General features: G+C 71.7%; 41 protein-coding genes and 1 pseudogene (2 of these 42 running past the window's edge). 22 read left to right on the forward strand and 20 right to left on the reverse strand.

Annotated elements, in window-relative coordinates; translation table 11 throughout:
• The 7 genes from FDO69_RS24720 to FDO69_RS24750 all read left to right on the forward strand — a co-directional run.
• Positions 1-1989, forward strand: partial view of a SpoIIE family protein phosphatase gene (locus FDO69_RS24720; RefSeq protein ID WP_104782042.1) — the 3' portion only. Its footprint begins 1074 nt before the window's first position; 1989 of the gene's 3063 nt are visible here — the last part of the coding sequence; its start codon lies off the left edge, out of view; its stop codon occupies positions 1987-1989.
• An 88-nt stretch (positions 1990-2077) separates the two neighbouring features.
• Entirely contained in the window at positions 2078-3628 is a 1551-nt protein-coding gene (locus tag FDO69_RS24725; RefSeq protein ID WP_104782043.1) for a sugar ABC transporter ATP-binding protein, read from the forward strand.
• Positions 3625-4683, forward strand: coding sequence for an ABC transporter permease (locus FDO69_RS24730; protein ID WP_104782044.1), 1059 nt, complete (start codon positions 3625-3627; stop codon positions 4681-4683). Before FDO69_RS24725 ends, FDO69_RS24730 begins: the two co-directional genes overlap by 4 nt.
• Positions 4684-4728: 45 nt before the next feature.
• On the forward strand, positions 4729-5892 hold the full coding sequence (locus tag FDO69_RS24735) for a substrate-binding domain-containing protein (protein WP_104782045.1): 1164 nt from the start codon (positions 4729-4731) through the stop codon (positions 5890-5892).
• A 165-nt stretch (positions 5893-6057) separates the two neighbouring features.
• Complete coding sequence (locus FDO69_RS24740; RefSeq protein ID WP_104782046.1) at positions 6058-7164, forward strand: NAD(P)/FAD-dependent oxidoreductase; 1107 nt, start codon at positions 6058-6060, stop codon at positions 7162-7164.
• Positions 7165-7296: 132 nt separating this feature from the next.
• Entirely contained in the window at positions 7297-8700 is a 1404-nt protein-coding gene (locus FDO69_RS24745; RefSeq protein WP_104782095.1) for a cytochrome P450, read from the forward strand.
• Positions 8701-8953: 253 nt separating this feature from the next.
• A complete protein-coding gene (locus tag FDO69_RS24750; RefSeq protein ID WP_104782047.1) occupies positions 8954-10438 on the forward strand; it encodes an MFS transporter in 1485 nt (494 codons plus the stop codon).
• Positions 10439-10458: 20 nt separating this feature from the next.
• Here the strand turns inward: FDO69_RS24750 and FDO69_RS24755 are convergent, their stop codons facing one another.
• The gene (locus FDO69_RS24755) at positions 10459-11550 is read right to left on the reverse strand and encodes an SGNH/GDSL hydrolase family protein (RefSeq protein ID WP_234388068.1); all 1092 of its coding nucleotides are present in this window, start codon (positions 11548-11550) and stop codon (positions 10459-10461) included.
• Between the two features lie 243 nt (positions 11551-11793).
• Between FDO69_RS24755 and FDO69_RS24760 the strand changes: the two genes are divergently transcribed.
• Positions 11794-15225: an NACHT domain-containing protein gene (locus tag FDO69_RS24760; protein WP_234388069.1), complete on the forward strand. Its 3432-nt coding sequence runs from the start codon at positions 11794-11796 to the stop codon at positions 15223-15225.
• A gap of 67 nt (positions 15226-15292) precedes the next feature.
• Here FDO69_RS24760 and FDO69_RS24765 read toward each other — a convergent pair whose 3' ends face one another.
• The 5 genes from FDO69_RS24765 to FDO69_RS24785 form a co-directional block, all read right to left on the reverse strand.
• Positions 15293-18184, reverse strand: coding sequence for an ATP-binding protein (locus FDO69_RS24765; protein WP_234388070.1), 2892 nt, complete (start codon positions 18182-18184; stop codon positions 15293-15295).
• A gap of 217 nt (positions 18185-18401) precedes the next feature.
• Complete coding sequence (locus FDO69_RS24770) at positions 18402-19406, reverse strand: (-)-alpha-amorphene synthase (RefSeq protein WP_104782049.1); 1005 nt, start codon at positions 19404-19406, stop codon at positions 18402-18404.
• Complete coding sequence (locus FDO69_RS24775; RefSeq protein WP_234388071.1) at positions 19390-20793, reverse strand: cytochrome P450; 1404 nt, start codon at positions 20791-20793, stop codon at positions 19390-19392. Before FDO69_RS24775 ends, FDO69_RS24770 begins: the two co-directional genes overlap by 17 nt.
• A gap of 347 nt (positions 20794-21140) precedes the next feature.
• Positions 21141-21608: an SRPBCC domain-containing protein gene (locus FDO69_RS24780; protein WP_104782051.1), complete on the reverse strand. Its 468-nt coding sequence runs from the start codon at positions 21606-21608 to the stop codon at positions 21141-21143.
• Between the two features lie 9 nt (positions 21609-21617).
• Positions 21618-22082, reverse strand: a complete 465-nt coding sequence (locus tag FDO69_RS24785; RefSeq protein ID WP_234388072.1) for a DUF779 domain-containing protein — start codon at positions 22080-22082, stop codon at positions 21618-21620.
• 85 nt (positions 22083-22167) lie between these two features.
• On the opposite strand from FDO69_RS24785, the gene FDO69_RS41320 reads away from it, so the two are divergent.
• Both FDO69_RS41320 and FDO69_RS24790 read left to right on the forward strand, forming a co-directional pair.
• A complete protein-coding gene (locus FDO69_RS41320) occupies positions 22168-22320 on the forward strand; it encodes a hypothetical protein (protein WP_159030642.1) in 153 nt (50 codons plus the stop codon).
• Positions 22308-23243, forward strand: a complete 936-nt coding sequence (locus FDO69_RS24790) for a phosphotransferase family protein (protein ID WP_104782052.1) — start codon at positions 22308-22310, stop codon at positions 23241-23243. Before FDO69_RS41320 ends, FDO69_RS24790 begins: the two co-directional genes overlap by 13 nt.
• 6 nt (positions 23244-23249) lie before the next feature.
• On the opposite strand, the gene FDO69_RS24795 is transcribed toward FDO69_RS24790, so the two are convergent.
• The 4 genes from FDO69_RS24795 to FDO69_RS24810 all read right to left on the reverse strand — a co-directional run bounded on the left by FDO69_RS24795 (position 23250) and on the right by FDO69_RS24810 (position 29997).
• Positions 23250-25304, reverse strand: coding sequence for a CocE/NonD family hydrolase (locus tag FDO69_RS24795; protein WP_104782053.1), 2055 nt, complete (start codon positions 25302-25304; stop codon positions 23250-23252).
• A gap of 16 nt (positions 25305-25320) precedes the next feature.
• Positions 25321-26634: an ATP-grasp domain-containing protein gene (locus tag FDO69_RS24800; RefSeq protein WP_234388074.1), complete on the reverse strand. Its 1314-nt coding sequence runs from the start codon at positions 26632-26634 to the stop codon at positions 25321-25323.
• A 160-nt stretch (positions 26635-26794) separates the two neighbouring features.
• Positions 26795-29191: a SpoIIE family protein phosphatase gene (locus FDO69_RS24805; protein WP_104782055.1), complete on the reverse strand. Its 2397-nt coding sequence runs from the start codon at positions 29189-29191 to the stop codon at positions 26795-26797.
• A 110-nt stretch (positions 29192-29301) separates the two neighbouring features.
• The gene (locus FDO69_RS24810) at positions 29302-29997 is read right to left on the reverse strand and encodes a GntR family transcriptional regulator (protein ID WP_104782056.1); all 696 of its coding nucleotides are present in this window, start codon (positions 29995-29997) and stop codon (positions 29302-29304) included.
• Positions 29998-30092: 95 nt separating this feature from the next.
• On the opposite strand from FDO69_RS24810, the gene FDO69_RS24815 reads away from it, so the two are divergent.
• Genes FDO69_RS24815 through FDO69_RS24835 form a run of 5 tightly spaced genes read left to right on the forward strand, consistent with a single transcriptional unit; the run spans position 30093 to position 35225 of the window.
• Positions 30093-30281 (forward strand): hypothetical protein, encoded by a 189-nt coding sequence (locus FDO69_RS24815; RefSeq protein ID WP_199838305.1) that lies wholly within the window; start codon positions 30093-30095, stop codon positions 30279-30281.
• Entirely contained in the window at positions 30278-31498 is a 1221-nt protein-coding gene (locus FDO69_RS24820; RefSeq protein ID WP_104782057.1) for a sarcosine oxidase subunit beta family protein, read from the forward strand. Before FDO69_RS24815 ends, FDO69_RS24820 begins: the two co-directional genes overlap by 4 nt.
• 13 nt (positions 31499-31511) lie before the next feature.
• Positions 31512-31793 (forward strand): sarcosine oxidase subunit delta, encoded by a 282-nt coding sequence (locus FDO69_RS24825; RefSeq protein ID WP_104782058.1) that lies wholly within the window; start codon positions 31512-31514, stop codon positions 31791-31793.
• On the forward strand, positions 31790-34630 hold the full coding sequence (locus FDO69_RS24830; protein WP_104782059.1) for a sarcosine oxidase subunit alpha family protein: 2841 nt from the start codon (positions 31790-31792) through the stop codon (positions 34628-34630). Before FDO69_RS24825 ends, FDO69_RS24830 begins: the two co-directional genes overlap by 4 nt.
• Positions 34623-35225 carry a sarcosine oxidase subunit gamma gene (locus tag FDO69_RS24835; protein WP_104782060.1) on the forward strand — a complete coding sequence of 201 codons (603 nt, stop codon included), beginning with the start codon at positions 34623-34625 and terminating at the stop codon, positions 35223-35225. The genes FDO69_RS24830 and FDO69_RS24835 overlap by 8 nt, the downstream gene beginning before the upstream one ends.
• A 34-nt stretch (positions 35226-35259) precedes the next feature.
• Here the strand turns inward: FDO69_RS24835 and FDO69_RS24840 are convergent, their stop codons facing one another.
• A complete protein-coding gene (locus tag FDO69_RS24840) occupies positions 35260-35886 on the reverse strand; it encodes a LysE family translocator (RefSeq protein WP_104782061.1) in 627 nt (208 codons plus the stop codon).
• Positions 35887-35997: 111 nt separating this feature from the next.
• On the opposite strand from FDO69_RS24840, the gene FDO69_RS24845 reads away from it, so the two are divergent.
• Together FDO69_RS24845 and FDO69_RS24850 are read left to right on the forward strand one after the other, a co-directional pair.
• Positions 35998-36450: an Lrp/AsnC family transcriptional regulator gene (locus tag FDO69_RS24845; RefSeq protein ID WP_104782062.1), complete on the forward strand. Its 453-nt coding sequence runs from the start codon at positions 35998-36000 to the stop codon at positions 36448-36450.
• A 155-nt stretch (positions 36451-36605) separates the two neighbouring features.
• A complete protein-coding gene (locus FDO69_RS24850) occupies positions 36606-37442 on the forward strand; it encodes an alpha/beta fold hydrolase (RefSeq protein ID WP_104782063.1) in 837 nt (278 codons plus the stop codon).
• Between the two features lie 267 nt (positions 37443-37709).
• Here FDO69_RS24850 and FDO69_RS42200 read toward each other — a convergent pair whose 3' ends face one another.
• Entirely contained in the window at positions 37710-38126 is a 417-nt protein-coding gene (locus tag FDO69_RS42200; protein ID WP_234388080.1) for a hypothetical protein, read from the reverse strand.
• On the reverse strand, positions 38093-38962 hold the full coding sequence (locus FDO69_RS42205) for a helix-turn-helix domain-containing protein (protein WP_104782065.1): 870 nt from the start codon (positions 38960-38962) through the stop codon (positions 38093-38095). Before FDO69_RS42205 ends, FDO69_RS42200 begins: the two co-directional genes overlap by 34 nt.
• Before the next feature lie 146 nt (positions 38963-39108).
• Here FDO69_RS42205 and FDO69_RS24865 point away from each other — a divergent pair, with 146 nt between their 5' ends.
• Positions 39109-39891 carry a DNA alkylation repair protein gene (locus tag FDO69_RS24865; RefSeq protein WP_234388075.1) on the forward strand — a complete coding sequence of 261 codons (783 nt, stop codon included), beginning with the start codon at positions 39109-39111 and terminating at the stop codon, positions 39889-39891.
• A 245-nt stretch (positions 39892-40136) separates the two neighbouring features.
• Here FDO69_RS24865 and FDO69_RS24870 read toward each other — a convergent pair whose 3' ends face one another.
• The 3 genes from FDO69_RS24870 to FDO69_RS24880 all read right to left on the reverse strand — a co-directional run bounded on the left by FDO69_RS24870 (position 40137) and on the right by FDO69_RS24880 (position 43711).
• Positions 40137-41027, reverse strand: coding sequence for an LLM class flavin-dependent oxidoreductase (locus FDO69_RS24870; protein WP_104782099.1), 891 nt, complete (start codon positions 41025-41027; stop codon positions 40137-40139).
• A gap of 307 nt (positions 41028-41334) precedes the next feature.
• Entirely contained in the window at positions 41335-41550 is a 216-nt protein-coding gene (locus FDO69_RS24875) for a hypothetical protein (RefSeq protein WP_104782100.1), read from the reverse strand.
• Between the two features lie 208 nt (positions 41551-41758).
• A complete protein-coding gene (locus FDO69_RS24880; RefSeq protein ID WP_104782066.1) occupies positions 41759-43711 on the reverse strand; it encodes an SMI1/KNR4 family protein in 1953 nt (650 codons plus the stop codon).
• Positions 43712-43980: 269 nt separating this feature from the next.
• Here FDO69_RS24880 and FDO69_RS24885 point away from each other — a divergent pair, with 269 nt between their 5' ends.
• From FDO69_RS24885 to FDO69_RS24895, 3 genes are all read left to right on the forward strand, one after another.
• Positions 43981-49197: a family 43 glycosylhydrolase gene (locus tag FDO69_RS24885; protein ID WP_104782067.1), complete on the forward strand. Its 5217-nt coding sequence runs from the start codon at positions 43981-43983 to the stop codon at positions 49195-49197.
• Between the two features lie 277 nt (positions 49198-49474).
• Positions 49475-51907, forward strand: a complete 2433-nt coding sequence (locus FDO69_RS24890) for a SpoIIE family protein phosphatase (RefSeq protein ID WP_104782068.1) — start codon at positions 49475-49477, stop codon at positions 51905-51907.
• Between the two features lie 19 nt (positions 51908-51926).
• The gene (locus FDO69_RS24895; RefSeq protein ID WP_104782069.1) at positions 51927-52379 is read left to right on the forward strand and encodes an RICIN domain-containing protein; all 453 of its coding nucleotides are present in this window, start codon (positions 51927-51929) and stop codon (positions 52377-52379) included.
• 82 nt (positions 52380-52461) lie between these two features.
• On the opposite strand, the pseudogene FDO69_RS24900 reads toward FDO69_RS24895, so the two are convergent.
• Positions 52462-53382 (reverse strand): annotated as a pseudogene (locus tag FDO69_RS24900) (non-reducing end alpha-L-arabinofuranosidase family hydrolase); the annotation flags it as partial.
• 566 nt (positions 53383-53948) lie between these two features.
• Here FDO69_RS24900 and FDO69_RS24905 point away from each other — a divergent pair.
• Positions 53949-55379: an endo-1,4-beta-xylanase gene (locus FDO69_RS24905; RefSeq protein ID WP_104782071.1), complete on the forward strand. Its 1431-nt coding sequence runs from the start codon at positions 53949-53951 to the stop codon at positions 55377-55379.
• Positions 55380-55595: 216 nt separating this feature from the next.
• Here FDO69_RS24905 and FDO69_RS24910 read toward each other — a convergent pair whose 3' ends face one another.
• The 3 genes from FDO69_RS24910 to FDO69_RS24920 all read right to left on the reverse strand — a co-directional run.
• Positions 55596-56816 carry a metallophosphoesterase gene (locus tag FDO69_RS24910; protein WP_104782072.1) on the reverse strand — a complete coding sequence of 407 codons (1221 nt, stop codon included), beginning with the start codon at positions 56814-56816 and terminating at the stop codon, positions 55596-55598.
• 130 nt (positions 56817-56946) lie between these two features.
• Positions 56947-57564 (reverse strand): hypothetical protein, encoded by a 618-nt coding sequence (locus FDO69_RS24915; RefSeq protein WP_104782073.1) that lies wholly within the window; start codon positions 57562-57564, stop codon positions 56947-56949.
• On the reverse strand, positions 57564-57671 hold the end of the coding sequence (locus FDO69_RS24920; protein WP_138430156.1) for a hypothetical protein. 243 nt of this gene lie beyond the right edge of the window; the window shows 108 of its 351 coding nt (coding positions 244-351); its start codon lies beyond the right edge, outside the window; its stop codon occupies positions 57564-57566. The genes FDO69_RS24915 and FDO69_RS24920 overlap by 1 nt, the downstream gene beginning before the upstream one ends.

The following is a 57671-nucleotide window of genomic DNA, read 5'->3' on the forward strand; positions in this document are numbered from 1 at the left end:
GACGGCGCAACGGCGGGCCCTGACGGCACCGACGGGCTCCGCCTGGCCACGGGCGCCGACGGAACCGTCCCGGCGGACGGCGAACCGCCCCCCGCCGTGCCCGCAGCGGCGGACCACCCGCCGAGCACAGCCGCGCCCGCCACGGCCGGTAGCGGTCGGCGTCGCGTCGAGCCGGATGCGGGCGCTCCTGGCGACGGGGCCCGGGGCGCTGCCGAGCCCGACGGTGCCCTCGCGGCCGATGGTGGCAGGAGTGCCGCGGACATGCGGCAGCCCGGGGAGGCCTTCCCGGCCCGGGGGCTGGTGATGCTGGGAGAGCCGCAGGTCGGGGCCTACGCCCTCGCGGCGAGGCGGCGTCTGGAGTTGCTGTCCGAGGCCAGCACCCGCATCGGCACCACCCTGGACGTGCGCCGCACCGCCGAGGAACTGGCCGAGACCGCGGTCCCCGGACTGGCCGACTTCGTCACCATCGACCTGCCCGACGCCGTGCTGCGCGGCGAGGAGTCCGCCGACCCCCTCGCCGACCTGCGCCGCACGGTCGTCCACGGCATCCGCGAGGGCCTGCCCTTCACACCGGCCGGCAAGCGCATCGACTTCGGTCCGGCCACGCCCCAGTTGCGCTGCCTCAGCAGAGGCGAGGCCGTGCTCGAACCGGACCTGAAGGCCGCCGCGGGCTGGCTCGCCCAGGACCCCGAGCCCACCGCACGGCTGCTGGCCCACGTGCACTCCCTCATCGCGGTGCCCCTGCTCGCCCGCGGTGTCGTCCTGGGCGTCGCCTGCTTCTACCGCGCGGGGGGATCCTTCGGCGACGACGACCGCTCCCTCGCCCAGGAACTGGCCTCCCGCGCCGCCCTGTCCATCGACAACGCCCGGCGCTACACCCATGAACGCACCATGGTCCTGGCGCTCCAGCGCCGTCTCCTCCCGCACGGCCTGCCCGACCAGGACGCCGTCGAGGTCGCCCACCGCTACCTGCCCGCCGAGTCGGACGTGGGCGGCGACTGGTACGACGTCATCCCCCTGCCCGGCGCCCGCGTCGGTCTCCTCGTCGGCGACGTCGTCGGTCACGGCATGCTCTCCGCGGCCACCATGGGCCGGCTGCGCACCGCCGCCCGCAGCTTCGCCGAGCTCGACTTCCCGCCGGACGAGGTCCTCACCCACCTGGACAACCTCGTGGGCCGCCTCGACCGGGAGGACCCCGACGGCAAGGGCGCCGGCGTCATCGGCGCGACCTGCCTCTACGCCGTATACGACTCGGCGGCCCAGACGTGTCTGATGGCCCGCGCCGGCCATCCGCCCCCCGCGATCGTCCGCCCCGACGGCACCGTGACCTACCCCGACCTGCCGGCCGGGCCTCCGCTGGGTCTCGGGGGCCTGCCCTTCGACGCCGTCGAGGTCGACCTTCCGGAGGGCAGCCAGGTCGTGCTGTACACCGACGGGCTCATCGAGGACCGGCACCGCGACGTCGACGTGGTCCTGGAGCAGTTGCGCGAGGCCCTGGCGCATCCCGGGCGCGCCCCCGAGGAGACCTGCCAGGCGGTCCTGGACACGGTGGCGCCCGCGCATCCGCACGACGACATCGCCCTGCTCGTCGCCCGCGTGCACGCCCTGGACCCCGGCCGGATCGCCACCTGGGAGTTGACCGCCGACCCGGCCCTCGTCGGCGAGGTCCGGGCGTCCGCCGTGCGGTGGCTGTCCGACCGGGGGCTGGAGGAGACCGCGTTCGCCGCGGAGCTGATCCTCAGCGAGCTGATCACCAACGCCGTCCGGCACGGCGCCGCGCCCATCCGGGTGCGGCTGCTCTACGGCCGGACCCTGATCTGCGAGGTCTCCGACGCCAGCAACACCGCACCGCACCTGCGCCGGGCGGCCAGCACGGACGAGGGCGGACGCGGCCTGTTCCTCGTCGCGCAGCTGTCGCAGGCCTGGGGCACGCGCTACCTGCCCGAGGGCAAGGTCATCTGGGCCGAGTGCGGGCTCGACACGGCGTGAGGCGACCACCGGCCGGGGACCGATGAGGCCACTCCCCATCGGAGTCGTAGCGAGCTGAGAAATGCCCGGAATGCTGTAATTTGATCGAGTGCGCGACGCTCCCGACACGCCCCCGGAGACGGCTTCGCCCTTCGGGCCGGAACCCCTGGTCCGGATCCGCGGACTCAGCAAGCGGTTCGGCGGCACCGTCGCGCTGGCCGGGGCCGACCTCGACGTCCACCCCGGCAGCGTCCTGGCCCTCCTCGGGCCCAACGGCGCAGGGAAGTCCACCCTCATCAAGATCCTCGCCGGAGTCCACCACGGCGACGCGGGGCAGGTCACCGTCGCCGGGGACCCCCTCGGCAGCCCCACCGCCACCCGTGCCATGTCGTTCATCCACCAGGACCTCGGTCTCGTGGAGTGGATGACGGTGGCCGAGAACATCGCCCTGACCACCGGGTACGGGCGCCGGTCCGGGCTGATCTCCTGGCGGCGCACCCGCGCGCGCTGCGTCGAGGCCCTGCGGATCGTCGCCGCGCACCTCGACCCGGACACGCCGGTGTCCGATCTCGCGCCGGCCGACCGCTCCCTGGTGGCGATCGCCCGGGCCCTGGCCGCACGCGCGCGGCTCATCGTCCTCGACGAGCCGACCGCCCGCCTGCCCGCCGCGGACTGCGACCGGCTCTTCCGCGTCCTGCACGACCTGCGTGACCGCGGACACGCGGTCCTCTACGTCAGCCACCGCCTGGACGAGGTCTACCGGGTCGCCGACACCTTCGCCGTCCTGCGTGACGGCCGACTCGTCAGCCACGGCCGGCTCGCCGAGCGCAGCCCCGCGCATCTGGTCCACGACATCGTCGGCGAGGCGGACGAACCGGCCGCCCACCGCCGTGCCGGGACAGCGGCCGGCGCACCCCCCGTCCTGAGCCTCGACGGGGTGCGCACCGCCCGGACCGGGCCCGTGGCCCTCGAACTCGCCGCCGGGGAGGTCCTCGGCCTGGTCGGCCTCTCCGGCGCCGGGCACACGGACCTGGGCCGCGCCCTCGCCGGTGCCCGTCCCCTCCTGGGCGGGCGGGTCGTGCTGCACGGAAGGCCGTACCACCCCCGGACGGTCGCGGAGGCCGTCGCCCTCGGGGTCGGCCTGGTGCCGGGCGACCGGCTGCGGGAGGGCTGCCTCGCCGAGCTGACCGTACGGGAGAACCTCCTGGCCAACCCCCGCGCGGGAGGCCCGCCCGCACCACGCTGGATCGGCCCCCGCGGCGAACGGGCCCGGGCCGCCGCCCTGATGGACCGCTTCTCGGTGCGCCCCCGCGACAGCGAGACGCCCATCGCCACACTGTCCGGCGGCAACCAGCAGAAGGTCATGCTCGGCCGCTGGCTGCGGACGGACCTGCGGCTGCTGATCCTGGAGGAGCCGACCGCGAGCGTCGACGTCGGCGCCAAGGCCGCGATCCACCGCCTGCTCCACGAGGCGCTGGAGGCGGGCCTCGCGGTGCTGCTGCTGTCGACCGACTTCGAGGAGGTGGCGAGCGTGTGCCGGCGCGCGCTGGTCTTCGTGCGCGGAACCGTGACGGCCGAACTGAGCGGCCCCACGCTCACCGTCGCCGGACTCACCCGGGCGGCCTCGGCCATGCCCCCGTCCCCGGCCGGGCACCCGTGACGCCCCCGCCCGGGCCGCGGCGCCGGCCCGGCGGCCACCACATCGGCGCCTACGGCCTGCTCGCCCTCACCGCCCTGCTCTACCTGGCCTTCTCCCTCGCCCTGCCGGACACCTTCCCCACGCTGGACACCCTCGACTCGATCCTGTCCAACCAGTCCATCCCGGCCGTCCTCGCGCTCGCCGCCACGGTGCCCGTCGTCACCGGCGCGTTCGACCTCTCCATCGGCTACGGCCTGGGCCTGGCCCATGTGATGGTGCTGCAGCTCGTCGTCGAGGCGGGCTGGCCCTGGCCCCTCGCCTGCCTCACCGTGCTCGCCGGAGGGCTGGTCGTGGGCGTCCTCAACGGTGTCATCGTCGAGTTCGGCCGGATCGACTCCTTCATCGCCACCCTCGGCACCGGCAGCATGATGTACGCCGTGACCGGCTGGATCACCGACGGCGGCCGGATCGTCCCCGGCCCGCAGGGCCTGCCCCCCGGGTTCACCGACCTCTACGACTCCTCGTTCCTCGGCCTCCCGGTTCCCGCCTTCTACGTGCTCGCCCTCGCGGCCGCCCTCTGGCTGGTGCTGGAGCGGCTGCCGCTCGGCCGTTACCTGTACGTCGTCGGGTCCAACCCGCGCGCCGCCGACCTCGTGGGCATCCCGACCCGCAGGTACACCGTCTACGCCTTCGCCGCCTCGGGCCTGATCGTCGGCTTCGCCGGGGTGCTGCTCGCCGCCCAGCAGCAGATCGGCAACCCGAGCGTCGGCCTCGACTACCTGCTGCCGGCCTTCGTCGGCGCCCTCCTCGGCTCCACGGCGATCAAACCCGGCCGGCCCAACGCCCTTGGCACCGTCGTCGCCGTCGCCGTGCTCGCCGTCGGCCTCACCGGCATCGCGCAGCTGGGCGCCGAGTTCTGGACGGTCCCGCTGTTCAACGGCGGCACCCTGCTCATCGCCGTGGGCCTGGCCGGATACGCCGCCCGGCGCCGGCTGCGCGGCGGCGCGGCCCGTGACACGCCCGCCACGCCACCCCCGTCCCCTCCCGCGCGGGAGGGCGGCACGGCCCCGCCCTGACCCTCACGGCTCGCCCCACCGCGTCGACCCCTCCCTGGAGCTCCCGTGCACCACACCCGCAAGGCCGCCCCCGCAGTCCGCGCCGCGCGGCTCGCCTCCTGCGCCCTGCTGGCCACGGTCGCCGTCCTCACCGGATGCGAACGCGGCTCCTCCGGCGACGCCGACGAGAGCACCACGGGCCCGAGCGGCTGCCCCGCCGTCCACACCCGGGCCCGGGAAGCCGTCACCCGGGCGGAGCGGAACGACATCCCCTGGGGCGGACCCACCAGCGGCCCCCGCGCGGTGTCCGGCAAGACCCTCGTCTACGTCGCCCAGACCATGACGAACCCCGGTGTCGCGGGCGCGGCCGACGGGGTGCGCGACGCCGCCCGTGCCATCGGCTGGAACGTCCGGGTGATCGACGGCGGCGGCACCCCGGCCGGTATCCAGGCGGCCATGAGCGAAGCCGTCGCCCTGCGGCCCTCGGGCATCGTCATCGGCGGGTTCGACCCCGACTCGACGGCCCAGCAGACCGCCCGGGCCAACGCCCAGCGCATCCCGTTGATCGGCTGGCACGCGGTCCCCGACCCCGGCCCCAGCCGCCGGCCCGACCTCTTCACCAACGTCACCACCCGCGTCCGGGACGTGGCCCGCATCAGTGCGCAGTGGATCATCTCCGACTCCGACGGCCGCGCCGGAGTCGTGCTCATCACCGACGCGTCGATCCCCTTCGCCCGGAACAAGTCCGACCTGATCCGCGAGGAACTGGCCGACTGCCAGGACGTGAAACTGCTCTCGGTGGAGAACATCCCGATCCCCGACGCGAGCAGCCGTACCCCGCGGGAGATCTCCTCCCTGCTCTCCCGCTTCCAGGACCGCTGGACCCACTCCGTGGCCATCAACGACCTGTACTTCGCCGACGCCGCCCCCGCCTTCCGCGCCGCCGGCGAGAAGGGCTCCGGACCGCCCTTCAACATCGGGGCCGGCGACGGTGACCCGTCCGCCTTCCAGCGCGTCAACAGTCAGCAGTACCAGGCCGCCACCGTGCCCGAACCGCTGTCCCTCCAGGGCTGGCAGATCGTCGACGAGTTCAACCGCGCCTTCTCCGGCCGCCCCCACAGCGGGTACGTGGCCCCCGTGCACATCGCGACGGCCGACAACAGTGAAGGGGCCACGGCCTGGGACCCGTCGGGCTACCGGGAGGCCTACCGGAAGATCTGGGGGAAGTGACGGCCGCTCAGGTGCCGATCCCTTCACGGAACATGCACGGAACCTCGGAATCCCTTTAACTCTCAATCGCTACTGTCACGTCAGTCGAGTGGCCGCCGGGGGTCGATCCGAGCGGGGCCCGTCCGCGGCGGCCCTCTTCCCCCCACCAGGCACAGGAGACTCGGTGTGTACGACGGCGACGTAGTGGTGATCGGCGGCGGCTACGCCGGTGTCCGCCTGGCCAGGCGGCTCGACGGCACGGCCCGGGTCACGCTGGTGGACCGCAAGGAGGTCTTCTTCCACCGCATCGCCTCCCTGCGCGCCGGGGTGCACCCCGAGTGGACGCACACGCCCTTCATCCCCTACGACCGGCTGCTGCGCCACGGCCGCCTGGTCACCGGCAAGGCCGTCCGCGTCGACACCGCCGAGCGGCAGGTCGTCCTCGCCACCGGCGAGCGGCTGCCGTACGACGTCGTCGTGATCGCCACCGGCGCCGACTACCCCGAGCCGGCCCGCTTCACCGGCACCACCACCGAGGAAGCGGCCAAGTCGTTCGCCGAGCACCAGCGCGACGTCGCCACGGCCGAGCACGTCCTGGTCGTCGGCGGCGGCCCGGGCGGCGTCGAACTCAGCGCCGAGATCCGCCTCGCCCGCCCGGACGCCCGGGTCACCCTCGCCCACTCCGGGTCCGCGCTGCTCGACTCCGTGGGCAACGCCCGCCCGGGGCGCAAGGCCCTGGCCTGGCTGGAGTCCCACGACGTCGAGGTGCTGCTCGACTCCTTCATGTCGCCCGGCACCGACTTCGGCACCTACCGCGACGCCCGCGGCACGATCGTCGAGGCCGACCTGTCCTTCTGGGCGACGGGCACCACCCCCAACACGCTCTGGCTGCGCCTGGCCGGACACGGCGACTGGCTCAACGCGGCCGGCCGCGTGAAGGTCGACCGGACGCTCCGGGTGGAGGGCCGGCTGGACGTGTTCGCCGTCGGCGACGTGAACGACGTCAGCGAACTCAAGGTCACCCCCGCCGCCCTCGCCCAGGCCGACACCGCCGCCCACAACATCCGTACCTATCTGCAGAGTTCGGGCAAGCACCGCAGGGAACCGCGCCTGTACCGCCCGACCCGGCGCACCCCGCTCATCGTGCCCTTCGGGTCCGCCGACGGACTGACCGTGCTGCCCGTGCCGGGCGGCGAGTCCGCCGTCCTCGGCAGCCGCACCACCACCCTGGCCAAGGCGAAGAGCCGCATGACGCCCTACATGCGCCGTCAACTCGGGTACACGGCCGCCTGACCCGGCCGGACCGTCCCCGCCACTCCACCCCCGGCCGTTACCCGCGAGTTCAGCCTGGGGTAGGGTCCCCACCGTTTCCGGCTACCGGCTGGTGGTGTGCCGGTACAGGGCGTGTCGGAGGGTGGCAAGAAGATGGAATCCCAGCGGGGTGACGGCGGATCCGTGGACCTGGACGGCCCGGGACTGGAGGCGCTCGCTCCCGAACCGCTGCTGACCAGGGACTACGAGACGCGTCCCGCGCTCGTGTACGAGCGGCTGCGGCAGCAGCACGGCCCGGTCGCGCCGGTCGACCTGCTGGGGGTGCCGGCCTGGCTGGTCCTCGGCTACCGCGAATCGCTCCAGGTGCTCCAGGACGACGACGGCTGGCCCAAGGGACTGGAGAACTGGCGGGCCCGCACCGAGGGCAGGGTGCCGGCCGACTGGCCGCTCGGACCCTCCCTGGAGGTCAACCACATCCTGATCCAGGGCGGCCCCGGCTACCGGCCGCTGCGCACCGCGTGGGACGTCGCCCTCAAGCCCTTCCAGGACCCCCGTCATCCCCAGGCCAAGCGCCTGAAGTCCGCCGTCACCGCCTACGCCGACGAACTGATCACCCTCGTCGGGCAGGGCGGAAAGACGGGTGTGGCGGACCTGTCCGCGCAGTTCTCCCGGCCGCTGCCGCTGATGGTGGCCAGCCATCTGCTGGGCTTCCCCGGCTCGCAGGGCGACGACGCGCTGATGGACATGTGGCGCGTGCTCGACGCGGGCCAGGACGCCGAGGCCGCGCTGGAACGCCTGCTGGCGACACTGGCCGAACTGGCCGCGCTGAAGCTTCAGAAGCCGGGCGACGACTTCCCCTCGTACCTGCTGGCCGCCCACCCGGACCTCTCGCTCGACCAGCTCGCCCGAGAGCTGTTCATGCTGCTCGGCATGACGTCCGACCACGTCGGCATCCTCATCTCCAACACCGTGGTGGAGGTCATGTCGGGCGAGGGCAGCGTGCGCGCCAGCCTGTCCGCCGGTATGGTCAGGGAGAGCATGAACCGGGTCGTCATGCGCAAGCCGCCCCTGGTCAATTTCGTCCCGCGCTTCGCGGCCCGGGACACCCCCCTCGGCAACTACACGATCCGGGCAGGCGACCCCGTGTGGGTCTCCCCGGGCGCCGCCCATGCCGACCCGCTCTTCGCCGACCACGTCGCCTCGGGCACCACCATCAGCACCCGGGCCCACCTGTCCTGGGGGGCCGGGCCGCGTCAGTGCCCGGCGCGGGAGCTCGCCTCGGCGGTCGCGGCGGTCGGGGTGGGGCGCCTGTTCGAGCGGTTCGACCACCTCGACCTGGCCCTGCCCGCCGACCAACTGCCGTGGCGTTCCTCGCCGTTCATGCGCGGCCTGCGTTCCCTGCCCGTGCACTACGAACTCGCCTCCGCGCCGCCCCCGCGGCCGTGGGCGGACGACCCGGCACCCGGGGTGGCCGAGGAGGTCCTGCCGGACCCGTCCGCCCGGCAGCGCTCCTCGTTGTGGCGGTACCTGACGGGCCTCATCCGCGGCGGCCGCTGAGCTGCGCGGACCGAGCGGCGAGGGCCGGCGGCCGGCCGGCCCGCGTCGATCCGGTCGCGGCCAACGGCCGGGCCGCTCCGCGACCGACGTCCCCGTCCGAGCCGATGCCGGGCCGACGGTGGCCGACAGTGATCGAGTGGTGGGGTGCGGGGGCCGGGCGTACCGTCGAACGGTGGACACCGCAGGCAGCAGCCCGCAGCCGGCTTCACCACAGACGACCACCACCAGGGAATCCGGTGGTGGCGGAAGCACGATGGCACTCCTCGTCATCGCCTCGTGCCAGTTGATGGTGGTCCTCGACATCACCATCGTGAACATCGCGCTGCCGCACATCCAGAGTGCGCTGGACTTCTCCACCACCAGCCTGTCCTGGGTGGTCAACGCCTACACCCTCACCTTCGGCGGCCTGCTGCTGCTCGGCGGCCGGGCCGGCGACATCCTCGGCCGGCGGCGCGTCTTCATCTTCGGCGTGCTGCTCTTCGCACTCGCCTCCCTGCTCGGAGGCTTCGCCCAGAACTCCGGCCAACTCCTCGGCGCACGCGCCCTGCAGGGCGTGGGCGGTGCCATCGCCTCCCCGACCTCCCTCGCCCTGATCAGCACCACCTTCCGCGAGGGACCGGAACGCAACCGAGCCTTCGGGGTCTTCGCCGCGGTCTCGGCCGGCGGCGGCGCGATCGGCCTGCTCGCCGGCGGCATGCTGGTGGAGTGGCTGAACTGGCGGTGGGTGCTGTTCGTCAACGTGCCCATCGGCCTGCTCATCGTGCTCGCCACACCGCGCTTCATCAAGGAGTCCGAACGCCACCCCGGGCGCTTCGACATCGCCGGCGCACTCACCTCCACCGCGGGCATGGTGCTGCTCGTCTACGGCTTCATCAGAGCCGCGCAGGAAGGCTGGCGGGACGCCCTGACCCTCGCCTCGTTCGCCGGGGCGGTCGTGGTCCTGGCGGCCTTCGTCATGATCGAGCGGCGTTCGAAACAGCCCATCACGCCGCTGCACATGTTCGCCGACCGCAACCGTGCGGGCACCTACGGCATCATGCTGTGCCTGGCCGCCGCCATCTTCGGCATGTTCTTCTTCCTCACGCTCTTCGTGCAGGACGTGCTCGGGTTCAGCCCGCTCGCGGCCGGACTCGCCTTCCTGCCGGTCAGTGCGGTCATCGCCGTCGGAGCCGGACTGGCCTCGCGGTTCCTGCCCGTCTACGGGCCCAAGCCGTTCATGGTGGTGGGCGCGATCCTGGCGGCGGCCGGCCTGGCCTGGCTGACCCTGACCGACGTTCACTCCACGTACGCGGGCAGCGTCCTCGGCCCGATGCTCGTCTTCAGCCTGGGCATGGGCATGGAGTTCGTGTCACTGACCCTCATGGCGCTGTCCAACGTGCCCACACCGGAGACCGGTGCGGCCTCGGGACTTCTCAACGCCACCCAGCAGGTCGGCGGCTCCCTCGGACTGTCCATCCTCGTCACGATGTACGGCACGGCCAGCACCAACGAGGCGAACGAACAGATCCCGGACTTCCTCCGGCAGGCGACCCCGGCCGAACGCATGCGCTTCGAAGAGACCGGGCAGGTGCCCAAACCCTGGTCCGACGAGATCCTCACCTCCGGTGTCTCGGCCGCCTTCATCATGGCCGCGATCTTCACCGCGGTGGCCGCGCTGATCGCCCTGGTCGTCATCCAGGTCCGCCCCTCCGACCTGGAACGCCTCAAGGGAGGAGGAGCAGGCCCCGGCCCGATGTGAGGCCCGCCCCCTCAGGTCCCCTACGACCCGATCCGCGCCGCGATGACCGGCGCCAGCCGGTCGGCTATGACCCGGTGCCCCCGGTCGTTGGGATGCACCGAGTCCGTCAGATCGCCCGAGCCCAGCCAGCCGGTGGTGTCGACGAAGGAGACCCGCGCGTCACCCCCGGCGACGGCGGCCTTCACCGCGGCCTCGGTCTGCGGGACGAACCGCCCGCGGAACGTCTCCAGCGCGAAGATCCACGCCTGCGGATAGGCGGCCCGCACCTTGCGCAGCAGACTGGTGTACGCCGACTGGAACTGCGCCGAGCTCACCCCGTGCCCGACGTCGTTGGTGCCGAGGTTGATGACGACCGCGTCGGCCCGGTAGCGGGAGAAGTTCCAGTCGGGCGTCGCCGCGTTCGGGTTGAGCTTGGTGAACTGCCGCTCCAGCCCCACGCACCCGTCCGCCGCGGCCACCAGGCACGCACCGCCCTGCGCTATCTGCGTGTGCTCGACGCCCAGTCGCTCCCCGATCAGCCAGCCGTAGGCGGTACGGGCATTCTGCGAGCTCGTCGTGCCCACAGTGATCGAGTCGCCGACGAACTCGACCAGCTTGGCCGGGGCCGGCGGCGCGAACGTCGTCCCGCCGCTGTCCAGGACCAGTCCCTGGAAGACGGCGTCACCCTTGTACGACCCGGCCACCACCTGGTAGTTGACCTGGAGGGTGTGGTTGCCGGGAGAGAGGGCCGTCAGGGTCAGGTTCACCGTCCCCTTGACGTCGTCGTAGAAACGCACGGGACCGTTGTCGATGCGCGCCCACAGGTCGATCGTGTTCCGCTGCTTCAGCTTGACCGTCCGGCCGGTGAAGCCGACCCGGTAGTACGCGCCCGCCCAGTACGGGGTGTAGGCGGTGGAGGAGCTGCTTGTGTCCCAGCGGCCGACGAACTTGATGTTCGGGTCGCCGGGCTGTCCGGGGGCGGCCGCCTTCACCGTGGTGCCGGTGAAGCCGGTCCGCACTGCGGCGGCCTGCGCGGGCGGGCCACCGGCCCAGGAGAGCAGGCAGGTCATGAGCACCGCCGCGAAGAGGGCCGGCAAGGTGCGTCTCGGGAAGGTGTGGGGGGAGGTCTGCACGAGGTTCCCTTCACGTAGGGACGGACTGGGAGCGCTCCCATAGGCAGTCATTCGAGAGAAGCAGTGAAACGGTTCAGCGTCAACCGCGCCGCCGTTGAGGGGAGTCGAGGGGAGAAACACCCGGAGGGCCGCTCGCGCGGCACGGGCGCCATACGGCCGGGTGGCGGGTGCCCGCGGCGCTTCGTCGGGTGAATCTGAGACCGCCGGCGCCCTGAACACCGTTCGCGGCGGAAGCCTCACAGGGTGAGCGAAGGAGGAGGACCACCCCATCGGCGGCTCGGGCGCGTGCTGCGCGACGCGCTCGGGGTCCGCGGCGCCCTGCACCGGCGCAGACTGATGCGGCAGGGTTACGACCGGACCAGGACCTGGCGGGTCCGCAAGAGCGGCGCCTACGTGGCACTGCTGGTGCTGACGTTCACCGGCGCACTGCTCCTGCTGTTCCTGGCCATCACGGCCCTGGTCAGCCTGCCGCAGAAGGACGGTGTCCAAACGCCCGTCCGGTGGATCGGCGATCAGTGCGGCGCCCCCGACGGTTTCAGCTGCACCGTCCTGCAGTCGCTCTTCATGCCGTTCCTCACCCTCGCCCTGGCCACCGTCACCTACCTGTTCTTCCGCTTCAGACACGTACGCCGGGCGTATGTGCGCAAGGCGCTGGAGGATCCCCACGACCTCGTGGAGACCGCGGGCGGCATCTTCGGCCGGGTCGTCGGCCGCGACCAGCTCTGCGCCGTCCTCATGGAGGACCTCCGCGACCGCCGCTTCCGCCGTACCCACGTCGTCGTCGGCGGCATCGGCACCGGCAAGACCGCGCTGGTGGTCCTGCTGACCCAGCGGCTCGCCGAGCGCGGGGCGGTGCCCGTGCCGCTGCGGCTGCGCGCCGCCGACAGGAAACTGGACTTCCGTGAGCTGGCCTTCGAACGCTTCTGTCAGGAGGTGCAGGGCACCATCCGCTCCGGCGCGGAAGCGGAGAAGGTGTGGCGGCGGCTGAGCCAGCAGGGCCGGATCGTGGTCCTCGCGGACGGACTGGACGAAGCGCTCACCACACAAGCCCTGACGGAGGAGCGCGACACCATCATCCGGCTCGCCATCCGCCGCGCCAACGAGGAGGGCCTGCCGCTGATCATCACCTCCCGGCCGCACGACTCGTTGCGCGGCATGGAGGCCTCCCTCACCGAGCTGGAGCCGCTGAGCGAGGAGGCCGCCCTCACCTACATCTCGTCCGGGGGCGCCGGGGAGGACCGCCAGCGGCTGGACTGGATCGTCGAGCGGGCCGGCATCGCGGAGGCGCCGACCTATCTGGAGATCGCGGCCGAACTGCACGAACAGGGCCTGCTGGAGCGCGCCCTGAGCGCCCCCACGGAGGAAGAGGCGGTGGAGACCAGGGGCGGCGACCGGGCGTCCTTGCGATTCCATCTGTTCGAAACCTGGCTCAGCGCCCTCATCAGCGGCCGTTTCCAGCCGCACCTGCCCCTCTCCCCCGAGGAGCGCCGCTCGACCGTCCACTACCTGTCCGCGCTCGCGTGCGTGGGACTCGCCCTCGACACCTCCGAGGTGCGGTTCACCGACGTCGTCGACGAGCAGGACCCGGCCCGCTCCCGCTACCCCGAGATCGTCCGCGAACTGGCCCGCAGGGTCGGCGACAGCGGCATCGACCTCAGGCTCGCCGCCCACTGGGGCGCCCGGATGGAGCTGGTCGAGCTCGGCGGGGACCGCGTCCGCTTCCAGCACAGCGTCATCCAGGCCCAGCTGGGCGCCCGCTTCCTGAACGCGGTGATCCACCCCGACGTCCCGGACGAACCCCGCGAGGGGTCGTTCTTCCCGGCGGCCCTGCGCAGTCCGGGCCGGGAACTGCTGATCGCCATGGTGCTGCACTCCCGGCTGCCGGACGGGGCGTGCGTCCACGACGAGCCGGGCGCGGCGGGCCCGGACGGGACCTGCTGGTGCCCGGTGAGCGCCGCCCGCGACCTGTTGATGGAGGCCGCCTGCCAGGCGCAGTCGGTCCGCAACTGCGGCCAGGGCAACGACGACCACCAAGAGGTGCGCCCGCTCTTCGGCCGCACCCTGCACAGCAAAGCCCTGGAGCTCTACGCGGCGGCCCTGGAGATCGACAGCGTCGACGCCGAGCCCGAGCAGCACCTGATCGCCATGCGGCTGTGCACCTCCTGGCCGGAGCTGCGGGCCCGCGACCCGCACACCCTGCAGACCGCCAAGGCCCTGCTCGTGACCCGGTTCGGCGAGGCCATGCGCGGGGTCGCCCAGCGCCAGACGCTCCGGCCCGCCTACCTGGAACTGTTCGAGATCGCGCGCCTGGAACCCTCGTACGCCGTCCGTCTCGCCATCGCGCAGGAGATCGGAGCCGGCGGCGACCTCGCCTTCGAGGCGCTCCAGCCCAGACTGCGTGGACCGCAGGTGGTCGAGAGCGGGCGGGTGGAGCGGGAGCCCGACTGGACGGAGGAGATCTGGGGCGGCCAGCAGCCCGAGGTCGTCGGCGAGCGCGAGAGCCGACGCCGACGGCACGGCGAGGGCCAGGTCGCCCGCATGAAACGGGAACTGAAGGAGCGTGAGCAGCAACGGCGTCAGGAGCGCCGGCGGGAGCGCGAGGACCGCGAGGCCGAGGAACGGCAGTGGCGGGACAACACCCTGTGCGCCTGGCTGGTCCCGCTGCTCGTCGGCTCGGTCACCACCCACCGGCACCAGGACACACCGTACGCCTTCCTGGAGAGCTGGGTGCGCCGCGTCGGCATCCCCGAGGACAGCCCGGACGCGCGCGCCGGACTCGACCTCCACGTGGAGGTGGCACTCGCGCAGGGCTTCAAGTACGCGGCGAACCGGCGGCACCGCCATCCGCACGCCCGGGCCGAGGCCCGCGAGTACCTCAGCGAGCAGGCCTGGGACATGCTCAAGCGCACCCGCTTCTGGTTCACCCGCCTGACACTGCTGCACGCGCTCACCCTCTGGGACCTGCCCGACGGCGCCACGACCTCCCGCCCCTCCAGCGGCCACGGTTCCGACCCCGCCCAGCAGGTCCGTCAGTGGCTGGCCCGGCCGGACGGCGAGCCGGAGCACCCCTTCGTGACGGCGGCCGGGAAGCTGTGCGTGTGGGCGCTCGAAACCCGGCAGCCCGAACGGTTCCTGTGGGTCGACGAGTCGGGCGTCGCCGCGCACGTCGGCTCCCAGACGTCCCGGGGCGAGGCCCGAAAGCACAACCTCTGGATCCCGCCCTCCACCGGCTGGAGCGCCCTCCACCCGAGCGCGCAGCAACTGCTCGCCGACGTGCTGCTGCTGCTCAACCTCGCCGAGCGCGGCGACTGGCCCACCGACCGCATCCGCCGCCTGCAGCACACCGCCCGCCCCGACCTGCCGCCCTGCCTCACCCTGGACCGCAGCCCGCTCGACCCCGGCCGTACCGCCGTCCGCACGGCGTCCTCCCAGGCGGGCTCCAACTGCCGCGACGACTGCGCCTTCGAACTGTGCCCCTACCCTCCCAAGGGCCTCGACGGCCAGCGCGTGGAACTCGGTGAGGCCTTCTGCCGCGCCCAGGCCACCCTCCTGTCCCACTCCCGCTCCGGCCTGCACCCCAAGGCGTCCTGGCAACGCCGCACCAGCACCGCGGAGTTGCGGGCGTTCTGGGAGTCGATGGGGCATCGGGCGCAGCACAATGCGCGGCCGCGGTGAAACGGGCACCGGTGCAGTGCGGAGCCGTCCGGGCGTTGCGCGACTGCCCGTCCGTGGCGGACGCCTGTCACGGCCGCGGCCGGGGAAACGTCTCCAGCGCCGCGGCCAGGCCTGCCGCGTCCGTGCCGATCTTGCGGTAGACGGAGGAGAGCAGCCGCCGCACGCCCTCCTCGGTGAGGTGCAGCTCCTTGGCCACGACCGCCGCGGCGTGGCCCCCCACCGTCATCTCGGCGGCCTTGCGCTCCTGCGCTGTGAGCGTGTCCGTCTGTGCATAGCGCAGGGGCAGCGGTCGCAGTCCGGCGGCGGACAGTTCCCTCCTGGCCCGGGCGGCGAGGCCCTCGGCACCGCAGTGCACCGCGCCCTCCAGACCTTGGTAGAGGCGGTCGGCGGCCTGGTGCAGACGGCCGTCGCGGGCCAGCGCGGCGCCGTGGCCGACCAGGGCACGGGCCAGCTCGTACGCGGCGGGCGACTGCTGCAGCTGGTCGACGGCCTGCGCGTGCAGATCGAGCCCCGCCTCACCGCCCGTCACCTCCGCCTGCGTATGGAGCGCCTGGCCGATCGCGGACGCCGCGCCGAAGTCCCGGGCCCGCTTCACCGCGTCCTGGGCGTGGCGCACCGCCCGGTCGGGAGCACTGCGCGACAGGGCCGAGGCCAGCCCCAGCTGCCAGGGGCACCATGCGGGGTTGCGCCATTCCCGGCCCTCCAGCCATTCCCCGACACGGGTCAGCAGGGGAGCGGCCTCGTCGGGCCGCCCCTCCGCCAGGAGCAACTCGGCGTAAACCGTGCGCGGGTCGGGATAGATGACGGCGTTCGGGATGACGTCGCCGTAGTGGTACGTGTCGGCGAGCCGACGTGCCGCCACGACGCGGCCGCGGGCCAGGAGCGTCTGGATCAGGATGCCGATGGCGAACCACTGGGCGGGCACCGCGCCTTCCACCCGGTCGGCGATGCGCAGGCCCTCCCGCACCGCGTTCTCGGCCTCGGCCAGACAGCCACGGCGGTAGCGGATGTACCCGGAGAGCGTCTGCCCCAGGGCCAGGTGGGAACCGCGCCAGCCCTTCGACTCGCACTCCGCCATGCCCTTCGCGAACAGTTCCTCGGCCCGCCGCGGCTGGTCGCAGTACATGAACACCAGCGCTACCGAGACGGGCACCTCGAAGCCGTGATTCTCATGGGTCCAGCTCAGCCCGCCGCGCAGGGCCTTCTCGGCGTAGGCGAGAGCCTTGTGGCGGGGCTCCCCGCACATCATCGCGTCCCAGGCGCGCGAGCCGATGATGTAGCGCTCCTCCGGACCGCGCCCGGGCAGGCGGTCGGCGAGCCGGGCCAGCTTGCGTGAACGGCCGGCCGAGTCGACCTCGTCGGTGCGGAACGCGCTCCACACGAAGTGGTCGGCCTGCATCCGCAGCCTGATCCGAGGATGGGCGGCGGCCCGCTGCGCCTCGTCCGCGGCCACCGTCGCCGCCTCCGCCATCCGGTCGGTGTGGGCCAGGGCCTGGGTCAGCCGGTACACCATGGAGGCACGCAGCTCGGGGTCGATGCCCGGTTCCGCGAGCGCCTCGCGCAGGTGGGTCACGGTCGCCGTCGGCTTGATGAGGAAGGTCGCGCAGGCGAGTTCGTGCAACAGCGCGGCGCGTTCCTCAGGCAGCGGTGGTTCCTGCAGAGCCCGGTTCAGCAGCCGTCGGGCGGCCTCCGGGGCGCCGGAGTGCAGCGCCTCCCGGGCGGCCTCCCGCAGACAGGCCACGGCCTCGGCGCTGCCTTCGCAGGGGACTTCCAGCAGGTGCCGGGCCGCGGCGGCCTGACCGAGCCCGGCGGCCCGGACGGCCTCCGCGGCCGAGTTGTGCAGCCCCTCGCGCAGACTCGGTCCGATGGACCGGTAGATCGTGGTGGCGATCAGGGGATGAAGGAATTCCAGGGTCTCTCCGCGTGCCCTTCCGTCGGCCAGCACACGGGCGGCGCGCAGCTTCTCCGTGGCCTCGGCCGCCGCCGTGCTGCCGATCGCCGCGATACGGGCGGCCAGTTCCGGTGGGATGGCCTGCCCGAGCACGGCCGCGGCGTAGGCGAAGCGGACGGTGGTGGTGCCCAACCCCTGGAGTCGCTCGATCAGTCCGGGCCCCTTCACCGCGGCGGCCAGATCGCGCATCGTGGGCAAGTCCTCTCTGGTGCCCCGCAGATCGCGCTCGCCGAGCCTGATGGAGAGCTCCACCGCCTCGAAGGGGCTCCCCCCGGTGATCTCCCAGCATTCCTCGCAGAAGGCGTCCTCGGCCTGCTCGCCGACCTCGTCCCGGACGATCCTGGCGACGGCCGTGGCGCTGAGCGGCGCCAAGGTGAAGGGACGGTTCCCCAGGTCGGCGGAGGGGGAACCGAACGCCGCTGCCTCGAGGGGCAGTTCGTCCGGCCGGAAGGCGACGACGATCAGCAGTGACAGGTCCACGGCCCGCGGAGCGAACGAGGCCAGCCAGGTCAGTGACTCGACGTCCGCCCAGTGCAGATCGTCCAGCAGCAGGACCACGGGCGTCTTCGTCACCGCGAGTCGCGTCATCACCCAGTCGAGACCGTCACGGACCCCGGTCGGGTCCGGAACATGGCCGCCGCTGGGAGCGGCGACCAGACCGAGTGCGGCGGCGACGATGTCGTACCAGCCGCCCAGGAAGGCACGGAGCTCGCCCTCGTCCATCGACGCCAACGAGGGCTGGACGACCTGGCGCACCAGGTGGAACGCCAGCCCCTGCTCCTTCTCGCCGCCCCGGCCCGACAGCACGGTGAATCCCTGCGCGCGGGCGCGGACGCGGGCCTCGGTCAACAGGGCGGTCTTGCCCATCCCGGCCGGACCGGTGAAGGCGAGGAGCCCACCGCGCGGTGCCTGTGGCACACCGTCGACGGTGTCCCGCAGGCCCGTCAGTGCCGACTCCAGTGCCCGCAGCTCCTTGCGGCGCTCGAGCAACGGCCGGGTTGCGGGCATGGGTTGCCGCAGCTCATTCGCCATGTGCCGTACCGCTTCCTGTCGTCGGCCATCGGGAGGCAGCGCGAGCGTATGCCGCCCGATGGGCAGCGCTCCGGAATCCGGAACGAACACGACAAAGAAGGGTGAACGACCTGCTATACCCGCGTGAAATGCGGGCCGGGCGGGTAGCGTGGCCCGAATGGGCACCCGTCACGCACCCTGACGCCCCGTCCTTTCACCGCAGACCCGGAGCCGCCGCGTCCGCGTAGCGCGGCACGGTGCGGGACCAGTAGTAGCAGCCACGGATCCAGCCGGCCATGCCTTCCACATAGCCGACGCCCGAAGGGCTCAACTCCGGTTCGATCTCGGCGTAGAGGCTTTCGAACGCGCGGATCGTGCGGTTGATCTGCTGGATGGCCAGGGTGACGGCCACCGGGAGAGGGCACTGATGGGCCCGCTGGTAGGCGAGGGCCAGGTTGATCATTTCGCCGGACCGCTGCTCCTTGACCGCGGAGAAGAGGTCGGGGATCCACACCGCGGCGTCGGCCGACAGCCGGCTCAGCTGTCGCATGACCGGGTGGTGGAGTTCCTCGGAGGTCAGTTCGCATGGCTGCGCGGCCTCACACAGCGGGTGGAAGGGTTCGACGCCCGCGGTGAGGGACCGTATCGAGGTGCACAGCCCGGGCCGCAGGGGGGAGGGATGAGTCTGGGCCACCGCCTCGTACAGCAGCCCGTGCACGTACTCGCGGCTCTTCCACGCCCAGCGGGAGGCCTGCGCGGGTGTGCACCGCCCGCGGACCTGCCGGTAGAGGTCGGACAGGGCCGCTCCCAGCGGAGTGCTGGGCGGTGCGCCGTCCCGCAGGATCGCGATGCTCTCGCCCAGCATGGGCAGCAACTGGCCGGGCCGGTGCCGGCCGACCTCCTCGGCCCGGTCGTCGAAGACGAACTGGTAGGCGATCTGGTGGGCGACGAGCTGCAGCACGCCGGGGTCCGCGTCCGGGCTGTTGTAGGAGGCGAGTTCGGCCGGGCGGGTGTGACAGATCATGGCCGAGACGCCCGGTTCGTCGCTCAACCCGGTCGCGCGCAGCCACTCGTCGACACCCGCCGTGACCGCGGCCTCGTGCGGACTGCGCCGGAACGGGAAGGGCATGTAGAGGTGAGCGTCGATCAGCTCCACCAAGGTGGACGCAGGAAGCACGTCCTGCGCGACTGCCGCCCGCTCCTCATGCGTGGTGGACACCGTTGTCACCGTCCCTCCGAATGTTCTTCGTCCCGGATACCGCCGTACCGGATACCGCCGTCCCGGCTTTGGACCCGAGGGCGAGGCCGTGCGGCGCGGTGCCGCCCGGTGCGTCCGCCCGCGATGTGCAGATCATCGTCAGTGACCTCGGGCCCAGCGTCGCCCCGGGACGCGGTGAGGTGACGCGCCCTGCCGGATGCCGTAGCCGCCAGCGACCGGCGATGGTCGCCAGGGCCACCGTCATCTCGGCCATGGAGAACACGTCACCGATGCATTTGCGGCTGCCGGCCGCGAACGGGATCAGCGCCGCCTGCGGGCGGGCTGCGGCCTCGCGCTCCAGCCAGCGCTCGGGCAGAAAGCGGTCGGGTTCGGGGAAGGAAGCGGGATCGTGATGCAGGAGATAGGGGCTGTACAGGACGGTGGTTCCCCGCGGCAGGCGGCGCCCGGCGAACTCCGTCTCCCGGGTGGTGACCCGAGTGAAGAGCCAGCCGGGCGGGGAGTGGCGCAGCGTCTCGGTGAGGACGGACCGGGTGTAGACCAGACGCGGCAGATCGTCGGCGTCCGGTAACCGGCCGGCGAGGACGCCGTCGATCTCGGCGTGCAGCCGCCGCTCCACCTCCGGGTGCCGGGCCAGGAGGCTGAAGGTGGACGCCAGACACATCGAAGGGCTCTCGGAACCGGTGAGCAGGAGAGACACCAACTGGTCGTGGACCTCGCGGTCGGTGACCGGAGGCCCGCCGTCCGCGTCCGCTGCGGCGTCCAGCAGGAGCCCCAGCAGATCGTCGCGGGGAGCGCCCCGGCGGCGCTCGTCGATGGCCGTGTCGATGAGTTCGCGAACACGCTCCACCGCCTGCCGGTAACGGCGGTTGGCGGGTGTGGGGAGACGGAACAGGGCGTCGACCGGTACGACCGTGCGCACGAACAGGCCTCGGACGATGGCGGCGAGGCAGTGCCGCACCTCGTCGGCCGCGGCAGGCCCGAGCGAGTCGGACAGCAGCAGCCCGCTGATCAGCCGAGTCGTCAGACCCAGCGTGGCGGCACTGACGTCGACCCGCTGCCCGCTGCGCCAGTCGCGGCACATCAGCGCGGCCTCCTCGGCCATCGCGTCCGTCTGCGCAGCGACGCCGGCGGGGCGGAAGGTGGGTTGCAGCAACCGGCGCTGACGCCGGTGCTCGGCATGCGGGCAGGTGACGACGCCGTCACCCATCAGTGCCCGGAGCCTGTCGTACTGCGGTCCGCCCTTGTCGAACGTGCGGGTGTCCCGGAGCATCCGGTGGACCAGTTGGGGGTGACAGACCATCCACGCCCGCTGCGGGCCGAGGCGTATCTCGACCAGATCGCCCTGTGCGGGAAGAGAATTCAGAAAATCCAGCGGCCGACGGAACAAGGCGATACCGTGGCCGATGGATGGGAATATGCCTGGAGCAGTACCAACCGTCCATGCCTGTTCCGATTCAGGAACGCAGCCGTTCATCGAATACCACCTGCTTCAGTCGACCTGGGAAAACGGTGATGTTTCACCGATGCGGCGCTTGCCCCATGTCCTGCCCAGTCCAGGTGGCCGCCGACTTGACGAACCCTTTCTCCAGGGGGGCGCACGGGTGCACGGGGCAGCGCTGGGTGAATCACTTCCGAAGCACGTCATGCGACCGGCGGTCTTCTTGGCGCCACTCGGGCTTCTCGGGGAGGCCTTACGTCTTTTCCTCATACACGGAGCCGGAGAAGAACGCGGTTTCAGAAGGAGCCGGTCTCCACGAGCCGGGCCAGGTTCGCCAGGGCTGTGCGGGTGCCCGTCTCGTTGTCGGCGGCGGGCACGGCATCGGGGATGCCCTCGTGCACCATCAGCACATCGGTGCCGCCGCCCTCCGCGTCGGTGAGCGTGGTCGTCAGCGTCATGGCGCCGCCCAACGCGGGGTCGGTGGTCTCGAACTCCAGCACCTCCACCACCTGCTCGTTGGGCACCAGCCGCGCGAAGTGCCCGTGGTAGGTATCGGTGTGCGCGGACGACTTCCCCGAGGCGTCCGGTGCTTCGTAGGTGAGCGAGACCCGGAACCTGCCGCCCTCCCGGGCGTCGAACGCGTGCACCTCGCCGCTCATGCCGCGCGGCACCCGCCAGCGCGCGATCGCCTCCGGGCTCACCAGCGCCCGGTAGACGGCGGCACGAGGAGCGTCGACGTGGCCGAAGACCCGGGACGTGTACATGGGGTCACCCTAGGCGCCACCCCGGGCATCGGGCACAGACGCGGGCGGGCGGTCCCCATCAAATCCGGCCTGAGCGGTGTGGTCCGCCCCGTTCGGCAGGGGCGGTTCCGATGCGAGGCTGTGCAGCTCCTCGTCCGTGAGGAGGCGGGAGCGCAGCAGGAAGCGGACGCCCTCCGGGGCCTCCAGCGAGAAGCCGCTGCCGCGGCCCGGGACCACGTCCACGGTGAGATGGGTGTGCGACCAGTACGTGAACTGGTCCGCGCTCATCCAGAACGGTGTGTCCCCGGCCACGTGCCCCAGCAGGACGTCCGAGGCACCCACCCGGAACTCGCCCCGCGGATAGCACATCGGGGCGCTGCCGTCGCAGCAGCCGCCGGACTGGTGGAACATCACCGGCCCGTGCGTCCCGGTCAGCCGCCGCAGCAGTTCCTCGGCGGCGGGGGTGAGTTCGACGCGTCCTGTGCGCACGGACATGTGGTCCTCCTTGCGGCGACCAGTGGGTCGGGAACCGGTCCTTGTCGCGAGTCCTCCAGTATCCGCCTCCGTACCGGCAGGGTCCATGAGGCGGGAGGGGGACAGCGACGGCCTGCTCAACCGGCGCGGCGACGGCCTGCTCAACCGGTGCGGCGACGGCCTGCTCAACCGGTGCGGCGACGGCCTGCCGTCCGGTGCGGTGGCCCGGCCCAGGGCGCTGGTTGAATGCCGGGCGTGACCGAAACCGACACGCACCAGTCCGACCGCTGGGTCCGGTACTTCGCCCGACGTGGGTATCCCCGCGCACGGCGGCTCGCTTGTGGAATGGAGGGGACCGTCTACCGGCTCCGGGACGGGACCGTGGCCAAGGTGTGGGACGGGCGCCCTCCGGAGGACTTCGGCCTCACCCGGCGGCTGTACGCCGACATCGCCGCGCATCCCCTGCCCTTCGGCACTCCGGAGATCCTCGACGTCGAGGAGCACGACGGGGTGCTCGTCAGCTACGAACGCGAGCTCGGCGGACGACCGCTGCGCTCGGATCAGGACGGCGGTGAGCCGCCCGCCCGTGACCTGCCCCGCAGTGAGACCGACGCCCTGCTCACCGTCCTGCGCGCACTGGCCTCCGTGCCGGGCACCGAGGCCATGCGGCGCCTGGTGGTCCAGGGGGACGACCGGCCGCTCTGGCAGGGCCACTCCCGCTTCCCCGACGCGCTCGCCGCCCTCGTGGAACGGGCCGCCGGCCGCAACCGCGACGCCCTCGCCGCGCAGGTGCCCGGACTCGCGGACATCGTGTCCCGCACGGCCGCCGCGCTGCGGGCGCTGCCCGGCCGGGCCGACAGCGTCGTCCACGGCGACCTGGTGCCGCCCAACATCCACATGGACGAGGCCGGACGCCCGGTCGCCGTCCTCGACTTCGGGTTCTGCACCACCGCCGGCGACCCCGCCTTCGAGGCCGCGGTCACGGCCGCCGTCTGGGACATGTACGGACCCCACGCCGCCCACCACACCGCCGAGCTGACCCGTCACTTCGCCCGGGAACTGGGCCATGCCGAAGAGGACCTGATCCTTTACCGGAAGGCCTACGCCCTCATCACCTACGACCTCTTCGGCAGGGGCCCGCACGACGGGCACTTCCGCTGGTGCGCCGCCCAGCTGCGGTGACGCGGACTACAGCAGGTCGCGGGGGACCTTCTCGTTCCAGGTGCGGGAGAAGACCCGGCGGTCGGACTCGTACGCGTCGAGGGTGGCGTCGACGAAGAAGTCCGTCTCGTCGCACGTGAGCCGGGTGCGGGTGACCACCCGTGCGTCCCAGTCGTCCCGCGCGAACCGCATGGTCCACGTGGTCTCGCCGCCGACCGAGGTGAAGTCGTCGGCGACCGCCGTGTAGCGCTCGTGGGCGCGGCGGCCGGACTCCAGGCCGATGTCCTCGAAGCGGACCGTGCCCCGGTCCTTCACGATGTCCAGCTCGGAGCGGTAGTCGATCAGATCCCGCTTGACCTCCCAGCGCTCCTCCGGGGGCGTCACCTGGGTCATGGCCAGCGGAGGAGCGCCCTCGGGCTCACCGAAGGGCGACGACGGCACCTCGTCGGGCTCCTCCACCGGCCGCACCGGCAGAGTGAGCGTGCTGGAGTGCTCGTGGACGCTGAGCAGGGCCGGCTTCGGCGCGGGCCAGGCCAGCGGCCAGTAGGACGTCGACAGGGACAGCCGGATGCGGTGGCCCGGCGGGAACGCCTGCGCCACACCGTTCAGCGGGATGGTGGCCCGGTAGCGCCGCCCCGGCTCCAACGGCTCAGGGTCCTCCGTGCTGTCACGGCGGGTCAGGTTCAGGATGCCGTACGAGACGCGTGTGGCGGCACCGTCGGGGCTCACGTCGGACAGCCGCGCGGCCACCATGGCGACCGGCTCGCTGACCGACAGGTCGAGCTCCACGCTCGGCGAGCCGAGGATCTCCACCGGCTCGGTCAGCGGCTCGGTGTCGAAGACGAGGGAACCGCCGTCCTCCTCCCGCTGGTCGTAGGGCAGGTCCGGGGGCGCGTTGTAGGAGGCCCACTTGCCCGCGAACTGGCCGACGGACAACGGCGAACGCACGGTCATCGCCGCACCGCCCTCGGACGCCGTCACGGTCGTGTCCTTCGCGGTCGCGTCCTGTCCGGGCCCGATCGTGTGCCGGGTGAGCGGGTGTGTGACGGGCCGGATGTGCGGGGACGGCCAGTCGGGCTCGCCCACCCAGCGGCCCGGCCGCTCCTCGTAGGAGGTGGAGGGCGGCACGCTGTCCTGCATCCACGCCTGCAGCATCGGCCCGTCCATGACGCCGTTGTCGACGCCCTTCAGCCAGTGGTCCCACCACCGCACGAGTTCCTGGAGGTAGCCGATCGCGGGCCCGGGCTCCCCGAGGTGCGGGAACTTGTGCGACCAGGGCCCGATCAGCCCCTTGCGTGGCACGTCCAGATTCCCCAGCAGCCGGGTCACGGCGTTGGAGTAGCCGTCCGCCCAGCCGCTGGAGGCCAGGACCGGGCAGCGCACGCTCGTGTAGTCCTCGCACACCGAGGCGTGCCGCCAGTAGTCGTCGCGGCGCTGGTGGCGCAGCCACTCCAGCACCCACGGCTCGGTGTTCTCCAGCCGCTCGTGCCACATCTCGCGCCAGCGCTCGCCGACCACGGCCGGGTCGGGCGGGCAGGTGCCGTAGGCGAACATCGTGCCCGCCTCGGCCAGGTTGTCCGACAGCAGGGCGCCGCCCATGTAGTGCATGTCGTCGGCGTGCCGGTCGTCCGTGAAGGACGCGATGGCGATGGCCTTCAGGCTCGGCGGCCGGCGGGCCGCGACCTGCAGCGCCGCGAACGCGCCCCAGGAGATGCCCATCATGCCCGTGCCGCCGTCGCACCAGGGCTGCTCCGCCAGCCAGGCCAGGACCTCCTCGGCGTCCGCCTGCTCCCGTTCCAGGTACTCGTCGCGCAGCACGCCCTCCGAGTCACCGGTGCCGCGCAGGTCGACACGGACACAGGCGTAGCCGTGCCCGGCGAGGTAGGGGTGGTGGATCGAGTCCCGTACGGCCGTCAGATCGCGCTTGCGGTACGGGATGTACTCCAGCACCGCCGGCACCGGCTCCTGGTCGGAGGAGGTGGGGCGCCAGATGTGCGCCGAGAGCCGGACCCCGTCGGACATCGGGATCGTGACGTGCTCTTCTTCCTTCGTCTCGTACGGCAGGTTGGTCACGTAACGCATGGAAGTGACGTGCTCCTCACTTTCGCGTGGCGTCGGTCTCGGCCGGGGCGTCCTCGAAGGCCAGACCCAGGGCGGCCACGCAGTGGTCGAACTTCTCCCGCAGCTCCGCCTCGTCGGCCCCGCCGGTGTAGATGTGCGCCAGCTCGTAGCTGTAGCTGTCCTGCCCGGGCAGCTCCGAGAGCCTGTCGCCCTGCTCGGGGACCACCTCGATGCGCACCCCCGGTGTCTCCCGCTCGATGCGGGCGATCTCCTCGGGGCCCGGCACCCGGCGCACCACACCGTCGGTGAACCAGCGGTGGTACCACTTCGCCGCCATCGCGTACTCGCCCTCGCGGTGCGGCATGTGCGGGTCCTCGCCCAGGGCGAGACGGACCATGCAGTGGTGGTTGGGTACGCCGTCGACGTACTGGAACAGCTCCGCGTGCGACTGGGAGTGCCGCGGGTTGATCTCCAGCAGGTTGATCTCCTGGGTCCGCGGGTCGTAGAAGTACTCGATGCTGAAGGTGGCCGAGTCCATCCCGATCTGCCGCATCACCCGCTCGCTGACGTCGTGCAGTTGCGCGATGGCCGGGGGCGGCAGCATCGAGGGGTACTGATGACGCAGGAAGCAGGGGGAGTCCGGGTACTGGATGGAGTCCAGGACCCCGTAGATCGTCACCTCGCCCTGGTGGACATAGCCCTCGACGGCCACCTGGACGCCTGACATGGCCCCCTCCGCGAGACAGACCCGGCCGCCCACGCCGTTCATCTCGGGCGGCAGGTCGATGCGTTCGAGGACGTGCTCGAAGGGGCGGCCGATGCGGGATATGCCCTCGCGGATCTCGGCGACCGCCTTGCGGAACTCCTCCTCGTCGTCCACTCCGAAGGCGAGTTCGGAGGAGTACGACAGGGCGGGCTTGAGCCACATCGGGAAGGTCACGTCGTCCGGCGGGCGGGGCGGCTCGGCCGACAGGTCGACCTGGCCGAAGGGCGGGTGCCGGTCGGTGGCCTTCTGCTGCTCCAACCGGCTCCAGTACTTGTGCTCGCACTTGACCACGGACTCAAGGCTGGTGCTGCGGGTGCCGTAGCGTTCGCTGAGCATCGGGACGAGGGTGCTGACCGGGAAGTCCCAGTAGCCGACGATCGCGTCGATGCTGCCGTCGAACGCGTCGAGCACGCCCTGGGCCTTGTCGAGCAGTGTCGGCAGGTCCACCTCGCCGACCTGGAGCTCCTCGATCGTCAGCAGCTGGTGAAAGCGCAGCTGGTCGGCTCCCGGGACCTGCTGGAGCGTGGGCAGATTGGCCTCGTCGAGCCCGATCACGAAGACGTTCTTCACCGTCTCGTCAGACACGGCTCTCCTTCCGACGAACATACGGCCCGAAGGCCGGCTTGCAAGATCGTCGGAGTACCCCTGGTGCCTGTCGGCATGCCGCTTCGGACACCCCGCCCGTACCGGACACCGGGGAACAGGCCCGTCGTGACCGGGACACCGTCGGCACGCGTGTGCCGGCTCACACTCCGGTCGGCAAGGGCTGTTCCGCCCAGATGGTCTTGCCCGTGGCCGTCTGGCGGCTGCCCCACCGCTCGGCGAGCTGGGCGACCAGCAGCAGCCCCCGCCCGCCCTCGTCGAAGACCCGGGCCCGGCGCAGATGTGGCGCGGTGCTGCTGCCGTCGGACACCTCGCAGATGAGGGTCGCGTCGCGGATCAGCCGCAGCTCGATGGGGGCGCCGCCGTACCGCAGCGCGTTGGTGACCAACTCGCTGACGATCAGTTCGGTGGCGAACTCCGCCTCCGTGAGCCCCCATTCGGCCAGCTGCTCACCTGCCATCTTGCGGGCCCGGGCCACGGCCGCGGGGTCCGGTGGCAGGTGCCAGGTGCGAACCTGCCCGGCGTCGAGCACGGCCGTCCGCGCCAGCATCAGCACGACGTCGTCGGCGGGCCGGCCGGTCAGCAGCGTGCGCAGCACCTGCTCGCAGGTCTCCTCCAGCGCGCCGGCGGGGCCGCTCAGTGCCTGGCGCAGCAGGGCGGCACCGGCCTCGATGTCGTGCCCGGGCGCCTCGAGCAGACCGTCGGTGTAGAGGGCGAGGAGGCTGTTCTCCTCCAGCTGGATCTCGGAGGCCTCGAACGGCAGGCCGCCCAGGCCCAGCGGCGGCCCGGCCGGCAGGTCCAGGAACCGTACGCCGCCGTCGGGTGTGACCAGCGCGGGAGGCGGATGCCCGGCGCGGGCCAGGGTGCAGCGGCGGGACACCGGGTCGTACACGGCGTACAGGCAGGTGGCGCCGACCTGCCCCGGCGTCTCCTCCGTCCCGCGCACCTCCGGTCCCTCCTCCCGGTCGAGCCGGATGACGAGGTCGTCCAGCTGGGTGAGCAGCTCGTCGGGGGCGAGATCGACATCGGCGAGCGTGCGTACCGCGGTCCGCAGGCGGCCCATCGTGGCCGACGCGTGGATGCCGTGGCCGACCACGTCGCCCACCACCAGGGCCACGCGGGTGCCGGACAGCGGGATCACGTCGAACCAGTCGCCTCCGATGTCCGCACCGGACCCGGTCGGCAGATAGCGGTAGGCGATGTCCATCGCCGCCAGCTCCGGAAGCCGCTCGGGCAGCAGACTGCGCTGGAGCGCCAGCGCCGTGCGTCGCTCCCGCGTGAAGCGGCGGGCGTTGTCCACGCTCACCGCGGCCCGGGCGACGATGTCCTCCGCGAGCAGCAGGTCGTCCTCGCTGAATGCCTCCGGGGTTTGGTGGCGCAGGAAGTGCACCATGCCGAGGATCACGCCCCGGGCGCGCAGCGGCACCATCATCACCGAGTGGATCAGGTACCTGGACACGGTCTCGGCCCGGGCGGGGGAGGACTCGAGCCACTCCAGCAGATCCGGATCCCCCGGCCGGTGCCGGGCGCCCCGCTCGGCGGCCAGGATCCGCAGCGGAAGCGTCCCCACCGGGTAGCGGATCGCGCCGCCCGGCGCCACTACCGACTCCGGGCAGCCTTCCAGTACCGACCGCTGCGCGCTGCGGCGCAGCATGACCGGCGTGTCCGGCGGCAGCGGCCCCGGCTCGTCACCCCGGGCCACGGACTCCAGCAGATCCACCGTGACGAAGTCCGCGAACCCCGCCGTGACGGCCACCTCCGCCATCTCCTCGGCCGTCCGGGTCACGTCCAGGGTGCTCCCGATCCGCAGACTGGCCTCGTTGATCACCGCCAGCCGCCGTCGGGCCCAGGACTGCTCCGTGGTGTCGAACACGGTGGCCGACATGCCCTGGACCGTGCCGGTCTCGTCCTTCAGCGGTGACAGGAACATCGACCAGGCGTGCGGCCGGACCTCGCCCGGAGCCTTGTCGTGTTCCTCGTGGAAGATCATCTCGCCGGTGCGCAGCACCTCCCGCTGAAGGCGGTCGTAGGTGTCGAAGGGCGGGTTCGGCTCGATCTCCCACAGGGTCAGGCCCTTCATGTCCTCCTCGGACCTGCCCATCACCTCCGTCATGATGTCGTTGGCCCCGACCAGCCGGGCATCCCGGTCGTAGACCGCCACCGGCACGGGGAGCTGGGCGAGCGTGAGGTCCCACAGGGGCAGGGGCCTCGGCGCGGCCCGGGGGTGGGCCGGTACGGTGCCGGTCACGAGCCAGAGCCGCCGGCCCTCCGCGTCCCGCAGCGGCGTCCCCCGCAGCCGGACCACGACCCGGTTGCCGTCCCGGTGCCGCAGCGCCACCTCGCCGGACCACGGCCGGCCCTCGGCCACGTGCCGCCGCGTGGATGCGGGGAGGTCGGTGGTGAGCAGGTCGGTGACGGGCCGGCCCACGGTTTCGGCGGGTTCGTGTCCGAGCAGGCGGCGGGCACCGGCGCTCCACACCATGATCACTCCGCCGGCGTCGACGACGACCGCCAAGTCCTCCGGTACGCGTCCCTGCACGGTGCCTCCGGATGTACCGCACCTGCCTACTCGGTCCTGCACCCGATTGTCCCGCTACCGGCTCGCTGAGGCTCGTCTGCCGACAGGCGCCACCGTGACCAGCGCGTACGTCAGATCGCCGCGCGGATCGCCCGCTCGAACCCCTCGACGTGTCCCCGGGCGAGGCGCGCCGCCCGCTCCGGCTCACCCGCGACGATCGCCTCGATCAGCGGCCCGTGCTCCTCGACGTGACCCGCCATGTCCGACAGGCGGTCGAGGAACAGGCACCAGATGCGGGTGGCGAGGTTGTCGTGCCGGACGAGGGTGTCCTCCAGGTAGGGGTTGTGCGCGGCGGCGTAGACCGCGCGGTGGACCTGGAGGTCCAGGTGCATCAGGGCGGTCGCGTCCTGCCGGGCGGGGGCCGCGCTCTCCAGCTCCCGCCGCAGCGCCGTCAGAACCTCCCGGTCCGCTGCCGTGGCGCGGCGCGCGGCCTGGGCGGCGGCCAGGGGCTCCAGCTCCTGGCGCACCTCGGAGATATGGGCGAGGTCGGTGATGTTGACCTCGGTGGCGAAGGTGCCGCGCCGGGGGTAGGTCGTGATCAGACGCTCGTACTGGAGCCGCTTCAGCGCCTCGCGCACCGGGGTCCGGCCGACGCCGAGGGACTGCGCCAGCTGCTCCTCGTGGATCGGCGCGCCCGGCCGGATCTCGAGCATCACGAGCCGGTCGCGGATGCCCCGGTAGGCGCGCTCGGCGAGGGACAACTCCTCGCCGCCGGGCTGTGTGCTCCGCGAGTTCCCGCTGGTGGGCTCGGTCGCCAGCTGCTGCATGAATGCCCCCTTGACCTGTCCGGCGAGCTCCCATACCGTACCGCAGAGACTGATATATCAGTTCGGCATCAGTTGGCTCCCAGGATGGTGCACCCATGGCAACCAGCCCGTCGACCAGCACACCCGCCCTGGCCACCCGCGGTTTCGGCGCGACGGAGTTCCGGGAGGGCGCCGACCGCGTCGCCGAGACCCTGAAGGGCCGACGGCCGGACGGCGACCTGCGCGAGCGGGCCGGCGCACTCGCCACCGCATTCCCCCTCTGCGCGGACGGAGCCCTGGCATGACCGCACAGCCGCTGCCGGAGCACCCGGACTTCCTCTGGCGCAATCCCGAGCCGCGCTCCTCGTACGACGTCGTCATCGTCGGCGCGGGCGGCCACGGCCTGGCCACCGCCTACTACCTCGCCGAGAACCACGGCATCACCGACGTCGCCGTCCTGGAGAAGGGCTGGCTGGCCGGCGGCAACATGGCCCGCAACACCACGATCATCCGCTCCAACTACCTCTGGGAGGAGAGCGCCGCGATCTACGAGCACGCGCTCAAGCTGTGGGAGCGGCTCCCCGAGGAGCTCGACTACGACTTCCTGTTCAGCCAGCGCGGTGTCCTCAACCTCGCGCACACCCTCCAGGACGTCCGCGAGGGCATGCGCCGGGTGAACGCCAACCGGCTCAACGGAGTCGACGCCGAGTGGCTCGAACCGGACCAGGCCGCCAAGGTCTGCCCCATCCTCAACGTCTCGCCCCGCAGCCGCCATCCCGTCCTCGGCGCCACCTTCCAGCCCCGGGCCGGCATCGCCAAGCACGACCACGTCGCCTGGGCGCTGGCCCGCCGTGCCGACGAGCTGGGCGTGGACCTGATCCAGGGCTGTGAGGTCACCGGATTCGTCAAGGACGGCGACCGCGTCGTGGGCGTCGAGACCAGCCGGGGCCGTATCCACACCGGCCGGGTCGGGCTCGCGGCGGCCGGGCACAGCAGTGTGCTGGCCGAACGGGCGGGCGTGCGGCTGCCGGTGCAGTCACACCCCCTGCAGGCCCTGGTCTCGGAGCTGCACGAGCCGGTGCACCCGACGGTCGTCATGTCGAACCACGTGCACGTCTACGTCTCCCAGGCGCACAAGGGCGAGCTGGTGATGGGCGCGGGCGTCGACTCCTACAACGGCTACGGCCAGCGCGGCTCCTTCCACGTCATCGAACGGCAGATGGCCGCCGCCGTCGAGCTGTTCCCCGTCTTCGCCCGGGCGCACGTGCTGCGCACCTGGGGCGGCATCGTCGACGTCACCCCCGACGCCTCGCCGATCATCGGCGGCACCCCCGTCCAGGGTCTGTACGTCAACTGCGGCTGGGGCACCGGTGGCTTCAAGGCAACCCCGGCCGCCGGCTGGACCTTCGCGCACACCCTCGCCACGGGCGAGCCGCATCCGCTGAACGCCCCCTTCGCCCTCGAACGCTTCACCACGGGCGCCCTGATCGACGAACACGGCGCAGCGGCCGTGGCCCACTGAGGAGGACACGACCGTGCTGCTGATCACCTGCCCGTGGTGCGGCCCGCGGGACGAGACGGAGTACCACTACGGCGGACAGGCCCACGTCCCCCACCCCGAGGCCCCTTCCGACCTCACAGACGAGCAGTGGGCCGCCTACGTGTTCTTCCGCGACAACCCCAAAGGTCCCTTCGCCGAACGCTGGATGCACGCCACCGGCTGCCGCCGCTGGTTCAACGTCCTGCGCGACACCGCCACCCACGAGGTGCTGACCACCTACCGGCTCGACGAGCCGCGCCCCGGAGGGACCCGATGACCGAACAGCGCTTCCGGCTCCCGCAGGGTGGCCGAGTCGACCGCGGCGCCGTGCTGCGCTTCACCGTCGACGGACGGGAGTTGACCGGGCATCCCGGCGACACCCTCGCTTCGGCCATGCTGGCGAACGGGCTCGTCGAGGTCGCCCCGTCGCTCTATCGCGGCCGCCCGCGCGGCATCACCGCCGCGGGCGTCGAGGAGCCCAACGCCCTGGTCCAGCTGGACGGCCCCTGTTCGGAGGGCATGCTCCCGGCCACGACCGTCGAGCTGTACGACGGCCTGTCCGCCACCACGCTCTCCGGGATGGGCCGCCTCGATACGGCCCCCGACCCGGCCGTCTACGACAAGAAGTACGTCCACACCGACGTCCTCGTCGTCGGCGCCGGACCGGCGGGGCTTTCGGCCGCCGCCGCGGCGGCCGGTTCCGGCGCACGGGTGATCCTCGTCGACGAGCGGCCCGAGCCCGGTGGTTCGCTGTTCCACGACACCCAGTGGATCGCCGACGTCGGGGCGGCCCTGAACGCCGCGCCCGAGGTCGTCGTCCTGCCCCGCACCACGGCCTTCGGCTCCTACGACGACAACTACGTCCTCGCCCTGCAGCGCCGCACCGACCACCTGGGACCCGCCGCCCCCGAAGGCGTCTCACGCCAGCGGCTCTGGCACATCCGCGCCCGGCAGGTGGTGCTGGCCACCGGCGCGCACGAGCGCCCGCTGGTCTTCGCCGGCAACGACCGGCCCGGGGTGATGCTCTCCTGCGCCGTGCGGACGTACCTCAACCGCTATGCCGTGGCCCCCGGTTCACGGGCCGTGGTGAGCACGACCAACGACAGTGCCTACGACACGGTCGCCGATCTGCACGCGGCCGGGATCGGCATCGTCACCGTCGTGGACGCCCGGCCCGAACTGTCCCGGCGCGCGGCCGAGATCGCCGGAGCGACCGGGGTGCAGGTGCTGACGGGCAGCACGGTCGTCGACACGGCGGGCTGCGGCCGCCTCACCGGCGTCACCGTGCAGGCGCTCGACGCCGAGGGCCGACTCGCCGGACAGCAACGGTCGTTCGACTGCGATCTGCTCGCCGTCTCCGGCGGATGGAGCCCGGTGGTGCACCTGCACAGCCAGCGGCAGGGCCGGCTGCGCTGGGACGGCGAGTTGGTCGCCTTCGTACCCGACGGTGCTGTGCGCGACCAGCAGATCGTCGGTGCGGCGCGGGGGACGTACGACCTCGACGGCTGCCGTGCCGAGGGGGCGCGGGCGGGCGCGCTGGCTGCGACCAAGGCCGGGTTCCCGGTCGCCGTACCACCCGAGGGCGCGCGGCCCCCCGGCGGCCCGACGCGCGCGCTGTGGCTCGTGCCCGGCACCGACGGCGAACCCGGCACCTGGGACAGCCACTTCGTCGACCTCCAGCGTGATGTCAGCGTCGCCGACGTGTGGCGGTCCACCGGCGCCGGTATGCGCGGCGTCGAACACGTCAAGCGCTACACCTCCCTCGGCACCGCCAACGACCAGGGCAAGACCTCGGGCGTCAACGCGATCGGCGTCATCGCCGAAGCGCTCGGCGGTTCACCGGGCGAGATCGGCACCACGGCCTACCGGGCGCCGTACACGCCGGTCGCCTTCGCCGCCCTGGCCGGGCGGGAACGAGGCGACCTGCTCGACCCGGAGCGCACTACCCCCCTCCACGGCTGGCACGTGGCACACGGCGCGGAGTTCGAGGACGTCGGGCAGTGGAAGCGCCCGCGGTACTACCCACGGCCCGGCGAGGACATGGACGCCGCCGTGGCCCGCGAGTGCCGTGCGGCCCGTGAGGGGGTGGCCTTCATGGACGCCTCCACCCTCGGCAAGATCGAGATCCGGGGCGCGGACGCGGGCGAGTTCCTCAACCGGATCTACACCAACGCCTTCAAGAAGCTGAAGCCCGGCACCGCCCGCTACGGCGTGATGTGCAAGCCCGACGGGATGATCTTCGACGACGGTGTGACGCTGCGGCTCGACGACGACCGCTACTTCATGACCACCACGACCGGGGGTGCCGCCGGAGTCCTGGACTGGCTGGAGGAGTGGCTCCAGACCGAGTGGCCCCACCTCGACGTGCACTGCACCTCGGTGACCGAGCAGTGGTCGACGATCGCGGTCGTCGGCCCCAGGTCCCGCGAGGTCGTCGCCCGGCTCGCCCCCGACATCGATCTGTCCGCCGAAGCGTTCCCCTTCATGGCCTTCCGTGAGACCACCCTGGCCTGCGGCGTCCCGGCCCGCGTCTGCCGGATCTCCTTCTCCGGCGAACTGGCCTACGAGATCAACGTCTCGGGGTGGTACGGCCTGGCTGTCTGGGAGCGGGTGCACGAGGCCGGGCAACCGTACGGCATCACCCCGTACGGCACCGAGACCATGCACGTGCTGCGGGCCGAGAAGGGATACATCATCGTCGGGCAGGACACCGACGGCACCGTCACCCCGCAGGACGCGGGCATGTCCTGGGTGGTCTCGAAGCAGAAGGACTTCATCGGCAAGCGGTCCTTCTCCCGCGCCGACACCGCCCGCGCCGATCGCAAGCACCTGGTCGGCCTGCTGCCGCGCGACCGCACGACCCGGCTCCCCGAGGGCACGCAACTCGTGGCCCAGGGCGTCTCCTTGGAGACCCTCCCGGTGCCGATGCTCGGCCACGTCACCTCCAGCTACCACAGCCCGGCACTCGACCGCCCCTTCGCCCTTGCCCTCGTCACCGGCGGGCGGGACCGGATCGGCGAGACCCTGCTCGCCCCGGTGGGCGAGGACCTCGTGCCCGTCGAAGTGGCCGACTGCGTCCTCTACGACCCGGAAGGGACCAAGCGAGATGGCTGACACCGGTATCACGGCCTTGCGCAGCAGCCCGCTGGCTCATCTGGCGGACCGGATGCGCGCCGCCGCCGTCACCGGCGCCCGGGGCGTCACGCTGCGGGAGCTGCCGTTCCTCCACATGGTGAACGTGCGCGTGGACCCCTCCTCCGCAGCGGCCGGCCGGATCGAGACGGCTCTGGGGGCGCCACTCCCGCGCCGGTGCGGCGACACCACCGCGTCCGGCCCCCGCACGGTCCTCTGGCTGGGCCCCGACGAGTGGCTCGTGCTGTCCCGGTCCGATGAGGCCGCCGCATCGCGGGAGGCACTGGGGCAGGATCCCGGCTCGGTCGTGGACGTCTCCGCGAACCGCACGACGCTGGAGCTGAGCGGACCGTCCGCCCGGCAGGTGCTGGAGAAGGGCTGCCCCCTGGACCTGCATCCCCGGTCCTTCGGCCCGGGTCGGGCGGTGTCGACCACGGTGGGTCCCGTGGCCGTCCTGCTCTGGCAGACCGACGACGCGCCGACGTACCGCCTGCTGCCGCGCTCCTCGTTCGCCGACTACCTGGGGCGCTGGATCGTCGACGCGATGAGCGAGTTCGGCGGACCGGAGGTGCTGTGAAATCCCCCTTGCGGCAGTGGGCCGCTCGGGCCCCTCAGCCGGCCAGGCGTTCCACCAGCAGGAACCCGCCGATGGCGATCATCATCGCGCCGGACGCCCGGGTCACCGCCCGGGCCGCGGAGGGCCTGGTCCTCAGGACGGTGCGGGCGAGGACTCCGACGGTGAGGTAGACGACGGCGCAGGCGGTCATGTGCAGCGAGCCGAGCAGGCCGGTCTGGCCCGCGACCGGCCAGGCACCCGCGGGGTCGATGAACTGCGGGAACAGCGAGAAGTAGAGCAGCAGCGCCTTGGGGTTGAGGCCGCTGGTCCCGATTCCCCGGAGCAGGACCCGCGCACGGGAGGACCCTTCGGCGCCCGGTTCCCGCACGCCGGCCGTCAGGGCCGCCGGCTGCCGCAACACCCCCCAGCCGAGCCACACCAGATAGCCGGCCCCGGCCACGGTCAGCCCGGTCAGCAGCGTCCCCGAGCTCGCCACGATCACCACCAGTCCCGCCACGGCGAGCAGCGTGTAGCCCGCGTATCCGGCGACCAGTCCGGCGACGGCCGGCACGACCGACCGGTCCCGCAGACCGGCGGTGATCGCGTAGGCCCAGTCCGCGCCGGGGGTGAATACCAGCAGGAGATCCACTGCGAGGAAGGCCGCCAGCGTGGTCGTGTCCATCGATCGTTCCCTCTCACGTGCTGCGGTGCGAGAGGAAGGCTAGGCCGGATCTGCCCGAAAGTGTTCCCTTCTTTTCTCCTTGATCGCGGCTTCTGGGGCAGAATCTTCTCCATGGATGCCATGGATCGGAAAATTCTTACCGAGCTGCAGCTGGACGGCCGTCTCACGGTCACCGAGCTGGCGGCGCGCGTGCGACTGAGCGTCTCGCCCTGCCACCGCAGGCTGCGCGACCTCGAACGCGACGGTGCGATCCGCGGCTATCGCGCGGTGGTGGACCCGGCCGCCGTGGGCCTGAACTTCGAAGCCCTCGTCTTCGTCACCATGCGCCTGGAGGACGCCGACACGGTCTCCGCGTTCGAAGAGGCGGTCGCCGCCGTCCCGCACGTGCTCCAGGCCCAGCGCCTGTTCGGCGACCCCGACTACCTCCTGCGCGTCGCAGCCACCGACCTGACCGCCTTCCAGCAGCTCTACGACCAGCAGCTCGCCCGGCTCCCGGGTGTTCAGCGCCTCAACTCCACCCTCGTCATGAAGCACATCGTCGACGACCGCCCGCTGCCCGGGTGAGTAGACCCCCGAGAAGGGCACCCGGTCATGGTGCACGGCCCGCGCGTGCGCGCCAGGTCAACCACCGGTGCGCCGTAGGGCAATTGGAGCGTCCGCGCCCGGCCTAGCGTGGCCGTGTCCCTTGCAACAGCCGCCCGGAAACGAGGAAGCAGCACATGCCGTACATCACCGTGGGCCAGGAGAACTCCACCGCCATCGACCTGTACTACGAGGACCACGGTTCCGGTCAGCCGGTCGTCCTCATCCACGGTTTCCCGCTCGACGGGCACTCCTGGGAGCGGCAGAGCGCCGTCCTGCTCGACGCCGGCTACCGCGTGATCACCTATGACCGCCGCGGTTTCGGGCAGTCCGCGCAGCCGACCACCGGCTACGACTACGACACCTTCGCGGCCGACCTGAACACCGTGATGGAGACCCTCGACCTGCAAGACGCCGTCCTCGTCGGCTTCTCGATGGGCACCGGCGAAGTCGCCCGGTACGTGTCCCGCTACGGCACGGACCGGGTCGCCAAGGTCGCCTTCCTCGCCTCCCTGGAGCCCTGCCTGCTCAAGTCCGACGACAACCCCGACGGCGTCGCTCCCAAGGAGTTCTTCGACGGGGTCGTCGCCGCGGTGAAGGCCGACCGCTACGCCTACTACACGGACTTCTACAAGGACTTCTACAACCTCGACGAGAACCTCGGCACGCGGATCAGCGAGGAGGCGGTCCGGCACAGCTGGGACGTCGCCGCGGGCGGCGGCTTCTTCGCCGCGGCCGCCGCGCCCGCGACCTGGTACACCGACTTCCGCGGCGACATCCCGGCGATCGACGTGCCGGCCCTGATCGTGCACGGCACCGGCGACCGCATCCTGCCCGTCGAGGGGACCGCGCGCCCGTTCCACAAGGCCCTTCCCGCCGCGGACTACGTGGAGATCGAAGGCGCACCGCACGGTCTGCTGTGGACCCACGCGGAGGAGGTCAACTCGGCGCTGCTCGCCTTCCTGGCCAAGTGATCGGATTCTTCCTCCGATTCTTCCTGGACCGCCCCGGGGCGGCGTGGTGACATCGTCAAGGCCGGCAGCGGATCCCGCCTGCCGGCCTTCGACGATGTCCAGGGGGGAAGCCAGGTGTCCGTCGTCCTGTCCACCGCGTCACTGCCGGCGGCCGACCGGGGGGAGCGCTGGCACGACGCGGTGTCCCGGACCTTCATCCCGCTCGACGTGCGGCTCCTCGAGGACGACCCGTCGCCCGGCAGCATCGTCAGCCACCGGCTGGGTTCCTTAGGGGTCTCGCAGGTGCAGGCGGGCCCGCAGGTCGTGACCCGCAGCAGGCGGCTGATCGCCCAGGACGGCAAGGAGTTCCTCCAGGAGATCCTCGGTGTCGGGCAGCGGCAAGTCCGCGAGCACGGCGGCCGGGGCGGCGCTGAAGTCACCGGCCGGCAGCAGCGACAGCAGCCGGAACATCCGGGCGGCCTCGGGGGCGAGACGGGAGCAGGACAACGCGAAGGCGGAGTTGACCTTCAGGTCGCCGGCGCTGAGCGCGTCGAGCCGGCGGTCCTCGTCCGCGAGCCTGCCGGCGAGCCGATCGAGGCTCCAGTTGGTGCGCGTGGCGGCCCAGTTCGCGGCCACCCGCAGCGCCAGCGGCAGATGCCCGCACAGGTCGGTCACGACGTCCGCGGCCCTCGGCTCGGCGTCCACCGCCCGGCACCCACGACGGCACGCAGCAGGGCGGCGGACTCCCGCGGGCGCAGGGCTCCGAGCGTGACCCGTCGTACGCCCTCCAGACCGGCGAGCGTGCGTCGGCTCGTCACCACCACGAGCAGCCGCCCAGCACGCGGCAGCAACGGCCTGGCCTGGGCCTCACTGCCCGCGTTGTCCAGCACCAGGACCGCGCACAGTCCTGCGGCGACGTCGTGGTAGCGGGCCAGACGCTCTTCGGCGGTCAGCCGGGCCAGCTCGGCGTCCCCGACGCCCCACGAGCCCAGCAGCCCGGCCACGGCCTGCTCCGCGGGCAACGGCCGCTCGTCCAGACCCCGCATGTCCACCAGGAACGCCCCGTCGGGACAGGGCGTCGACGGTTCCTCGGCCAGCCGAACCGCCAGCGAGGTCTTGCCACTTCCGGGCGGGCCGGACACCACGGCCACCGGCGGCGCGACCACGGCGCCCTCGGCGGCCTCCCGCGCGAGAGCGCGCAGCTCGGTGAGTTCCGCCTGCCGGCCGACGAAGTCCCGCACGCCTCTCGGCAGCGTGTGGGGCGTGGTCCTGACCGGCTCGGCGGGCCGCGCCCCGGGCCGGGCCGCTCGGGCGGCGGCGAGGAGGTCGGCGTGCGCCGCCTCGTCCAGGTCCAGGCCCTGGGCGAGCGCGGTGATGGTGCCCCGGTGCGGACGCCGGCTCCGGCCCCGCTCCATGTCGCCGATGGCCCGCCCCGAGATGCCCGACGCCTCGGCCAGTTCCTCGATCGTCAGCCGGCGGCTCTGCCGTAACGCGCGCAGCAGCCGGCCGAACGGCGCCGTGATCCCCACCCCAGTGCCCACCGCGCGATGATACGGGCACGACCGGCGGCCACGTGGCCGAGCAGGGCCCGCCCTCGCCGGGGACCGTTGCCCGTCTCACTGCGGATCGAGGCGGGATCGAGGCGGGATCGAGGTCATGGAGGGACCGTCGTGAGGGAGGGATCGGGATGATGGACGTGGCAGCCGCCGCCGGGGACCTCCTGGCGTCTTTGGCCGTGCGCGGCGACGCGGATGTCGCGGCCGGAGCGCAGCGGTACTTCCCGCAGGAGATCCGCGCCCTGGGCGTGAGCAACGCCTCCGTCGTCGAGGTCGCGACCGAGTACTTCCGTGAGCGGCCCGACATCCCCCCGGCGGCGCGCCTGGCCCTGACGGAAGAGGTGCTGTCACGCTCCTCGCACCACGAAGAGGTCCTGCTGGGGTTCGCGCTGCTGCACAAGGTCGCGAGGGCCGGGCTGGGCGACGAACTCCTCGACCGCTGTGAGTACTGGCTCGAAACATATGTCTCCAACTGGGCGCAGTGCGACGACCTGTGCCTGAAACTGCTGTACCCGTTCTTCCGCGGGCACCTCGACCGGATCCCGCGGACGCGGCGCTGGGTCGCGTCCCGGTCGCCCTGGGCCAGACGCGCCGCGAACGTGGCCGTCGTGAAGTTCGTCCGGCGAACCGTGGGGCGGACGGTGTTCGAACTGCCCCTGCCGCACGTCTTCGACAACTGCACCCGGCTCATGTACGACGAGGACGTGTACGTGCAGAAGGGTTGCGGATGGCTGCTCAAGGTCACCGCCGAGGTCCATCAGGACGAAGTGGCGGCCTTCCTGCGCACGTGGCACACCCGGATGGCCCGCGACACCTTCCGGTACGCGATCGAGAAGATGGATCCGGAAACGCGGGCTTCCCTGATGGCGCTGGGCAAGCAGGCCCACGGGCGAAATCGGCGGACCGGTAAGTGAGAACTACAGCCCGCGGAGGGCGAAGCGAGTCGAGTCACTCCTCGCAGCGCAGCCGCACGTCGGTCACCGCGAAAATGCGGGGCCGGCGAACAACTGCTCCGAGCGGGCGTTTCGGGTTGTGGGAGTCGGACTGGAGTACAGCGGCGACGTTTTGCTCCGCCTGTGTGGCGGAGGGCGCCGATGGCGAGGCCCCGCGTCAGGCCGCCCTGACGCGGGGCGCTGTGACGCCCGACCGTTGGTGACGGTCAGTCGTCTCCCGAGGACCGCCACCGGGGAAGAACGTCCGCCGCGATCCGGTCGACCACCGACCGCGGCGCGGAGAAGGGACCCTGCGCACGTGGCCACGGGGCGACGACATCGGTGAACCCCAGCTCGTGGGCCCGGCCCAGAAAATCGTCGAAGCAGTCCGCCGACTGGATACTGAGCACCGGTGCGGCATCGGTCTGCAGCACCCGCCGGAACTCCGGATCGGCCTCGCGTCCGTGCGTCGCAAGGGCGGCCGTCATCCGGTCGCTCGCCTCCGAGACAAGACCCCACCACGCGTCGAGCCGCTCCGCCATCCCTCCGATCGTCACCCACCCCTGCCCGTACCGCGCCGCGACAGACGCTGCCCCGGGACCGTTGGCCGCCACGATGAACGGCAGCCGCGGCCGCTGCCGGCACCCGGGCACCGAACGAGCATCGACGGCGGAGTAGTAGTCACCCTGGAAGGAGACATGGTCCTCGCGGAGGAGCCGATCGAGCAGCTCGACGAACTCGCCGAACCTGCGAACCCGGCTCTTCGGCGCTCCCGCCCCGAAAACCTCGACGTCGTACCCGCTCTCCGCGCCGGCACCGACGCCGAGAGTGAGGCGCCCTTCGCTGATCTCGTCGAGGCCGATCAGGTCGCGGGAGAAGGCCACCGGGTGGCGGAAGTTCGGGCTGGCCACAAGCGTGCCCATCTCCAGCCGCGACGTGGCCAGTGCGGCGAGGGTCAGCGTCGGCACCGTGCCGTACCACGGGCCGTCGAGCAGCCCGTCCCAGCCGAGATGGTCGAAAGTCCAGCCGTGGTCGAACCCGTACTCTTCGACGCTTGCCCAGATCTTCCGGGCGGACTGCCCGGAATACTCCGGCAGGACCGTCATCCCTACCCGCATGTGCGCCTCCTCGTCCCCTCCGCACAGCCACCTGCTGCCGCCCGGCGCGGTTCCCATGCGCACGGCATGCAGCTCGTCGGGCCCCGACTGCACATCCCACGCACCTCCTGACCGTACGGCTCGGCCGGCCTGAGCACTCACATGATGCAGTGCCTCGATCTGCCAGAGTGGGCGGATCATTCCCACTCTTCGACGACGGCAGTTACTTCTCTGGTCGCGTTCATCGGCAGCACGCCCGGCACGCGCGACTCGCGTCCGTCCGGGCGCGGCAACGCCGAGTCGGGTGGATCGGAGGGCGCCGACGTCCCTAGTCGCTCTCGCGTTCCAGGACGCGGCGGGCTGCCTCCGCCTCTGCCGCCGCCGGCGACAGTTCGTCGAGGGTGTCGAGCTCGTCGTCCGCTTCCAGTTCCCGTTCCCAGGCCGCCGCGAGGCGTTCCTGCTCCTGGCGGGGCCTGGCACCGACCGCTTCGCGGTGCTCCGGGTCCAGAGCTGCCAGGAATCGTCCGAGCGGGTCCGTGGGCATACCGGGCTCCTTGTCGTGGAGAGGGGGCGCGACCTGCCCCAGCATGGCCGAACCGCTGCGACCCGGCCGCTCGACACAGCCGGGGAACACCGCGTTGGCCCCTTCGCCCACCCGCGCCGGGCCCGCCGCCCGCTCCGCACAGGTCAGGGGCCGAACGCGGGCGGCGGCAGGCCGGGGGGGAACAGACAGGGGCGACGGCTGAGCAGGCTCAGCGGTCGCCTCGCTCCGGCTCGCCGGCTGCCGGGGGAGAATCTCCTGAGCCCACCCGGATCACCGCGTACGTCTCTCCGTCCCCGGGCGGTCGCGTCCATGAACGGGTGACGAACGTGTGCAACCGTCCGTTCACGAGGGCATGGCGCGGCAGACGGGCGCCGAACTCCTCGGCCACCGCCTCCAGCAGCGACCGCTCCACTCCGGCCCCGCCCTCGGGGTCACCGAAGAACCGACTCGGCTCCAGCGCCGCCGGTATCTCCCCGCTCGACCGGACCTCTCCGTCCGCGTAGGTGAAGGAGTACTGCTCGGCGCCGTCCCGTGCCACTGAAAGGTGGAAGAACGGCTGCCGGTGCCTCGTCCTCAGTCCGCTCCAGACCACCACGGCGCGGGCTCCCGCGGCGGCGGACACGGCCGGGGAGACGAACCGCCGGCGGTCGAACGGGGCCGGATCTCCGTCGAAGGCGAAGCTCCAGCCGGCGCCGGCCCGGCCGACCGCCACGAGAGCCCTGTCGTCGTAGGAGGAGAACTCCCTGCGCCCGGACAGCCATGCCCGGCGTGCCTCCCACCAGGTCATGGGTGCGTTCAGCACGCCGCCGTCCCCGCCCCCGTCCGTGTCCGCGAGGCGTCCGGGCAACTCCTCGGGCTCCACCCCCTCCACCAGGACGAACCGGTAGGACGTGCGGTTGTTGCCGGGGTCGGGCTCCGCCAGCCACGCCAGGCCGCCCGGGTCGAGCCCGGCCGACGGACCCGGCGTATCAGCCGACTGCCCGCCCCTCGGCGTGGACAGCAGCTCCCGGCCCCGCTCCGGGGTCAGCAGCGGCCCGAGCACGGGGTCGGCCACCCAGCCCAGGGGCGCCAGGTGATCCGGTCCCAGCGGCACCCACAGGGGCATCGCGTCGATCAGCGCCCGCCACGCCCCGTCGGTGTCACCCCACCGCGCCGACTCCCGGGCCCGCTCGACCGCCTCCCCGAACGGTCCGGCCGCCGTGTACCGGTAGGTGCCGCCGCGTATCCGGTCCAGCATCGCGTGGGCCAGTGCCGCCAAGTCCTCGTCACCGCCCCGCAGAGGGAACGCCAGGCTGGAATCGCCCCGGTAGGAGTGAGCCGCGTGCTCGGCGATCACGACCGGCAGCAGCTCGGACGCATACCGCGGATCCGTCGCCAGGCCGTCGAAGTGGACCATGTGGGTCTGCCCGAGCAGGCGGCGGATCTGGTCACCCAGCCCGGCGGCCCGCGGTCTGCCGTACCCCTTGGCCTCGTCCAGCGCTTCCAGAGCCCGCTCCCAGCCGCCGCGCAGCGCCTCGATCCGGGCCTCCTCCACTCGCGCGTCCAGCGTGCGCGTCGTGTCGTTCACGAACACCGGCTCCTGTGCGCCCCCGTGCGACCGCAGGCTGTGGAACTCCCGGTACACGTCCCGCATGAACGCAGCGAAGCTCGCATGCCGCTCGGGCGGCATGGCACGCCAGCTCGCCCACGTGTACACGGCCCACTCGCCGTCCTCGTCCACTTCCTCGGGGTCCATGAGGACATAGGTGGCGTCGGACTCGACGTCGAGCTGCAGCCCGCGCCGCCAGATGTCCGCCTCCCGCCGCTCCTCGGGCCCGGCGTCCTCGTCGAGATACTCGTCGAACGTATACGCGAGGCCGGACGCGTTGGCGTGCCAGCGCGCGGACTCGGTCCCCGCCAGCAGCCACACGAACCCGCCCGCGTGCCGCCACCCGTCGGTGACCGCGAGGAACTCCCGGTACGACGGGGGCATCGGCCGGCCCAGGCGCTCCTCCATGGCCGCGATCCGCTCCTCGGACGCGGGTGGGAACCCCAGCCACCGCGCCTGCCGCGCGGCCTCGTCGTCCGCTCCCCGCGTCTCGTCCTCCGGCAGGGAATCCGCCCACTCCCCACTCCACCTGAGCAGGAAGGACCGCCAGTCGCATACCGAGGTGTCCGTCATGGGGCCGATGCTGCCACCCGCCACTGACAACGCCGCGCCGGCCGCCGTGACCGGCGGTGCGTACCTGCGAGAGAGTTGTTCGACCTGTCGGACATTGTTCGGAACCTCTTGACGCTGCCCGGGCCGTCGGCTGAGACTCTCGCAGCACGCGTTCATCTGCGTGTAACACCAGGCCCGCGGCAAGGAATTGCCGTCGCCTCGGCGTCTTTGCGCTCACCGCACCGCCCTGTCCGTCATCAGCCATGCCTCAGCAGAGGACCCCACAAGACATGACGCACGTCGCACGACTTCGCAGCCGGGCGAGACGTTGGGCGGGCCCCCTCGCCGGACTGACCGCCGCCTCGATGCTGCTCGCCCTCGCCGGCCCCACCGTCTCCGCGCAGGCGGCCCCGGAGGCACCGGCGCCCGAAGCGGCGGACCTCACCGAGGGCCTGGCCCTGTGGTACAAGCTCGACGCCGGCACCGGCACCACCGTGACCGACGCCTCCGGCAAGGGCCGCGACGGCACCGTCAACGGCACCGCCGACTGGTCGACATCCGGTCAGGGGCTCGCCTTCGACGGATCGGACACCTACATCAAGGTGCCGGACGACATCATGAAGGGCATGGACTCGATCACCGTCTCCATGGACGTGCTGATCGACTCCGCCCAGAGCACGCCCTACTTCCTCTACGGCTTCGGCAACACCAGCGCGGGCAGCGGCAACGGCTACCTTTTCACCACGGGAAACTCGCTCCGCACCTCCGTCGCGACGGGCAACTGGTCGACCGAGCAGACCACCAAGCCCTCCGACTCCCACAACCTGACCCGCGGAGTGTGGAAGCACCTCACCTACGCCCAGACCGGCTCCACGGGCGTGCTCTACGAGGACGGCGTCGAGGTCGGCCGCAACACCTCGGTCACCACCGAGCCCGGCGCCATCGGATCCGGCATCACCAAGGCCAACTACATCGGCAAGTCCGTCTACGACGGCGACAAGCTCTTCAAGGGCCGCATCCGCGACTTCCGCGTGTACGACCGGGCCCTGGACGGCTCGGAGGTCGAACAGCTCTCCCTCCCCGTCGCCACGCAGGGCGTCGCCGCCGACAAGGACGCCCTCAGCCTCGGTGACATCAGCGGCGTCACGTCCGACCTGGACCTGCCCAGGACGGGGCAGGCCGGCGGCTCCGCCATCAGCTGGGCCAGCGACAACCCGTCCGTGGTGTCCGGCACCGGCAAGGTGACCCGCCCCGAGGCAGGCTCACCGGACGGCCGCGCCACGCTCACGGCGACCCTGAAGAAGGGCACCGTGACCGGTACCAAGACCTTCGACGTGACGGTCCGCCCCGCACTCGACGACGACGCCGCCACCCGGCAGGCCGCAGACGATCTCACGGTCCACAATCTCGACGACGCGCGCGGCAACCTCACCCTGCCCGAGAGCGGCACGTACGGCACGGCCGTCACCTGGTCCTCCGCGAAGCCGGACGTCCTCTCCGCCGACGGCGAGGTCCACCGCCCCGCGCACGGCGACGGCGCCACCACCGTCGAACTGACCGCCACCGTCACCAAGGGCGAGGCCCGAGCCAGGCGAGTGCTGACGGCCAAGGTGCCCGAACTGCCCGCCGCGGCGCCCCTCAAGGGCTACGTGTTCAGCTACTTCACCGGCGAGGGCACCTCCGACGGCGAGCAGCTCTACGCCGCCCTCAGCAAGGGCAACGACCCGCTGCACTGGCGCGAACTGAACGACGGCAAGCCGGTCCTCACCTCCACGCTCGGCGAGAAGGGCCTGCGCGACCCGTTCATCATCCGCTCCCCGGAGGGCGACAAGTTCTACCAGATCGCCACCGACCTCAGGATCTACGGCAACGGCGACTGGGACGCCTCCCAGCGCACCGGCAGCAAGTCCATCATGGTCTGGGAGTCCACCGACCTGGTGCACTGGACGAACCAGCGCCTGGTCAAGGTCTCGCCCGACAGCGCCGGCAACACCTGGGCGCCGGAGGCGTTCTACGACGCCGAGCGCGGCGAGTACGTCGTCTTCTGGGCGTCGAAGCTGTACGACAAGGCCGACCACTCCGGTGACACGTACAACCGCATGATGTACGCCACCACCCGCGACTTCTACACCTTCAGCGAGCCCAAGGTCTGGATCGACCGCGGCTACTCGGTCATCGACTCCACGATGATCCGGCACGACGGCACGTACTACCGCCTGTCCAAGGACGAGCGGAACAACAGCTCCTCGACCCCCAACAGCAAGTTCATCTTCGAGGAGAAGAGCGATTCGCTACTGAACCCGTCCTGGACCCCCGTCGCCGAGGGCATCGGCAAGGGCGCGATGAACGCCGCCGAGGGACCGCTGGTGTTCAAGTCCAACACCGAGGAGAAGTGGTACGCGTTCCTCGACGAGTTCGGCGGCCGCGGCTACATCCCGTTCGAGACGACCGACCTCGACTCCGGCACCTGGACCCCCTCCACCGGCTACGACCTGCCCGCCAAGCCCCGGCACGGCACCGTGCTGCCGGTGACCCAGGCCGAGTACGACCGGTTGCTGCGCGCCTACCAGCCGGACCAGGTCGTGCGGAACGTCGAGGACGTCTCCGTGAAGACCGCGATCGGCCGGGCGCCGGTGCTGCCGGCCACGGTGATCGCCGAGTACGCCGACGGCGTCAAGCGGCCGGTCTCCGTCGACTGGGAGGACGTCCCGGCGTCGAAGTACGCCCAGGCCGGCACCTTCACCGTCACCGGCAGCCTGCCGGGCGGCGCCGCCACCCCGGTCAGGGCCGAGGTCGCCGTGTCCGCAGAGGGGCCGGACGTCCCGGCCGGACTGCTGCTGCACTACGCCTTCGACGAGACCGGTGGCAGCATCGCCCGTGACTCCAGCGGTCACGGCCACCACGGCACCTATGTGCGCACGCCCGCGTTCGGCACCGGTGTCGACGGCGGCTCGTTCCAGATGTCCGGCGGCTCCGACTCGCCGTATGTGAAGATCCCCAACGGGGTGCTGAAGAACGCCGACAGCGTCACGGTGTCGACGTACGCCAAGTGGAAGGGCGGCAGCAGCTTCCAGTGGCTGTTCGGGCTCGGTCCCGACAGCGACAAGTACCTGTTCGCCACTCCGTCCAACGGCGGCTCCAGCCTCTACTCCGCCATCACCAAGGCGAGTTGGTCGGCGGAGTCGAAGCTGACGGCCGGCTCGCAGCTCACGCCCGGCCAGTGGCGGCACGTCACCGTGACGCTGGACGGCGCCACCGGCACGATGGTCCTCTACGCCGACGGTGTCGAGGCGGCCCGCACCACGACCACCATCAAACCGTCCGAGCTGTACGACGCGGCCAAGGACCACAGCGGCTACATCGGCAAGTCCCTCTACGCCGCCGACCCCTACTTCGGCGGCGAGGTCGACGACTTCCGCATCTACGACCGTGCCCTCACCGGCGCCGAGGTCATGGAACTCAGCGGCAACACGGCGGGCATCGCCAAGGCCACGCACCCGTCGCTCAAGGTCGACGCACTCGTCGACAACGCGGCCGGCACGATCACCCTGCCGATGAAGGCGGGCACCGATCTCACCGCCCTGGCACCGGAGTTCGCGCTCGCCGAGGGCGCGACGATCAGCCCCGCCTCCGGCAGCGTCCGCGACTTCACCAAGCCCGTGACCTACGAGGTCACCGGGTCGGACGGCAAGAAGCGCACCTGGAAGGTCTCGGCTCTCATCATGAGGACACCGGCCCTGCCGGGGCTGAACGCCGACCCGAACATCGTGCGCTTCGGCGACACCTTCTACATCTACCCGACGACCGACGGCTTCGAGGGCTGGAGCGGCACACAGTTCAAGGCCTACTCCTCCACGGACCTGGTCCACTGGAAGGACCACGGCGTCATCCTCGACCTGGGGCCGGACGTGAGCTGGGCGGACAGCCGGGCCTGGGCGCCGGCGATGACCGAGAAGGACGGGAAGTACTACTTCTACTTCTGCGCCGACGCGAACATCGGCGTGGCCGTCTCCGACTCGCCCACCGGCCCGTTCAAGGACGCCCTGGGCAAGCCACTGCTCAAGGCCGGTGACTTCCGCGGCCAGATGATCGATCCGGCGGTCTTCACCGACGACGACGGCAAGCAGTACCTCTACTGGGGCAACGGCCGCGCCTACGTCGTCCCGCTCGGCGACGACATGACCTCCATCGACACCTCGAAGGTCCAGGACATCACCCCGAGCGGCTACAACGAGGGCACCTTCGTCATCAAGCGCAAGGGCACCTACTACTTCATGTGGTCGGAGAACGACACCCGGGACGAGAACTACCGCGTCGCCTACGCGACCGGCCCCTCGCCCACCGGCCCGTGGACCAAGCAGGGGGTGATCCTGGAGAAGGACCTCTCCCTGGGCATCAAGGGGCCGGGCCACCACTCCGTGGTCCACGTCCCCAACACCGACGACTGGTACATCGCCTACCACCGCTTCGCCATCCCCGGCGGAGACGGCACGCACCGCGAAACAACCATCGACAGGCTGGAGTTCGGCTCCGACGGCCTGATCAAGAAGGTCGTCCCGACCCTGGACGGCATCGACCCGGTCACCGTCGTCCACGCCGGTCCGGACACCACCGGCACCGAGGGCGAGGCGATCACGCTCGCCGGAACCGTCTCCGGGACCGGCACCCCCGAGTGGACCGTCCAGGACGGCGCCCCGTGCACCGTCAAGGACCCGTCGGCGGCCCGGACCGCCCTCACCTGCACCGACGACGGCACCTTCACGGTCACCCTCACCGGCGGACGCGGCACCGACACCGCGACCGTCAAGGTGTCCAACGCCGCCCCGTCGATCACCGCCGCCAAGGGCCCCGGCTCGCCCGTGCCGGTGGGCAGGACCGCCGTCGTCACCGCGTCCTTCGACGACCCGGGCACGGCCGACCGCCACACCTGCACGGTCGACTGGAAGGACGGCGGCCGGCCCACGGCGGGCACGGTCACCGACTCCGGCTGCCGCGCCGCACACGTCTACGACGAGGCGGGCGTCCACCGGCCCGTCATCACGGTCACCGACGACGACAAGGGCACGGACACCACCACGCTCGCGGAGCTGATCGTCTACGACCGTGCCGCCGGGCCCGCCGCCGGCGCGGGCACGATCACCTCACCGGCCGGTGCCTACCCGGGCAGGCCGGGACTGACCGGGAAGGCGGCGTTCACCCTGGCCGCCCAGTACCGCAAGGGAGCCACCGCCCCCACCGGCAAGGCCACGTTCGTCCTCGGCTCCGCCCGGCTCACCTTCCGCTCGACCGGCTCGGACTGGCTCGTGGTGAACGGCTCCCGGGCCGTCTACCAGGGCACCGGCACGGTGGGCGGCACGAGCGGCTACGCCTTCCGGGTCACCGCCACCGACGGGCCGGACACCTTCCGCATCAAGATCTGGAAGAAGTCCACCGGCGACGTCCTCTACGACAACAAGACCGGAGCCCGTACGAAGGGAGTCATCACCGTCGGAAACCACCGGCGCTAGCCCGGCCGCGACAAGGGCGCCTGACGGGAATCCGACCTGGTCAGGCGCCCTTGTGCTGCGCCCCGGCGCTGATGCCGGCGCACGAGGCGCCCCCGCCGCCGGCAGGGCCCGGCCGGTCCCCTCGAAGGCCCTGCATGTCGTCCCTGCCCGGGGCGCGGACGGGAGCCGGATGCCGCCGGTTGAGCGAGGCGGGCCGCGGCGGGATGCTGAAGGCACCGCCCAGTGACGGGTGGCACAGGCCGTGCCGGGCGCGGCAGGAACGAAGTCGGGACACCCCATGGACAACCAACCCGACACGAACACCTCAGAAGGGGGCGCGACGGCGCCCGAGGACGTCGCCGTCGTCATCGACGCCCGCGGTGCCGTGCTGGTGTGGAGCGCGGGAGCCGGGCGGCTGCTCGGATACGAGCCCGAGGAGGTCGTGGGCCGGCAGGTTTCCCACCTGCTGTCCGCGAAACTGCCCGTGGCGATGCGGCGCCACCTGGCCGTCGGCGAACCGTGGACGAGTGACGTGGGACTGCGGAAGCGGGACGGAGGCCGCGTCAAGGCGCAGCTCCGGGGCACCCCGCTGGCGGACGCGCGCGGCAGGACCGCCTGGGTCGTCACCCCGGCGGCCGTGACCTACCCCGCCGGGCCGACCGAAGAGGAGCCCACGCAGCTGTGGGGCCTCACGCTCGCGCAACTTCCGCTGCCGGTGGCCGTCTACGACCGTGAGGCGCGGTTCGTGACCTGCAACCAGGTGATGAGCCGGGCCATGGGGCTCACCCCGGACGAGATGAGGGGCAAGACCCTGTGGGAGATCTACCCCACCCCGCCCCTGGACGAGATCGACCGCCTGCAACGAGAGGTGGTGCGCACCGGCGAGATGATCGTCCGCGAGGAACAGCCCTTCCGGGCCTCCGGTGAGATCCGCGATCACGCGTGGTCGGTCTTCCTCTCCCCGCTGAAGAACCGGGCGGGGGAGACGCTGGGAATGTCCGCCCTGGTGATCGACATCACCGAGCAGTACTGGGCCCGGCGCCGCCTCGCGGTGCTCAACGACGCCAGTACGCGGATCGGCAGGACCCTGGACGTGACCCGGACGGCCGAGGAGCTGGCCGAGGTGGCGGTGGACGGGTTCGCCGACTTCGCCACCGTCGACCTGCTGGAGGCGGTCGCCCAAGGCCATGAGCCGCAACCCACACCGCCCGGCACACAGATCGTCTTCCGCCGTACCGCACAACGGTCGGTGCTGCCGGGATGCCCGGAATCCGTGGTCCCGGAGGGCGGCATCGACATCTGCCCGCCCAGCTCGCCACCTGCTCGGGCACTGATCACGGGCCGGGGCGCCGTGTACCGGATGGGCGATCCGCTGCTGGGCGACTGGTCGACGGCCCACCCGGCCCGCGCCGAGAGCGTGCGGAGGTTCGGCATCCACGCGGTGATGATGGTGCCGCTGCGCGCCCGGGGCGTCACCCTGGGTGTGATGCACCTGCTGCGGCACCGCACCGCGGACACCTTCGGCGAGGACGACCTGCTCCTGGCCGAGGAGATCGCCGCCCGGGCGGCGGTGAGCATCGACAACGCCCGCCGCTACACCCGCGAGCGCCACACAGCGATCACTCTCCAGCGCAGCCTTCTGCCACCCGGGCCACCCCGGGCGCAGGCGCTGGACCTCGCCCACCGCTACTTTCCCGCCGGTTCGGGGGACGAGATCGGCGGCGACTGGTTCGACGTCATCGCACTGTCCGGGGGCCGGGTCGCGCTGGTGGTGGGCGACGTCGTGGGCCAAGGGGTGCACGCCTCGGCCGCGATGGGCCGTCTGCGCACAGCGGTCCGCACGCTCGCCGACGCCGACTTCGCGCCCGACGAGCTGCTCACCCGCCTGGACGACCTGGTCATCCGTCTCGACCGGGAGGAAGGCCCGGACACACGAGGGCAGGGCGAGGGGACCTCGGCAGAGGTCGGCGCCACCTGCCTCTACGCCGTCTACGACCCCGTCGCCGGCCGGTGCGACATGGCCCGGGCCGGGCACCCGCCGCCCGTCCTGGTGAACCCCGACGGGACCGCGCAGGTCCTCGACCTGCCCGCCGGGCCACCGCTCGGCCTGGGCGGCATGCCCTTCGAGGCCGCCCGGATCGACGTGGGCGAGGGCACCCTGCTCGCCTTCTACACCGACGGCCTGGTCGAGACCCCCGGCCGTGACATCGACGTCGGACTGGAGCTGCTGAGCGAGGCGCTGCGGCGCCCGGCCGCCGGCCTGGAGGAAACCTGCGAGGAGGTGCTGCGCAAGGTGCGGGCAGAGCCCGCCGCCGACGACATCGTTCTGCTCCTGGCCCGGATCCGGGGTCTGGGCACCGACCGGGTACGCGTCTGGCGGCTGCCCGTGGATCCCGCGGCCGTCGCCGGGGCCCGCCGCATGGCGAGCGAACAACTGGCCGCCTGGGGACTGGGCGAGCTCGAGTTCGCCACGGAGCTGATCGTCAGCGAGCTGGTCACCAACGCCATCCGTTACGGTGGTGCCCCCATCGAGCTCCGGCTCATCCGCGCCGACGTCCTCGTCTGCGAGGTCTCCGACGGCAGCAGCACCGCCCCGCTCCTGCGCCGCGCCCGCGTCTTCGACGAGGGCGGCCGCGGACTGCTGCTCGTGGCCCAGGTCGCCGAGCGCTGGGGGAGTCGTCACACCGCCGAGGGCAAGACGATCTGGGCCGAACAGCCGCTGCCGGACTGACCGCCCGGGCGGTGGCGTCGTGCGGCAGGACGCGACCGGTACGCACAACGTCAACTCGACGACGTACTGCACGATCAAGAACGTCAACAGCGGGCAGTTGGCGGACGTGTACCAGGCCGGCACCGGCGACGGTGTGAACGTCGTGCAGTGGCCGAGCAACGGCGGCACCCACCAGCAGTCGAACATCGTGAAGGTCAGCGGTCAGCTCTACAAGATGGTCAACCGGATCAGCGGGAAGGCCCTGGCCATCAACGGCTCCAGTCACAGCAAGGGAGCAAACCTCCAGCAGTGCACCTACAGCGGCGGCAACAACCAACTGTGGTACTTCGAACCGACCAGCGGTGGATACGTCATCCGCAACTTCGGGTCCAGGCAGGATCTGGAGGCCGGCGGCAACTCGACGGCCAACGGGGCCGCCATCAACCGGTGGATGGCTCTGAACCAGACCCACCAGGCGTGGACGATCCAGTGACGGGATGCTCCCGCACCTGGGGGCGGCACACGGTGAGGCCGGGAAGCGACGCTCGCTTCCCGGCCTGCCGGTGTCCCGGACCTCAGCGCCGGAGTGTCAGAAGCCCCGGACGGTAGGGCAGGAGGCCGTAGTCGACGCCGTCCGAGCTGGGGCTGCGCCCCTGGTAGAGCAACTGGAGGTTGCAGGGATCGACGGTCATCGTCTGGTCGGCGCGGGTGCGCAGCAGCTCGCCGTGACTGATGTCGTTGGTCCAGTTCGCTCCGCTGTTGGCCTTGCCGGCGAAGGGGTTGTTCTCGCTGGTGGCCTGCGGTGTCCACGAGCCGTTCAGGCTGGTGGCCGTGAACGAGCGGAAGTAGCGCCGCTCACTGGCGCCCCGGGCCTCGACGATCATGAGGTAGCGGTTCTGGTCCTGCAGCTTGTAGACCTGCGGAGCCTCGAACAGGTTCTTCACCGTGTCGCTCATGACCGTCGTGTACGACGAGCCGAAGTTGCCCGGGAAGTTCCCGATCGGCATGCTGGCCCGGTAGATCTTGCCGTTGTCACCGGCGAAGAACAGGTACATGTTCTGGCTGTCACCGATGAGCGCCTGATCGATGGGGCCTGTTCCGGAGCCGGAGATGCTTCCGGTGAACAGCGTCTGCGGAGCCGACCAGCCGTTCGGGTTGGTGGGGTTGGTCGACGTCCGGTAGGAGAAGGCGGGCCCGCCCCACTGGTAGGTGAGCACCCAGATGTTCTTCGGCGCGAAGTAGAAGAGCGAGGGCGCGACGGCCGCGTTCGACATCGCGTTCTGGCTCGCCGAGGCCATCTCCGACCAGTTTCCGAACGGGCCGAAGTTCATCGAACCCCAGCGGTTGCCGTTGTCGTGCGTTGTCGCGTAGACGAGCTGCCGCCCGTTGTACGGGGCGACCGTGAAGTCCTTGAGCGAGACCCATCCCGGCCTGGGCTGGGCCAGTGCGCCTGTCGAAGTCCAGCGGTACGAGGACGGAAGGTCGCACGCTTTGGGGGCGGCGCTCGCGGCGGTGTTGGCGCCGAGGGCGGCGCCCACGAGCAGTAAGGGTGCCAAGGCGGCGGTCAAGCGTTTCGGGCGGATCCGGAACGGGGGGCGAAACCGCATCAGAGGGCCTCCTTGGAAGGGGGGGAGGTGACGCCGGTGAACTGCGGAACGGCCGTACCAGGAACAATAAGTTCGAAACATTCGAAGAATTTCCCGAACCTTTGACGCCACAAGCTAGAAACAGGAAGCTCATTGGTCAAGATGTCGCGCTGATCTGTCTGCAAAAGCTTGCGCACTGCACGGCTACCGGATCGAAAGTTTCGAAGAAGGATCTGAAACTTTCTCTGTCATGAGTGTTGACGGCGCGCGGTCAATTCTTCAATCATCCTCTCCGAGTGGCCAATCTTGGTTCGATATACCGAACCGTTCCGGCCCCTTGAGCACAGAGCCGCACAGCAGATCCGCGCACACAAGCTCCTGCGCCACCCCCGTTCCCGGTGAGGTCCGCACCGCGCGTCCCGGCGCTTCGCGCACCCTCCGGTCAGCTCGTGACGTCCCCCCCAGGAGGCACAGCCATGCGCTCGTACGCCCCACTCCTGTCCGTCGTCCGCCGGAAGGCCCGCGGCCCGCTGATCGCGCTCGCCGTCGGCGTCCTCGGCGCGCTGCCCGCGGTGGCGGCGGCGCCGGCCGCACACGCCGCCGAGAGCACGCTCGGCGCCGCGGCGAAGCAGAGCGGACGCTACTTCGGCACCGCCATCGCCTCAGGCCGGCTGGGCGACTCGGCGTACACGTCGATCGCGAACCGCGAGTTCAACATGGTGACGCCCGAGAACGAGATGAAGATCGACGCCACCGAACCACAGCGCGGCCAGTTCAACTTCAGCGCCGGCGACCGCGTCTACAACTGGGCCGTGCAGAACGGTAAGCAAGTGCGCGGCCACACACTGGCCTGGCACTCCCAGCAGCCCGGCTGGATGCAGAGCCTCAGCGGCAGCACGCTGCGCCAGGCGATGATCGGCCACATCAACGGCGTGATGGCCCACTACAAGGGCAAGATCGCCCAGTGGGACGTCGTGAACGAGGCCTTCGCCGACGGCAGTTCGGGAGCACGGCGCGACTCCAACCTGCAGCGCACCGGCAACGACTGGATCGAGGTCGCCTTCCGCACCGCGCGCGCCGCCGACCCGGCCGCCAAGCTCTGCTACAACGACTACAACGTCGAGAACTGGACCTGGGCCAAGACCCAGGCCATGTACGCCATGGTCCGGGACTTCAAGCAGCGCGGCGTCCCGATCGACTGCGTCGGCTTCCAGGCGCACTTCAACAGCGGCAGCCCCTACAACAGCAACTTCCGCACCACCCTGCAGAACTTCGCCGCCCTCGGCGTCGACGTGGCCATCACCGAACTCGACATCCAGGGCGCCCCGGCCTCGACGTACGCCAACGTGACCAATGACTGCCTGGCCGTCCCGCGCTGCCTCGGCATCACCGTCTGGGGTGTGCGCGACACCGACTCCTGGCGAGCGGAGCAGACGCCGCTGCTGTTCAACGGCGACGGCAGCAAGAAGCCCGCATACACCTCCGTCCTCAACGCACTCAACGGCGGTACCTCCACGCCCCCTTCGGATTCCGGAACGATCAAGGGCGTCGGTTCCGGCCGCTGCCTGGACGTTCCCGGCACCAGTGCCGCCGACGGCACCCAGCTCAATCTGTGGGACTGCCACAACGGCACCAACCAGCAGTGGACGTACACCGCCGCCGGCGAGCTCAGGGTCTACGGCAACAAGTGCCTGGACGCCGCCGGCACCGGCAACGGCACCAAGGTCCAGATCTACAGCTGCTGGGGCGGCGACAACCAGAAATGGCGCCTCAACTCGGACGGATCCATCGTCGGCGTCCAGTCCGGCCTCTGCCTCGACGCCGTCGCGGGAGGCACCGCCAACGGCACCCTGATCCAGCTCTACACCTGCTCGAACGGCGGCAACCAACGCTGGACCCGCACCTGAGGGGACCTGTCACCTGCGAAGACGGTGCCGCGATCCGGCAGTGGGCCGACCACAACGGGGCCGACCAGCAGTTCCGCCGGTTCCGGTGACCCGCCCGCACCATGGGTGGAGCCAGGATGATCCTGGCTCCACCCCGCCGGCGTCCCCCCGGATCGAAGGACGGAGAGGCCGGTTCACCGAAGGAGGGCGACGGTGGCCGCGTCCCCCCGTCGAGCGCTACATGGAGGTGGGCAGGTGGGGGGAGCGGAGTACGAGCAGGGTGATCTCGCTGGGGGCGAAGACACGGAACGGCGGGCCCCAGAAGCCGGTGCCGCGACTGGTGTAGAGGAGGGTGCGGGGGCCGTGGTGGCTGAGGCCGGCGAGGGCGGGCTGGTCGATGCGCACGAGGTGGTGGAAGGGCCAGATCTGGCCGCCGTGGGTGTGGCCGGAGAGCTGGAGGTCGATGCCGGCGGCTGCTGCCCGGTCGATGAACTTGGGCTGGTGTGCCAGGAGCAGGACGGGCAGTTCGGGGTCGGCGCCGTTCAGGGCTCCGGCGAGGTGGGCGCGGTGGCCCGCCAGACCGGAGGACTCGGCGGTGACGTCGTCGACGCCGGCGACCACGAGGGTGTCGCCTCCCCGTTCGAGCAGCAGATGGCGGTTGCGCAGCGGCTCCCAGCCCAGCTCGTCCATCAGGTCGACCCAGCCCTGGGCCTCGCTGTAGTACTCGTGGTTGCCGGTGACGTACACACGGGCCCGGGTGGCCCGCACGGTTCCGAGTGGGGCGGCCTGAACGCGGCGGCGTTCGGCCGTGCCGTCCGCGATGTCGCCGGTGTGGCAGACCAGGTCGGCTTCCAGGGTGTTCACCGTCTCGCACACCCGCGCCGACCAGCGGGCGCGATCGAGTGGGCCGTAGTGGGTGTCGGTGATGAGGACGACGCGGAGGCCGTCCAGCCCGGCGCCCAGCCGTGGGAGTCGAACGTCGAGTCGGCGTACGCGCGGCACGCGGCGGGCCTCGATGTACCCCCAGACGAGCAGGGCGGCGGTCACTGCGAGGACGGCCCAGGTGACGATGCGGGCCCGGTCCTGACTCTCGCCGACGCCGGCCACGGTCAGGGCGAGCCGCAAGAGGACGCCGAGCAGAACGGACCAGGTGAACAGGACCCAACTGGTGCCCAACAGGGTGTCACCGATGATCGCCGCCGGGTCCTGCTGGCGCCGGCCGTGGCCGCGCACCATCGCGAGCGGCATACCTACGAGGCCGAGGACGAACACGCCGGTTCCGACCAACGTGACGGGCAGCGGCCAGTGCTGGCCGGTGTACAGGAGCACCCAGCAGGGCACGGCCCACAGCAGAACGGGGGCGATCAGGGGGAGGTAGCGCATCAGGCGGTGCAGTCGGCTCTGCCGCGGAGTTTGCGCTTCACCCCCGGCGGGTCGGGCGTCGCTGGTGTCCGGCACGCTTCCCCTCTCTGACCGGGCTGCCGTCTCGCGCACTGTATCCGGTCGTCCGCGGGCCGACCGGACCGGCGTTCCTGAACGCGGTCCTGTGGGGCGAAGGGGTCTGGGCAGGACGGCAGGGCTCCAGGTTTCAGGGCGGACACGCCTCGACCGGGCTCAAGGCCGACGCGTGGTCGAGTGCGACCCTCACCTCACCCATCTTCGTCTCGAGGACCACGGTGCCCAAGTCGAGGCGCACCACCGAGCCGCAGACGGAGCCGGAAGGCGAGTCGACGCGGATCGCGGGGCCTTCGTGCGGCGGCCCGTACCAGGTCGTTGCGACAGCGGTGACGAGCAGTCCCACGCACAGGAGTGTGAGGACGATGCCGCGTCGGAGCGCGGCTGCAGCGGAGCGGGCCTCCAGGTGATCGGCGACCGTGCGGCTCTCCACCGCGCTCATGGGTACGACCGTGGGCCGGCCGTGAGCCGCCCGCACCAGCAGAAGGGCCCCTGTGAGACCCGCGATCAGCGCAAGCAGGAGCAGCACGCCGACTGTCACGGCCCAGGGTTCGGCAAGCTGGCCCACGTCGCTCCGGCCGCGGACCAGGCTGAATCCGATGAGTCCCGCCAGCAGCGCACCCAGTGCGTTGCGCCAGGCCATGGCGGTCTCACGTACTCGGGGCAGTTCCGCGTCCAGCAGACGCCCGCGCTCCTGTGCGGCGCGCAGGTCTGCGGGTGCGGCGCCGTCGCCGGGCCCGACAGTCGGCATCAGGCGTCACCGCCTGAGATCCGCAGCACCCAGTAGGCTCCACACCCCTTGCGTCCCTCCGGCCGGTCGGGGTGATGCTCTTCGCACGCACACACCACCGGCTCGTC

The organism is Streptomyces tibetensis, from assembly GCF_007655005.1.
Classification (GTDB): Bacteria; Actinomycetota; Actinomycetes; order Streptomycetales; family Streptomycetaceae; genus Streptomyces; species Streptomyces tibetensis.

Excerpts from the sequence above, each read along its gene's own strand:
- FDO69_RS24885 (WP_104782067.1), top strand. The coding sequence starts at position 43,981 with ATGACGCACGTCGCACGACTTCGCAGCCGGGCGAGACGTTGGGCGGGC.
- FDO69_RS24870 (WP_104782099.1), bottom strand. The coding sequence starts at position 41,027 with ATGCGGGTAGGGATGACGGTCCTGCCGGAGTATTCCGGGCAGTCCGCC.
- FDO69_RS24850 (WP_104782063.1), top strand. The coding sequence starts at position 36,606 with ATGCCGTACATCACCGTGGGCCAGGAGAACTCCACCGCCATCGACCTG.
- FDO69_RS24890 (WP_104782068.1), top strand. The coding sequence starts at position 49,475 with ATGGACAACCAACCCGACACGAACACCTCAGAAGGGGGCGCGACGGCG.
- FDO69_RS24845 (WP_104782062.1), top strand. The coding sequence starts at position 35,998 with ATGGATGCCATGGATCGGAAAATTCTTACCGAGCTGCAGCTGGACGGC.
- FDO69_RS24830 (WP_104782059.1), top strand. The coding sequence starts at position 31,790 with ATGACCGAACAGCGCTTCCGGCTCCCGCAGGGTGGCCGAGTCGACCGC.
- FDO69_RS24835 (WP_104782060.1), top strand. The coding sequence starts at position 34,623 with ATGGCTGACACCGGTATCACGGCCTTGCGCAGCAGCCCGCTGGCTCAT.
- FDO69_RS24875 (WP_104782100.1), bottom strand. The coding sequence starts at position 41,550 with ATGCCCACGGACCCGCTCGGACGATTCCTGGCAGCTCTGGACCCGGAG.
- FDO69_RS24780 (WP_104782051.1), bottom strand. The coding sequence starts at position 21,608 with ATGTACACGTCCCGGGTCTTCGGCCACGTCGACGCTCCTCGTGCCGCC.
- FDO69_RS24810 (WP_104782056.1), bottom strand. The coding sequence starts at position 29,997 with ATGCAGCAGCTGGCGACCGAGCCCACCAGCGGGAACTCGCGGAGCACA.
- FDO69_RS24880 (WP_104782066.1), bottom strand. The coding sequence starts at position 43,711 with ATGACGGACACCTCGGTATGCGACTGGCGGTCCTTCCTGCTCAGGTGG.
- FDO69_RS24750 (WP_104782047.1), top strand. The coding sequence starts at position 8,954 with ATGGCACTCCTCGTCATCGCCTCGTGCCAGTTGATGGTGGTCCTCGAC.
- FDO69_RS24905 (WP_104782071.1), top strand. The coding sequence starts at position 53,949 with ATGCGCTCGTACGCCCCACTCCTGTCCGTCGTCCGCCGGAAGGCCCGC.
- FDO69_RS24765 (WP_234388070.1), bottom strand. The coding sequence starts at position 18,184 with ATGCCCGCAACCCGGCCGTTGCTCGAGCGCCGCAAGGAGCTGCGGGCA.
- FDO69_RS24745 (WP_104782095.1), top strand. The coding sequence starts at position 7,297 with ATGGAATCCCAGCGGGGTGACGGCGGATCCGTGGACCTGGACGGCCCG.
- FDO69_RS24915 (WP_104782073.1), bottom strand. The coding sequence starts at position 57,564 with ATGCCGACTGTCGGGCCCGGCGACGGCGCCGCACCCGCAGACCTGCGC.
- FDO69_RS24820 (WP_104782057.1), top strand. The coding sequence starts at position 30,278 with ATGACCGCACAGCCGCTGCCGGAGCACCCGGACTTCCTCTGGCGCAAT.
- FDO69_RS24840 (WP_104782061.1), bottom strand. The coding sequence starts at position 35,886 with ATGGACACGACCACGCTGGCGGCCTTCCTCGCAGTGGATCTCCTGCTG.
- FDO69_RS24785 (WP_234388072.1), bottom strand. The coding sequence starts at position 22,082 with ATGTCCGTGCGCACAGGACGCGTCGAACTCACCCCCGCCGCCGAGGAA.
- FDO69_RS24815 (WP_199838305.1), top strand. The coding sequence starts at position 30,093 with ATGGCAACCAGCCCGTCGACCAGCACACCCGCCCTGGCCACCCGCGGT.
- FDO69_RS24790 (WP_104782052.1), top strand. The coding sequence starts at position 22,308 with ATGCCGGGCGTGACCGAAACCGACACGCACCAGTCCGACCGCTGGGTC.
- FDO69_RS24865 (WP_234388075.1), top strand. The coding sequence starts at position 39,109 with ATGATGGACGTGGCAGCCGCCGCCGGGGACCTCCTGGCGTCTTTGGCC.
- FDO69_RS24795 (WP_104782053.1), bottom strand. The coding sequence starts at position 25,304 with ATGCGTTACGTGACCAACCTGCCGTACGAGACGAAGGAAGAAGAGCAC.
- FDO69_RS41320 (WP_159030642.1), top strand. The coding sequence starts at position 22,168 with ATGAGGCGGGAGGGGGACAGCGACGGCCTGCTCAACCGGCGCGGCGAC.